Consider the following 57,671-nt stretch of genomic DNA (forward strand, 5'->3'; position numbering starts at 1 on the left):
GCGTGCAGGTCAGCACCGCCGCCTGCGGGTGCGCCTGGTAGTCGGCGTGGATCCGCAGCCCCAGCGACCGCAGGTCCGCCCGCCACTCGCCGCCGGGCCGCCACGACCGCAGGGTGCGCCCGATCAGCTCGTCCGCGACCGCGAGCAGCAGGTCGTCCGTGTCCCGGAAGTACCGGTAGAGCGCGCTCGGATCCGCGCCGAGCGCCGTACCGAGCCGGCGCACGGTCAGCGCCGCGGCCCCGTGCTCGCCGATCAGCCGCAGCGCCGTCTCGACGATCAGCTGCTCCGACAGGACCGTGCCCCGCTTGGTGGGCCGGCGTCGCCGCCGTTCCCCGTCCGCCACGACTCGCTCGCTCATGCAGCCGCACCCTAATGACCGCCGCACGTTATGACAACGCCGTTGACGCACCGACTCCACCGGGAGTTCCATGTGCCGCCATCGGGGCCGACGAGCGCCCCTCGGCGAAGGAGCCCGCGTGCGCACTCCCCACGGCAGCGACGACCCACCCGTTCTGCGCAAGAGCCTCGGCGTCGTCGACGGCGTCGCCATCGCCGCCTCCTCCACGGCGGCCACCACCAGCATCGGCATCGGCCTCGGCGTCACCGCGGGCGCCGTCGGCCTGCACCTGCCGATCGTGATGCTGCTCGCCTTCGTCCCGATCCTGGGCATCGCGAGCGCGTACACCCGGCTCAACAAGGTCGAGCCCAACATGGGCAGCGGCTATGTGTGGGTGGGCCGCTCGCTCAGCCCGTGGCTCGGCTTCCTGACCGGCTGGATCGGCATCGTCTCCACCGTCGTCTTCCTCGCCTACACCACCGCCGTCACCGGCTCCGCACTGCTCCAACTGGCCGGCGAGACGGGCCTGGACGCGGTGGGCGGGCTGCGCCTCGACCCCGACTCCACGGCCCAGTCCACCGCGCTCGGCATCGTCGTCCTGGTCGCCGTCACCCTCACCGCGGTCGTCGGCACCCGCTCGGCCGCCACCCTCCAGAAGTGGCTCCTGGTCTTCGAGTACGCGGTGCTGCTCGGCTTCTGCGGCTACGGACTTGTCGAGGGCCCGCACCCCTTCAGCCTCGACTGGCTGAACCCGTTCACCATCCCCTCCGGCCAGGCCCTCGCCCAGGGGCTGCTGCTCTCCGTTTTCTGCTACTGGGGCTTCGACGCGACCTTCAGCGTGAACGAGGAGATACGGGACCCCCAGGACGCCTCCAAAGCCGGACTCATCACCCTCTTCACCATGCTCGGCCTGTTCCTGCTCGGCTCCTTCGCGTTCCAACGCGTCCTCTCTCCGGATGAGTTGGTGGGCCACGGCGCCCAGGGGCTCACCTTCTTCGGCGACCGCCTCGCCGCCCAGCCGCTCGCGGCCCTCCCTCTGCTCGCCCTGGTCCTCTCGGCGGTCGCCTCGCTCCAGTCCGGCGTCATCCCCACCGTGCGCGGCATGTTCGCGATGAGCCGGGACCGCACGCTCGGCCCGCTCTGGCTCAAGGTCAGCCCCCGGTACGGGACCCCGGTCGCGGGCACCGTCGCGATCGGCTGCGTCGCGGCGGCCATCGCCGTCCTCTCGCTGATCATCCCCAAGATCGGCGACCTGATCCTGGCCTCGGTCAACGCCATCGGGATCGTGGTGTCCCTCTACTACGCGCTGACCGCCCTGGCCGCGGCGAGCCGCTTCCGCGGCGCGCTGAGGCAGAGCGCGGGGGAAGCCGTACGGGCCGTCGTGATCCCGACCCTGAGCGCCCTGTTCCTGCTCGGGCTCGGCGGCTACCTCGCCTGGACGTTCGCCACCTCGGCCGACCACTTCGAAGTCAGCCCCGACAACGGCTGGTTCATGCTGGCCTGCCCCGCGGCGATGCTGCTCAGCGGCATCGCCGTCGGCGCCTGGGCCAAGTGGGTAAGGAAATCCCCGTACTTCGTCACCGGTCTGTCGACCGCGGAAGCCGAAGCCGAACCGGCGCCGCTCGGCACCACGCCCGAAGCGGTCTGAACACCCACCCCTGTTCCTGCACCCCCTCTCCTTGTGCCGCACCTCCCTTCTCCCGCGCAGAACATCTCCCGCGCAGAACGTCTCCCCTGCAGAACTCCTCCCGCACAGAACGGATCCCGCATGCGCCACGACCCGGCCGACCTCGTCTTCACCGGCGGCCCCGCCCTCACCCTGGACGCCGCCCGCACCCGGGCCACCACCGTGGCCGTCACCGGGGACCGCGTCACCGCCGTCGGCCACGACGAGGTGCGCGAGCTGATCGGCCCCCGCACGGAAGTCGTCGATCTGGCGGGCAAGTTGCTGGTCCCCGGGTTCCAGGACGCCCATGTCCACCCGGTCTCGGCCGGCATCGAGCTGGCCCGCTGTGACCTCACGGGTCTGCACACGGCCACCGACACCCTGTCCGCCGTACGGGCCTACGCCGACGCCCACCCCGAGCAGACGTGGATCACCGGGGGCGGCTGGTCCATGGAGGCCTTCGAGGGCGGCAGCCCCACCCGCGACCTCCTGGACCGTGTGGTGCCCGACCGTCCCGTCTACCTTCCCAACCGGGACCACCACGGTGCCTGGGTCAACACCCGCGCCCTCACGCTCGCCGGGATCACGCGGGACACCCCCGACCCCGCGGACGGCCGCATCGAGCGCGACGCGTCGGGCGAGCCGACCGGGCTGCTCCAGGAGGGCGCCATGGATCTGGTCGGCCGGCTCACCCCCCGCTCCACCCCCGCCGAACGCCTCGCGGCCCTGCTGCGCGCCCAGGCGCACCTCCACTCGTACGGCATCACCGCCTGGCAGGACGCGATCGTCGGGAACTTCGGCTCGATGGACGATCCCGCCGACGCCTACATGAGCGCCGCCCGCGACGGCTCGCTGACCGCGCGCGTCGTCGGCGCCCTGTGGTGGGACCGTGAGCGCGGCGCCGAACAGATCCCCGAACTGGTGGAGCGGCGAAGGGAGCTGAGCCACGGCCGGTTCCGCGCCGGCTCGGTGAAGATCATGCAGGACGGCGTGGCCGAGACCGGCACCGCGGCCCTGCTCGGCCCCTACCTCGACGCCTGCGGCTGCGCCACCGCCAACACGGGCACCAGCTTCGTCGACCCGGTCCAACTGCGCTCATATGTAACCGAGTTGGACGCCCTCGGCTTTCAGGCCCACTTCCACGCGCTCGGCGACCGGGCGGTGCGCGAGGCGCTCGACGCGGTGCAGGCGGCCCGCGAGAAGAACGGCCGGCGCGACACCCGGCCGCACCTCGCCCACCTCCAGATCGTCCACCCCGACGACATCGGCCGCTTCCGCGCACTCGGCGCCACCGCCAACATCCAGCCCCTGTGGGCCTCCCACGAACCCCAGATGGACGATCTGACCATCCCGTTCCTCGGCGCCGAGCGCGCGGGACGGCAGTACCCCTTCGCGGCGCTGCTCGGCGCGGGCGCGACCGTGGCGGCGGGCTCGGACTGGCCGGTCAGCAGCCCCGATCCGATGCAAGGCATCCACACGGCAGTGAACCGGATCGCGCCCGGCGAGAAGGGCCCGGTGTTCCTGCCGGCCCAGCGGATCGGCCTGAACGCCGCGTTCGCCGCCTACACCTCGGGCACCGCGTACGTGAACCACCTCGACGACACGGGCTCCATCCGCGCGGGCGCCCTCGCCGACCTGGCGGTGCTCGACCGCGACCCCTACGCGGGGCCGCCCGAGGACATCGGCGCCACCCGGGTCCTGGCGACCTACGTCGGAGGCCGACGGGTGCACGAAGCCACCTCATAAGGTGTATTCCTGATACACCCGAATACACCCGACGGTACGAAGCAGGGAGTGGCGGAATGTCGCAGCAGGTCCAAGGGGTCATCGCACCGGGTAAGAACCAGCCCGTACGGGTCGAGACCATCGTGGTGCCCGACCCGGGCCCCGGCGAGGCCGTGGTGAAGATCCAGGCGTGCGGCGTCTGCCACACCGACCTGCACTACAAGCAGGGCGGCATCAACGACGACTTCCCGTTCCTGCTCGGCCACGAGGCGTCCGGGATCGTGGAGTCGGTGGGCGACGGCGTCACCGACGTCGCGCCCGGCGACTTCGTCATCCTCAACTGGCGTGCCGTGTGCGGGAGTTGCCGCGCCTGTCTGCGGGGCCGCCCGCAGTACTGCTTCAACACGCACAACGCGAAGCAGAAGATGACGCTGCTCGACGGTACGGAGCTGTCCCCGGCGCTGGGCATCGGGGCGTTCGCGGAGAAGACCCTGGTCGCGGCCGGCCAGTGCACCAAGGTCGACCCGTCGGTCTCGCCGGCCGTGGCGGGTCTGCTCGGCTGCGGGGTGATGGCGGGCATCGGCGCGGCCATCAACACCGGCAACGTGGGCCGGGGCGACTCGGTCGCGGTCATCGGCTGCGGCGGCGTCGGCGACGCGGCGATCGTGGGGGCCCGGCTCGCGGGCGCGGCGAAGATCATCGCCGTCGACATCGACGACCGCAAGCTGGCCACGGCCACGACGATGGGCGCCACACACACCGTCAACTCCCGTGACCGGGACGTCGTCGAGACGGTCCGCGAGCTCACCGGTGGCAACGGTGCGGACGTCGTCATCGAAGCGGTGGGCCACCCCGAGACGTACAAGCAGGCCTTCTACGCCCGCGACCTGGCGGGCACGGTCGTCCTGGTCGGCGTACCCACCCCGGACATGACCCTGGAACTCCCCCTGCTGGACGTGTTCGGCCGGGGCGGCGCCCTGAAGTCCTCCTGGTACGGCGACTGCCTGCCCTCGCGCGACTTCCCGATGCTCGTCGACCTGCACCAGCAGGGCCGGATCGACCTCGCGGCGTTCGTCACCGAAACGATCGCGCTGGACGAGGTCGAGAAGGCCTTCGCGCGGATGCACGAAGGCGACGTGCTGCGTTCGGTGGTGGAGTTCTGATGACCGTTCGCGCGCGTATCGATCACCTGGTCACGTCCGGCACGTTCAGCCTCGACGGGGGCACGTGGGACGTCGACAACAACGTGTGGATCGTCGGGGACGACGAGGAGGCCGTCGTCATCGACGCGGCGCACGACGCGGACGCGATCCTGGCGGCGCTCGGCGGCCGGGCCCTGCGGGCGATCCTGTGCACCCACGCCCACAACGACCACATCGACGCGGCGCCGGCCCTCGCGGAGGCGACGGGCGCGCCGATCCTCCTCCACGCGGACGACCTCCCGCTGTGGAAGCAGACCCACCCGGACCGGCTCCCCGACGGTGAACTCACCGATGGCGAGGCGGTGTTGGTCTCCGATGTGGTCCTCAGGGTCCTGCACACACCGGGCCACGCGCCCGGCGCGGTCTGCCTCCACGCCCCGGCCCTCGGCACGGTCTTCACCGGCGACACGCTGTTCGCCGGCGGCCCCGGCGCGACGGGCCGCTCGTTCTCCGACTTCCCGACGATCATCGATTCGCTCAGGGAGCGGGTGCTGACGCTGCCGCCGGAGACGATCGTTCGTACGGGGCACGGGGACACGACGACGATCGGGGCGGAGGGGCCGAGCCTGGGGGAGTGGGTGGCGCGGGGGCACTGAGGGCGTGGGGGCGTGGGGCGTTCGCGCAGTTCCCCGCGCCCCCGACGGGGTCTGGCTGAGGCATACCCCCGCCTTGAGGTGCGAACGGGGTCTGGGGCGGAGCCCCCGGGCGGGCTAGCCGGGCTGGGGGTCCGGCCAGGCCGCCAGGGAGAGCCCGCTCTCGAAGCGGTGGGGGTGCCCGGTCACCGGGTCGGTGAACTCCAGCACCCTCGCCAGGAGTTGCAGCGGATCCGCGAAATCCCCCGGCTCCGCCTCCGGCAACACCTCCGGATACACCGGGTCGTTCAGAATGGGCACCCCGAGCCCGTTCATGTGGACCCGCAGCTGATGGGTGCGACCGGTCGCGGGCACCAACCGGTACCGACCGAGCGCACCCCGCCGCCCGACCAGCTCCACCCCGCTCTCCGCGTTCGGCTCACCCGCCACCTCCCGCGCGGCCATGACGCCCCGCTCCTTCACGATGCGGCTGCGCACGATCGCGGGGAGCACCACACCGGGGTCGTACGCCGCCACCGCCTCGTACTCCTTGCGCACCCGGCGCCCGCTGAACAGCCCCTGGTAGGCGCCCCGGTCCTCGGGCCGTACGACGAAGAGCGCGAGCCCCGCGGTCAGCCGGTCGAGCCGGTGGGCGGGCTGCAGTGAGGGCAGTTCCAGATCCCGCCGCAACCGGGCCACCGCCGTCTCGGTGATGTGGCTGCCCCGCGGCGTGGTGGCGAGGAAGTGCGGCTTGTCCGCGATGACGATCCGCTCGTCGCGGTACACGATCTCCACCTCGAACGGCACCGGCACCTCCGGCGCGAAGTCCCGGTGGAACCAGACATGCGTACCGGCGCGGTACGCCTCGGTGCCGCGCAGCACCCCCTCCGCCCCCACGAACCGCCCCTCGCGCAGCATCGCGGCCACCCGCTCCGCGCCGATCGCGCCCTCGAACCGGCCCGTCAGATGGTCGCCGACGGTTGCCCAGATCCCCTCGGGGTCGGCGGGCAGCCGCACACGCACCGGATCGATGCCGTTGCGCTGCGCGAGCGGTGCGGCCGGGGGTGTTGATCTGCGTCTCACGGAACCAGAGAACCCCACCACCCTCGCGAAAGGCAAGAGAACCCCAGGTCAGCGCGGCGACCGGGCCATGCGAAGCATGCTCCGGGCCGCGAGCCGGATCTCCCTGGACTGCCTGATCCGCGTTCCGGAGGCATGCTCTGCCTAGGGGATTGGTGCCGGAACATCCAGGTATGCGACGTACGGAGCAAGGGTCCACGATGAACGAAGAGTCGGTCATGGGCGGCGCCTGCCATCTGCTCACCACGGGCGAGCTGGTGCCGGGAGACGTCATCGCCACGGACCCCGACCGCCCCTGGCTCGTGGTGGTGGGTACGGCGCCCGCGACCGAGACGAGGACCAGGCTGTATCTGCGCCCCCTGACCGGCGGCCCGGATCTGGAGCGCGTGCTTCCGCGCTACGAACGCCAAGTGGTCCGCGCCACACGGGTCGACCCCGCCGGCCTGTCCGGCCCGGCGCGGTCCGCGGCGCCCGGCGCGCGCCGGGTGGTGGTGACCGGCGTGGGCGCCCTCAGTCCGCTCGGCGGCGACGCGCCACACCTGTGGCAGGGGCTCCTCGACGGCCGCTGCGGGGTCGGGCTCGTGGAGGGGCCCGGCTTCGACGGGCTGCCCGTGCGCCTGGCCGCGCGGGCCTCGGTCGACCCGGCCGCGCTGCTGCCGAGGCCGGTGGCGCGCAGGATGAACAGGTCCGCGCAGTTCGCCCTGCTCGCCGCCCGCGAAGCCTGGCGCGACGCGGGGCTCGACCCGGCCGGGACGGCGGCCTCCGGGCTGCGACCCGACCGCACCGGGGTGTCGATGGGCACGATCATCGGCGGCGCCCCCGTCCTCGTCGAGAGCCGGCTCGCCCTCGACGAGCGCGGGCCGAGAGCGGTCTCCCCGCACACCACGCCCATGATCGTGCCCTCGGCGTCGGCCGCCCAGATATCCAAGGACCTGGACATCCGCGGCCAGTGCAGAACCTTCGTCTCCGCGTGCGCGTCCGGCACGGAGGCGATCGGACAGGGCATCGACGCGATCCGTGCCGGCCGGATCGACCTCGTCGTCGCGGGCGGCACCGAAGCGGTGATCACCCCGGAGATCCTCGCCGCCTTCGCCGCGATGCGGGCCGTGTCCACGCGCAATGGTCAACCCGAGCACGCGTCACGGCCGTTCGACGCGGCGCGCGACGGCTTCGTCCTCGGTGAGGGCGCCGGAGTGATCGTCCTGGAGAGCGAGGAGCACGCCCGTGCCCGTGACGCCCGCGTCTACTGCGAGGCGGCCGGCTGGGGTCTGTCCGCCGATGCCCACCACATGGCGGCGCCGCAGCCAGAGGGCCGCGGCATCGAGGCGGCACTGCGAACGGCCCTCGCGGACGCCGGTGCCACGACCGGCGACGTGGCCCACATCAACGCGCACGCCACGGCCACCGTCGAAGGCGACCGCACCGAGGCCCTCGCCCTGTGCCGGCTCTTCGGCAGCCAGATCCGGGACGTCCCGGTCACCGCGAACAAGGGCGCTCTCGGCCACCTCCAGGGCGGGGCGGGCGCGGTGGAAGCCGTCGCAGCGATCCTCACCCTGCGCAACGGCCTGATCCCGCCCACCGTCGGCTGCGACGACCCCGAGGACGGTCTCGGCCTGGACATCGTCCGCGAGAGCCCCCGCGCCCTGCCGCCGTACGGCGACGTGGTCCTCAGCAACTCCTTCGGCTTCGGCGGCCACAACGCGGTGCTGGCCCTGCGCAGGATGTGACACCGGCGGCCCGCGGGCACGCGTGGCCCCGAACGCAGAAGAACCCCACCGAAGTGGGGTTCCCGCTGGTGTCCGAGGGGGGACTTGAACCCCCACGCCCGATAAAGGGCACTAGCACCTCAAGCTAGCGCGTCTGCCATTCCGCCACCCGGACAAGGTGTCTGTCTCGCGGGCCGTGCCCGTTCCGACGTGGAAAACAATAGCAAACATCCGAGGGTGCTCGATCACCTCCCTGGCCTGCATGAACTGCCTGTGCGCACGACCTGCGTGAACTCCGCGTGTCGGCGGGAAGCCGCCCTTGGGCGCCGAGGGGGCGCGGGGGCAGGATGGACAGGGACGACACGGAGCGACAGCGGGAGGAAGCAGCGTGAGCGAATCGAGCACGACCCGGACCGGAGGCCTGACCGGTGAGGACGAGGTCGTCGACCTCTGCCGCGATCTGATCAGGATCGACACCAGCAACTACGGCGACCACTCGGGGCCCGGAGAGCGCGCGGCGGCGGAGTACGTCGCGGAGAAGCTCGCGGAGGTCGGCCTCGAACCGAAGATCTTCGAGTCGCACAAGGGCCGCGCCTCCACCGTGGCCCGCATCGCGGGTGAGGACCCCTCGCGACCCGCGCTGCTCATCCACGGCCACACCGACGTCGTACCCGCCAACGCGGCCGACTGGACCCACGACCCGTTCGGCGGCGAGATCGCCGACGGCTGCGTCTGGGGCCGCGGCGCGGTCGACATGAAGGACATGGACGCGATGACCCTCGCGGTCGTGCGCGACCGGCTGCGCAGCGGCCGCAAGCCCCCGCGCGACATCGTCCTGGCCTTCCTCGCCGACGAGGAGGCCGGCGGCACCTACGGCGCGCGCTTCCTCGTCGACAAGCACCCCGAACTCTTCGAGGGCTGCACCGAGGCGATCAGCGAGGTCGGCGGGTTCTCGTTCACCGTCAACGAGAACCTCCGGCTCTACCTCGTCGAGACGGCCCAGAAGGGCATGCACTGGATGAAGCTGACCGTGGACGGCACCGCCGGACACGGCTCGATGATCCACAAGGACAACGCCATCACCGAGCTGTCCGAGGCGGTGGGGCGCCTCGGCCGGCACAAGTTCCCGGTGCGGGTGACCAAGACGCTGCGGCACTTCCTCGACGAGCTCGGGGACGCGCTCGGCACCGAGCTCGACCCGGAGAACATGGACGGCACGCTCGCCAAGCTCGGCGGCATCGCCAAGCTCATCGGCGCCTCGCTCCAGAACACCGCCAACCCGACGCAGCTGGGCGCCGGTTACAAGGTCAACGTGATCCCCGGACAGGCCACCGCGCACGTCGACGGGCGCTTCCTGCCGGGGTACGAGGAGGAGTTCCTCGCCGATCTGGACCGGATCCTGGGGCCCCGGGTCAAGCGGGAGGACGTCCACGCCGACAAGGCCCTGGAGACCACGTTCGACGGTGCCCTGGTCGACGCCATGCAGACCGCGCTGCGCGCCGAGGACCCGATCGCCCGCGCCGTGCCGTACATGCTCTCGGCCGGCACCGACGCCAAGTCCTTCGACGACCTCGGCATCCGCGGGTTCGGCTTCGCCCCCCTGAAGCTGCCGCCGGAGCTGGACTTCGCCGGGATGTTCCACGGCGTGGACGAGCGGGTGCCGGTCGACGGCCTGAAGTTCGGCGTACGGGTTCTGGACCGCTTCATCGACGCGTCCTGACGGCTGCCCGGCCCGCACTCGATTAATCGTCTGAGCGTACGTGTCTTACTGAAAAGAGTGAATGCACTCATATGCTCGTAGCCCCATAACTTCCCCCTCGTTACAGGGTGTGCGGTCCGCGGCTGGGATCGCACATATGCCAACAAGGAGGAAGTAATGATCAAGAAGGTTGTCGCTGCTGCGGCTGTCACCGGTGGTCTGGTTCTCGCGGGTGCGGGCATGGCCGTCGCGGATGCGGGTGCCCAGGGTGCCGCTGTGAACTCCCCGGGTGTCGCGTCCGGCAATGTCATCCAGGTCCCCGTTCACGTGCCGGTGAACCTGTGCGGCAACACCGTTTCCGTGATCGGGCTGCTGAACCCCGCCTTCGGCAACACCTGCATCAACAAGTGACGTTGTGCCTCAACCCGTAAGGGTCTGAGCCGGGCGGCCCCGGAGTGCGCGCCATGCACTCCGGGGCCGCCCGGCGTTTCAGAGCTCGGGCGCAACGGCGCGGCGGGCTTTCCGGAAGGCAGAAGGCAGGGAACGAAACCATGCGACAGGTCACCCGCAAGTCACTGATCACCATGGCGGCCGCGAGCGGCGTCATCGCCATGGGCAGCGGCGCCGCACACGCCGACTCGGCGGCCCGGGGCAGCGCCTCGGACTCGCCGGGCGTGCTGTCCGGCAACGCCGTTCAGGTCCCGGTACACGTGCCGGTCAACGTCTGCGGCAACACCGTCAACGTGATCGGCGCGCTCAACCCGACGTTCGCCAACAGCTGTGCCAACAAGGGCGGCGGGACGGGCGGCGCCGGTCACCGGGGCGCGGGGGCGAGCGCGAGCGGTCACACCAGTAACTCGCCCGGCGTCGGATCGGGCAACACCATCCAGGCGCCCGTCGACGTACCGGTGAACGTCTGCGGCAACAGCGTGAACGTGGTGGGCATCGGCAACCCGGCGTACGGCAACGACTGCGCGAACGACGAGGGCGGCGCCCCCGGCCACCCGCAGCACCCGGGCCACCCCGGACAGCCCCAGCACCCCGGACAGCCCCAGCACCCGGGCCACCCCGGCCATCCGCAGCACCCCGGGCACCCGGGACAGCATCAGCCGCCGTGCACTCCGGGTCAGCCGGGACACCCCGGGCAGCCCGGTCAGCCGGGTCAGCCGGGACACCCCGGGCAGCCCGGTCAGCCGGGACACCCGGGACAGCCCGGTCACCCCGGACAGCCTGGGCACCCCGGGCAGCCCGGTCACCCGGGACAGCCCGGTCAGCAGCACCCCGGGCAGCCCGGTGTGCCGCAGCACCCGGTCGGTCCGATCGCGCACCACCCCGTGACGCCCGCACACCCGGTCGCGCCCGGCACGGCGGTCACCCCGGGCAGCCGGACGGTCACCGCCGCCGCGACACAGGCTCCGGCCATGCTGGCGCACACCGGCTCCGAGGGCCTGGGCCTCGCCCTCCCCGCCGCCGCCGGCCTGGTGCTCGGCGGAGCGGTGCTCTACCGCCGCGGGCGCGCCGCGCAGTAGGACCGCGGCCGTGACCCACGACGGTCATGACGGAGCGGGTCCCGCACGCGCGGGGCCCGCTCCGTCGTCACCGCGTGCTCACCACGGTCACCACGTGGCTCGCACCTGGCGGATGATCCGCCTGCGCAGCCGCACACGACGGCTGCCGTCCCGGTGGAGACTCAGTCGGTCCAACTCCCAGTGTCCGTACTCGGCATGGTCGGTCAGCAGACGCGTCGCCTCGCCGCGGGAGACCCCGCGCGGGACGTACACGTCGACAAATTCGTATTCCGGCATCGCATCTATTGTGCGGGCAGAGCCCCGGTACGGATAGCGTCTGCCCTATGTCTGATGCTGCGCAGCCCACCGCTGCCGAGGTACGTGCCGCCGCCGAGGCGGTCAAAGCCGCGCTGGACCGTCACCTCGATGCGGTGGAACGCCGCACCGGGGACGACGATCCGGCCGTGTACGAGGCGTTCAACGCGCTCGCGGCGGCGGCCGAGGCGTACGACGAGCGGCTCTACGACCGCTACGACGAGGTGACCCCCTTCGAGATCCCCGGCGCCGACGACTCCCTGCCGCCCTACGCGGGCCCCGAGGAGCCGCACGCCCTCAGCGTCCTCATTCGCCGTGACTACGCCGTGGCCGAGCCCCACCGGCTGCTCGCGCAGGCGCAGCGGATCACCGATCTCGACCCGGGCGCGGACGAGACGGACGAGGGCGAGCACACCCTGCCGGTCGTCGGCAGCAGCGTCCACGCCGCGCTCGGCGTGCTGTTCGGAGAGTACGAGCCGGACGAAATCGCCTCGCGGCACAAGGAGTTCGGCCTGGAGGAGGGGGACTCCACGCTGTGGGTCTCGGCCTCCGAGGAGCTTCCCGAGCCGGGCGAGTGGCTCAGCACGCCCTTCGACCACGCCGATCCCCAGCGCGTGGTCTGCCGCTTCGACGTGAGCGCCGTCTTCGACGAGGAGGAACTGGAGGACGACCTCGACGAGGAGGACGACCTCCGGACGGCCCCCTGACCCGGTTCCCGCCCCCGGCACACGGCGAAGAGGCCGCGCACCCCGATCTCGGGGTGCGCGGCCTCTTGCGTGTGCGCCGGACGCCGGCCTGCGTGGCGGCTACTCCGAGGTCTTCAGGAGGCCGTGCAGCAGCGGGGCGAGGCGGGTCGTGCGCGGCGCCGGGAGGATCTCCGCCACCGCCCGCGGCAGCGCCTGGTCGACGCCGTGCACGACGGACAGATGCCGCTCCGCCCGCCCGAACGCCGTGTAGACCCAGGCCCGGTCGAGCCCCTGCGCCGCGTCTCCCGGCAGCACCACGACCACCGCGGGCCAGCGCATCCCGGCAGCCTGGTGCGCGGTGAGCGCCCAGCCGTGCCGCAGCGCGGCCTCGACCCGCTCCTTCGGTACGAGAACGGGGGTGCCGGCGCAGTCGAGCCGCAGTCCCTCCGCGTCCGCCCCGACGACCGTGCCCGTCAGCGTGCGCCCCGGGGCCTGCGCGTACGCCACCCGGTCGGCCGGGTCGAACCCGCCGAAGCGGCCGGGCCCGGGGTTGAGGCGCTGCTTGAGGGCCGCGTTCAGCGCGCGGGTGCCCGCCGAGCCGCCGTGGCCGACCGTGACGACCTGCGTCTGCTCCGCCGGGATGCCGATCGCCCGGGGGATGGAGTCGGCGAGGAGCTGGACGGAGCGGTGCACGGCCTCGCCCGCGTCCCGTACGGGAACGATGACGACTTCCTTGCCGGGGGCCTCGACCTGGTTGAGCTCGCCGATGCCGATGCCCGAGACCAGCTCGCCGACCGGCCCGGGATCGGGCACGCGCGAGGCCACCACGGGACAGATCCGGGCGCTCAGCACGTCGTGGAAGACCAGGCCCGCGCCGACCGGGCGGAGCACGCCCGGGTCCCCGCTCAGGACGAGACGGCAGCCGTCGGGCAGCGACTCCACGAGCACGGCCGCGGTCTCCACGTCGAGCTGTGTGGCGTCCTGCACCACCAGGACGTCCAGGGCGAGTGCGCCCTCCGCGTCCCGTCCCGGGCCGTCGCCCGACAGCAGGCCCGCGACGGTGAACGCGGCCAGCGGGCCGGTCAGTTCGGCCAGGCGGCGCTGCCCGTCCGCCGTGTGTGCCGCGCCCGCGGCCCTCAGCCCGGCGGCCGCGGCCGCCGTCACCACGGCCGCCGACTCGGCGCGCGCGGCCTCGCCGCCGGTGTGCGCCACCAGGCCGCTGCCGGCGACCGCGCGGACCAGCTCGCCGCCCTCGGGCCACACCGAACCGTCGTCGCGCACCGGCGAGTTGAGCAGCCGGGCAAGGCCGTCGGCCAGGCTCTCCTCGGCCAGCGCGTACCGGTCGAGTCCGAGCAGGATCTCGACCGGCTCCGCCTCGTCCGTCCCGTCCACCGCCTCGGCCTCGTCGTCCGTGGCGTCGTCGCGTGCGTCGTCGAGACCCGGCCCTTCCGCGAGGCCGTCCTGGAAGACCAGCACCACGCCCTCGGCGACGGCCAGGTTCACCGCCTCGTCCGGATCGGGGACGGACCGGGCGGCCAGGGCCTTGCGCACGTCCTCGGCGGGCAGCGCGGTGTGTCCCCGCACGGCCGCCTGCTCCAGGATCCAGCCGACCAGCGCGGCCGCCCTGCGCTCGTCGTCGGGCCGGCACTCGGCGCCGAGCAGCGCGCGGGCGAAGCCGTCGGCCTGCTCGGGACGGACGCCGGGCACCGCCAGGAGCTGCCACGGATCGGCGCCGAGGCGCTCGGCCGCCTGCTCGCCGAGGGTGGCGGTGACCTGAGCGGCCAGCGAGTCGGGGGCTCCGCCCCGGGTCAGCACGGCCCGTGCGGCGGCGAGGGCGTCGTCCGACGGGGCGGGCACCTGCGCGGGTTCGGCGGCGCGGGGCCGGGCCTGAGCCGGGTCGTGGGCCGGGGTGGGTGCGGGCCTGCGGGGGGCGGGCGGCGGTCCCGCGAAGAACGCGGCTCCCGACTTCTCGCCCTTCTCGACGGCCCGTACCGCCGCGAGCAGGTCGGCGGCCTGCCCGCTCAGCTTCGTGCCGGCCGGGATCGGGGCCTCCTTCTCGGCCTTGCGCTGCTCGATCCTGGCCCGCAACTCCCGCTGCGCGGCGAGCTCGGCGGCGGCCTCGGACATCTCCGGAGTCGCGTCACCGGCCGCGTCACCGGCCGCATCACCGGGTGCGCCGTCCGTCGACTCGGCCGTCGTCCCGTCCGGCGCCTCATCCGTCGTGTCACCGGCCTCGGAGCCGCCGCCCGCCGCGCCCCGCCCGGTGTCCCCGGACGCGTCGTCGGGCCGCGGCTCCCCGGCGGATGCCTCGGCACCCGCGACCCCGTCGACCACCTCGCCCCCGTCGGCTTCGTCGACCCCATCGGCCACGTCGCCTCCATCGGCCCCGGCGCCCTCGGCGGCGGCACCCACCGAGGCCTCGGCCCCGGCCTCGGCGTCCGCGACGCTCTCCGCGGCTTCTGCGCCCCCGGTCGACGCGCCGGCCGACCGCGGCCCGACCGCGCTCGCGTCACCGCTCCCGCCCTCGCCGGCGGGCTCGGCGGGCTCGGCGGGTTCGTCGGCCGTGGATCCAGGGGCCGAGCCCTGGGGAAGCGCAGTCACAGCGTGCTCCAGTCCTGATCGGGATAGCGGTGCACGGGCGCCGACACATCGTCGAGCGCCTGGCAGATCTCGTCAGGAAGACTAAGGGCCTCCACTGACAAAGCCGCCGCGAGCTGGTGCGCGTTGCGCGCGCCGACGATCGGCGCCACCACTCCCGGACGGTCCCTCACCCACGCGAGCGCCACCTGAAGGGGTGTCGCGTTGAGCCCGTCCGCGGCTATCGAGAGGGCGTCGACGATCCGGCTCGCCGCGTCGTCGAGGTAGGGCGCGACGAACCCCGAAAGGCCGTCCGACGCGCCCCGCGAATCCGCGGGCGTGCCGTGCCGGTACTTGCCCGTCAGCACGCCCCGCCCCAGCGGCGACGACGGCAGCAGACCCACCCCGAGGTCGAGGGCGGCCGGCAGCACCTCGCGCTCCACCCCGCGCTGAAGCAACGAGTACTCCATCTGGGTGCTCGCGAGGCGGGTCCGTACGCCCGGCGCGGCCAGCTGCCAGGTCGCGGCCTTGGCCAGCTGCCAGCCGCTGAAGTTGGAAATGCCGGCATAGCGCGCCCGACCGCTGCTGACGGCGATGTCGAGCGCCTGGAGCGTCTCCTCCAGCGGGGTCGCGCAGTCGAAGGCGTGGACCTGCCAGAGGTCCACGTGGTCGGTGCCGAGCCGTTGCAGCGAGGCGTCGAGCGCGCTCAGCAGATGGCCGCGCGAACCGTCGAAGCGGCGGTCGGGGTCGGGCACACTGCCCGCCTTGGTCGCCAGGACCAGGTCCCTGCGCGGCACGAGACGCATCATCATCTGCCCCAGCAGATACTCCGCGTCCCCGCCGCCGTACACGTCCGCCGTGTCGATCAGCGTGCCGCCGGCCTCCCAGAAGGCCTTCAGGAGATCGGCGGCGTCCTGCTCGCCGACGTCCCTGCCCCAGGTGAGAGTGCCGAGCCCGATCCGGGATACGCGCAGGCCCGTGCGGCCGAGATGCCTCTGCTCCATGGGCGCTGAGATTACTGGCCAGGGGCCCACGGGGAGAGAGCCTGTGGACAACTCGGCCCTGCCGCATCGCGTCCACGCGCGCTAGAGTCCCGGACACAGAAACGTTACTCATGAGTAAGACAGCCATGAGTAGGACAGGCATGAGCAGGACAGGTGCGTGGACGCCCGCGCACGGGTCACGACGAGTTAGGGGATCGGCCATGCGGCTCGGCATCAACCTCGGCTACTGGGGCGCGGGAATGGACGGCGACAACCTCGCCGTCGCCAAGGAGGCGGACAAGCTCGGCTACGACGTCTGCTGGGCGGCCGAGGCCTACGGTTCGGACGCGCCGACGGTGCTCGCCTGGGTCGCCGCGCAGACCGAGCGCATCGACGTCGGCTCCGCGATCCTCCAGATCCCGGCCCGCCAGCCCGCCATGACCGCGATGACGGCCGCCACCCTCGACTCGCTCTCCGGCGGCCGTTTCCGCCTCGGCCTGGGCGTCTCGGGCCCGCAGGTCTCCGAGGGCTGGTACGGCGTCAAGTTCGACAAGCCGCTGGCCCGCACCCGCGAGTACGTCGAGATCGTCCGCAAGGCGATGACGCGCGAGCGCCTGTCCTACGAGGGCGAGCACTGGACGCTGCCGCTGCCCGGCGGCCCCGGCAAGCCCATCAAGCTGACCGTGCACCCCGAGCGCGAGCACATCCCGCTCTACATCGCCGCGATCGGCCCCAAGAACCTGGAGCAGACCGGCGAGATCGCCGACGGCGCGCTGCTGATCTTCCCGGCCGCCGAGCACATCGAGGCCACTGCGATCTCCCACATCCGTACGGGCCGCGAGAAGGCCGGTCTGACCATGGAGGGCTTCGACGTCTGTCCCACGCTGCCGATCTCGCTCGGCGCCGACGCGGACGTCCCCGCCCTCGCCGACATGTTCCGTCCCTACACCGCGCTGTACGTCGGCGGCATGGGCAGCCGCAAGCAGAACTTCTACAACCAGCTCGCGCAGCGCATGGGATACGAGAAGGAAGCCGCCGAGATCCAGGACAAGTACCTCTCCGGCGACAAGGCGGGCGCGGGCGCCGCGGTGCCGCACCAGCTCATCGACTCGACCACGCTGCTCGGCTCGGTGGAGCGGATCGCCGACCGGATGCAGGCCTACGCCGCCTCCGGCGTCACCACCCTCACCCTCGCCCCGGCCGGCTTCACCCTGGACGAGCGGCTCGCCTCGCTGCGCGCGGGCACCGAGGCGCTGGAGCGCGCGGGCCTCGCGTAACCAGATGTGGTCTCCGCGGCCGTGGTGGGGGCTCGGGGGTCTTCCCCGCCACGGCCGTCACGCCTATCAACGCCCGGCCGGGCGTGGCGGTTACGGCGCTATGGGCACCGCACATTCCTTCGTTTGGCCCAGTGGGGCGCGACCCCTGTTGCCGCTGGCGGTATGCCGCATTTGACTCGGTTGCGCAGAGTCCTGCGTGCACCCGGAGGTACGGCAACGATGCTCTCGGCCAAGAGCCTGTTCCAGGAGATCCTCGACCACGACGAGTCGTTCCGGCTCTTCTGCTCCATCGCGGCCAGCGGCGAGTCGCAGGGCGGCTGGGAGAACGGCCGCATCGCCGCGCTCCTGCCCGAACAGTGCCGCGCCCTGGCCCCCAAGGTGGCCCGGCACGGCGCCGACGAGGACAAGCACGGGCGGATCTTCCGCGCGCTCATGAAGAAGCGCGGCCTGCGCGCCGCCGACGTACCCGACGACACCGACTACACGATGCTGCTGGAGCGGCGCGGCATCGGGCTCGGTCACGCCAAGCTCCGGCGCGAGGACCCGCTCACCGAACGGGACGTCGTGGTCTACCTGGCACACAGCCGGGTCACCGAACAGCGCGCGTCCGAGCAGATGGAGCTGCTGCGCAAGCACTTCGGCGAGCACCCCGACCTCGGGCGGGCGGTGCGGATGATCTCCGCCGACGAGGACAACCATCTCGCCTACTGCCACGAGGAGTTGCTGCGTCTGGCGCGCGCCGGGCACGGGCCCGCCATCCATCGCGCGCTGCGCGAGTGCGCCCTCGCCGAGATCCGCGTGTACCGCGACGTCAGCCTCGCCGTCATGGCCCACATGGGCCGCATCCTCGGCTGGCCGCGCCCCAAGGCGGCGGCGCTGACGGCCGCAATCCACGCCGTGTACGCCTACGAACGGCTCGCGGGGTGGCGGCGCATGGTCACGCTCGCCATGCCGCAGCGCCGCGACCCCCTGGGCGGCCCCGTCCTGACCGCCCCCGGGTTCGCCTAGTCACAGCCAGCCGCGCCGCTTGAACAGGCGGAACAGCCCGATCTCCAGGAGCACCATCAGGGCGATCAGCGCCGGGTAGCTCCACGCCCAGTGGAGTTCGGGCATGTGGTCGAAGTTCATGCCGTAGACACCCGCCAGCATCGTGGGGACCGCGGCCATCGCCGCCCACGCCGAGATCTTCCGCATGTCGTCGTTCTGCCGGACGCTCACCTGCGCCAGATGGGCCGAGAGGATGTCGGAGAGCAGCCGGTCCAGGCCTTCCACCGCCTCGTTGGTGCGCATCAGGTGGTCGTCCACGTCGCGGAAGAACGGCTGGGACGCGGCGTTCACGAACGGCACGCCCGCGCCCGCCAGGCGCTGCACCGGCTGCGCCAGCGGCCCCGTCGCGCGGCGGAACTCCTGGAGCTGCCGCTTGAAGGTGTAGATCCGCGACGCCGTGTCCTTCGTGTCGCGGCCGCCCGACGGCGAGAAGATCTGCGCCTCCAGCTCCTCCAGGTCGTTCTGGAGCTCGGCCGCCACCTCCGTGTAGTGGTCGACGACCGCGTCGCTCACCGCGTACAGGACCGTGGTGGGCCCGTGCTTGAGCAGTCCGGGCTCCGACTCAAGGCGCCGGCGCACCGCCTTCAGTGGCGCCCCCTCACCGTGCCGCACGGTCACCACGAAGCTGTCACCCACGAAGAGCATCAGCTCGCCGGAGGTGACGGTGTCGCTCTGCGGCTCGTACACGACGGGCTTGAGCACCATGAACAACGAGTCGTCGTAGACCTCGAGCTTGGGGCGCTGATGGGCCTTGAGGGCGTCCTCCACGGCCAGCGCGTGCAGCCCGAACTCGGTGCTGACCAGCTCGAACTCCTCCTCGGTCGGCTCATGGAGCCCCACCCAGAGGAAGCTGTCACCGGTGGCGCGCGCCTTGTTGAGGGCGTCCGAGAAGTCCCCGGGGTCCTCGGTCCGGCGGCCTTCGTGGTAGATGGCGCAGTCGACGATCATTGGGCGCATTCTCCCGTGAAAGGGAGCCGCCCGCACCCGGGCGTGACCGGCCGCCTAGGCTGGCGCCCATGGCCACGCTGATCCTCGTACGCCACGGACGTTCCACCGCCAACACGGCGGGGGTGCTGGCCGGCTGGACGCCGGGTGTCGCCCTCGACGAGCGGGGCAACGCCCAGGCCGCCGCCCTGCCCGCCCGGCTCGCCGGCGTGCCGCTCGCCGCCGTCGTCACCAGTCCGCTGCAGCGCTGCCGCGAAACCGTGCAGCCGCTCCTCGACGCCCGCCCCGGGCTTGCCCTGCACCCCGAGGACCTGATCGGCGAGTGCCACTACGGAGACTGGTCGGGCGGCAGCCTCGCCGAGCTCTCCACCGACCCGCTGATGGAGGTCGTGCAGCAGCACCCCTCCAACGCCGCGTTCCCGGGCGGCGAGTCGATGCGCGCGATGCAGGCCCGCGCGGTCGGCGCCGTCCGTGACTGGAACGAGCGGATCGAGACGGAGCACGGTTCCGAAGCCGTCTACGCCATGTGTTCGCACGGCGACATCATCAAGTCCGTCGTGGCGGACGCCCTCGGCATGCATCTGGACCTCTTTCAGCGGATCTCGGTGGAACCGTGTTCCCTCACCGTGATCCGCTACACCCGTCTGCGGCCCTATCTCGTACGCCTCGGCGACACCGGGGACCTCGCCTCGCTGATGCCGCGCGAGACCCCGGCGCAGGAACAGGCCGAGGTCGGTGGCGGTGCGGGAGCACCGTGATCGCTCGGGGCAGTAGGGTGGACGCGCCGAAAACCGCTGCTCCAACTCCGAACTAGGGAGACCAGAACGTGTCCCGTCAGGTGTTCTTCTACGACCCGCCGGACCGTTTCGTGGCCGGCACGGTCGGGCTCCCGGGGCGCCGTACGTTCTTCCTCCAGGCGTCCGCGGGCAGTCGCACCACCAGCGTCGCCCTGGAGAAGACCCAGGTCGCCGCGCTCGCCGAGCGGATCGACGAACTGCTGGACGAGGTCGTGCGCAGGACCGGAGGAAACGCTCCTGTGCCCGCCGTGGCCCCGCCCGACGTCACCGACAGCGCCCCCCTCGACTCGCCCGTCGAGGAGGAGTTCCGGGTCGGCACCATGGCGCTGGCCTGGGACGGCGACGAACAGCGCATGATCATCGAGGCGCAGGCCCTGGTCGAGCTCGACGCCGACACCGAGGACGACCTCGCCGAGGCCGAGGAGCGGATGCTCCAGGACGAGGAGAACGGCCCGCCGATGCTGCGGGTGCGCCTGACCGGAGCCCAGGCCAGGGCCTTCGCCAAGCGCGCCCTGGACGTCGTGAACGCGGGCCGGCCGCCGTGCCCGCTGTGCAGCCTCCCGCTCGACCCGGAAGGACACGTATGCCCGCGCCAGAACGGATACCGCCGCGGAGCCTGACCTCCGTCGAGCTCCTCACCCGCGGCGAGCTCACCGTCCTCGGCCGGATCCGCGAGGCGTCCAACGCGGTCCTGTACTGCTCGGTGGCGTACGGGGACGAGAGCGCGGAGTGCGTCTACAAGCCCGTCGCGGGGGAGCGGCCCCTGTGGGACTTCCCCGACGGCACGCTCGCCCAGCGCGAGGTCGCGGCGTACGAGGTGTCCCGAGCCACCGGGTGGGACCTCGTGCCGCCCACCGTGCTGCGTGACGGCCCCTACGGCGAGGGCATGGTCCAGCTGTGGATCGAGCCGGTGGAGGGCGACTCCGGGCTGCTCGCGCTCGTCGAGGACGAGGAGCCGGCCGAGGGCTGGAAGGCGGTCGCGCTCGCGGAGGTCGGCGAAGGGCGTACGGCGCTGCTCGTGCACGCCGACGACGCCCGGCTGCGGCGGCTCGCGGTGCTCGACGCGGTGATCAACAACGGGGACCGCAAGGGCGGGCACCTGCTGCCCGCGCCCGACGGGCGGCTGTACGGAATCGACCACGGGGTCACGTTCCACGTGGACGACAAGCTGCGGACGCTGCTGTGGGGGTGGGCGGGCGAGCCGCTCACCTCGGAGGCGGTGGGCGCCGTGAAGGGCCTGGCCGAGGCCCTTCGACCCCTGGAGCCGCTGGCCGTGCGGCTCGCTTCGCTGATCACGGAGGCGGAGCTGGACGCTGTGCGTGCCCGAGTGGAGTCGCTCCTCTCCACCGGCCTCCACCCCACCCCTTCGGGCGAATGGCCCGCCATCCCGTGGCCCCCGGTCTGACCCCTGCGTCCCCGGGGCTCCGCCCCGGACCCCGTTTCGCGCCTTGAGGGCGCTCGTCCTCGGTCTCCCCCAAGGCCTCAAGGGCCAGCGCGGTGGGCGCGAGCCATCGGCGCGGGGTGCCCCGCAGGGGCGCGGGGAACTGCGCGACCAGCCACGCACGGTCCGCACCCGAAGGCCGGCCGGCTCCCGGGGTTCGGGGCGGAGCCCCGGCAAGTAGCAGGGGCTCGCGGAGTGGTGCAAGACCCTCAATTCGGCCAAGAGCGGCATCCGGTTCGTATCCGGAACGTGCGTCCGGTTACGCTCAAGACATGTATGCCTGGCCCGCTTCTGAGGTCCCCGCCCTGCCCGGCAAGGGCCGCGACCTCCGGATCCACGACACCGCGACCGGCGGCTTGGTTTCCCTCGACCCCGGTCCCGTCGCCCGTATCTACGTCTGCGGCATCACGCCGTACGACGCGACCCACATGGGTCACGCGGCGACCTACAACGCGTTCGACCTCGTTCAGCGCGTGTGGCTCGACACCAAGCGGCAGGTTCACTATGTCCAGAACGTGACGGACGTGGACGACCCCCTCCTTGAGCGAGCCATCCGCGACGGCAAGGACTGGGTGGAGCTCGCCGAAGGCGAGACCGCGCTGTTCCGCGAGGACATGACCGCCCTGCGCCTGCTTCCCCCGAAGCACTACATCGGCGCGGTCGAGGCCATACCCGGCATCGTCCCGCTGGTCGAGCGGCTCCGGGACGCCGGCGCGGCGTACGAACTCGAAGGGGACGTCTACTTCTCCGTCGAGAGCGACCCGCACTTCGGCAACGTCTCGCACTACGACGCCGAGTTCATGCGCGCGCTCTCCGCCGAGCGCGGCGGCGACCCCGAGCGGCCCGGCAAGAAGAACCCGCTCGACCCGATGCTGTGGATGGCCGCCCGTGAGGGCGAGCCGAGCTGGGACGGGGCCTCGCTGGGACGCGGCCGACCCGGCTGGCACATCGAGTGCGTCGCGATCGCCCTCGACCACCTCGGCATGGGCTTCGACGTCCAGGGCGGCGGCTCCGACCTGGTCTTCCCGCACCACGAGATGGGCGCGTCCCACGCCCAGGCGCTCACCGGCGAGTACCCCTTCGCCAAGGCGTACGTGCACGCCGGCATGGTCGCCCTCGACGGCGAGAAGATGTCCAAGTCCAAGGGCAACCTCGTCTTCGTCTCGAAGCTGCGCCGCGACGGCACCGACCCGGCCGCCATCCGGCTCGCGCTGCTCGCGCACCACTACCGGGCCGACTGGGAGTGGACCGACCAGGTCCTCCAGGGCGCCGTCGAGCGCCTCGCCCGCTGGCGCGCCGCGGTGTCCCGCCCCGACGGGCCGTCCGCGGACGCGCTCGTCGAAGAGGTCCGCGAAGCCCTCGCCAACGACCTGGACGCTCCCACGGCGCTGGCCGCCGTGGACCGCTGGGCCGAGCGCCAGGGCGCGGACGGCGGCGACGACGAGGGCGCGCCCGGCCTCGTGTCCCGCACGGTCGACGCCCTGCTCGGCGTCGCACTGTAGCCCCAACGCACCACCGGCGAACCGCCCTTGGACTCTCGTGAGTCCGGGGGCGGTTTTCGTTCTTCCTGGACCCCGCACCAGGTTTCCTGGTCCCACCCCATGGTCCCGTGCTCGTTTCTGCGCTAAACACGCTCTATGCAATCACCAATACGCACGAGAGTGGCGCTCGCGGGTGCGGCCGTGCTCGGTCTGCTCGCGGTGTTCGCGGGACCCGGCAGCGCGCAGGCGGACCCGTCCGCCGCCGACCCGGCCGGTACCTCCGTCGGCGACGTGACCGGTTTCGAGGCCGCCCCCGGCGCCGTCTTCACGCTGCACGCGGGCGCGGCCGAAGCCCGCGTCGGCTTCGTCGCCGCCGACACCTTCCGCATCCAACTGGCCCCGGACGGGAAGTTCACCGACCCGACCGGCTCCGACATCGTCCTGCCGCAGGGCAAACCGCCCGCCGCCCGCTGGAAGGACAAGGGCGACCGCTATGAAATGAGCACCGACAAGGTCACCCTGCGCGCCTTCAAGTCCCCGCTGCGCTTCGCCCTCTACACGGCGGACGGCACCCAGCTCTGGGCCGAGACCAAGCCGCTCAGCTGGACCAAGGACACCACCACCCAGACCCTGAACCGCGGCGCCACCGAGCAGTTCTACGGCGGCGGCATGCAGAACGGCCGCGGCAACACCTCCCACCGAGACCAGACCGTCGAGGTCGGCGTCGACGACAACTGGAACGACGGCGGCCACCCCAACTCCGTGCCGTTCTACCTCTCGACGGCCGGCTACGGCGTCTTCCGCAACACGTACGCCCCCAACACGTACGTCTTCGGACAGCCCGTCACCGCGAGCGCCAAGGAACAGCGCTTCGACGCCTACTACTTCGCCGGTGACCCCAAGCAGGTCATCGGCGACTACACCCAGTTGACCGGCAAGCCGTTCCTGCCGCCGGTCTACGGGCTCGAACCCGGCGACTCCGACTGCTATCTGCACAACGCCAACCGCGGTGAGCGCCACACCCTGGACGCGCTCAAGGTCGCGGACGCGTACAGGACCAATGACATGCCCAACGGCTGGATGCTGGTCAACGACGGCTACGGCTGCGGTTACGAGAACCTCGCCGAGACCGGCGCCGGCCTCCAGAAGGACTCGATGCACATGGGCCTGTGGACCGAGGACGGGCTCGACAAGCTCGCCGACCAGGTCAAGGCCGGTCAGCGCGTAGCCAAGCTCGACGTGGCCTGGGTCGGCGACGGATACAAGCACGCGCTCGACGGCTGCAAGGCCGCCTACCAGGGCATCGAGGACAACAGCGACGCCCGCGGCTTCACCTGGGCCCCCGAGAGCTGGTCCGGCGCCCAGCGCTGCGGCGTGCAGTGGTCGGGCGACCAGTCGGGCAGCTGGGACTACATCCGCTGGCAGATCCCGACCTACGCGGGTGCGACCCTCTCCGGTCTCGCCTACACCAGCGGCGACATCGACGGCATCTTCGGCGGCAGCCCCAAGACGTACACCCGCGACCTGGAGTGGAAGTCGTTCCTGCCCGCCGTGATGACCATGGACGGCTGGGCCGCGAGCGACAAGCAGCCCTACCAGTACGGGGAGCCCTACACCTCCGTCAACCGCAGCTACCTCAAGCTCAAGGAGTCGCTGCTGCCCTACATGTACTCCTACGCCCACGAGGCCACCACGACAGGCGTGGGCGCGGTCAGGCCGCTCGCGCTCGAATATCCCGACGACCCGAAGGCCGCCACCGACGCCGCCAAGTACGAGTTCCTGTCCGGCGAGGACTTCCTGGTCGCCCCGGTCTACCAGGACACGGCCGTACGCGACGGCATCTACCTGCCCAAGGGCACCTGGACCGACTACTGGAGCGGCCGCACCTACCAGGGCCCGACGACCGTCGACCACTACAGCGCGCCGCTGGACACGCTGCCCCTGTTCGTGAAGGCCGGGGCCGCGATCCCGATGTGGCCCGGCATCCGCTCGTACCAGGACCGCACCGCCGACTCCCCGCTCGCCTGGGACATCTACCCCCAGGGCCGCTCCTCCTTCCAGCTGTACGAGGACGACGGCGTGACCCGCGCCAACCGGACCGGCGCCTACGCCACCCAGCGCGCCGACGTCGTCGCCCCGCAGCGCGGCTCCGGCGACGTGACCGTCCACGTGGGCGCCAACGAGGGCCGGTTCACGGGCAAGCAGACCGCACGCCCGTACCAGCTCACGGTGCACACCGGGAGCGCGCCCTCGCGGGTCGAGGTCCAGGGCCGCGGCCTCGCCCGGCTCGGCTCGAAGGCCGCGTACGAGAAGGCGGCCACCGGCTGGTACTACGACCCGAGCGACCGGGGCGGCGTCGTCCTGGTGAAGACCGCGACCCTGCGCACGGACAAGGCGTTCGACGTGGAACTCGGGGGGACCAGCGCCGTGGGCGGCAGGACGCCGGGTGCCGCGGTCGCGCTGGCCGCGCCCGCGGGCCAGGAACTCGGCGCCGGAGCGGCCGGCGCGGTGGCGGTGGACGTCACCGCCGGAAGCAAGGAAGCCCGCGATGTCCGGGTCTCCCTCGCCGCGCCCGCCGGCTGGACCGTGACTCCGGCCCCCGCGCTCGACCGGATCCCGGCCGGCACCACCCGGCGGGTCGAGGTGGGCGTCACCCCCGCCAAGGACGCCAAGCCGGGCGAGGTCACTCTCACCGCCAACGCGTCGTCGGACAAGGGAAGTTCGCAGCAGCGGATCGCTGTCTCGGTGATGCCGGCGCCGCCCGCCGGCGACACCTGGGCCAGTGACATGACCTGGCTGACGTCCACCAACGGATACGGCCCGCCCGAGCGCGACCGTTCCAACGGCGAGTCCGGCGCGGCCGACGGCCACCCCCTCACCCTCGCGGGTACGACCTACGCCAAGGGCATCGGCGCACACGCCGACTCCGACATCGAGGTCTACACCGGCGGGAAGTGCACCGCCTTCACCGCCGACGCCGGCATCGACGACGAGATCAACGGCTACGGGGAGGTGGCCTTCTCCGTGGAGGCGGACGGCAAGGTCCTGTGGACCTCGCCGAAGGTGACCGGCGCCTCGGCCACCGTGCCGGTGAACGTTCCGCTCGGCGGGGCGAGCCACGTCCATCTGAAGATCACCGACACCAACAGCTCCAAGTCCGGCGACCACGGAGACTGGGCCGCCGCGAAATTCAGCTGCTCCTAGGCACACCTAGGGGCGCCGGGCGGGAGCATGGCCGCCCGGCGCCCCGCGGATGCCCGGCCGTCAGGAGTCCGACGGCTCCGCCCCGTGCCACACCGTCGTCGCGTTGCAGAACTCGCGGATGCCGTGGCCGGAGAGCTCGCGGCCGTACCCCGAGCGCTTGACCCCGCCGAACGGCAGGGCCGGGTGGGAGGCGGTCATCCCGTTGAAGAACACGCCGCCCGCCTGAAGGTCGCGGACGCAGCGGTCCACCTCCGTGCCGTCGCGGGTCCAGACATTGGAACTCAGCCCGAACGGCGTGTCGTTGGCGATCGACAGCGCCTCGCCGAGGTCCCGCACCCGGTACAGCGTGGCGACCGGGCCGAACGTCTCCTCATGGTGGATCCGCATGTCCGCGGTGACGCCGGCAAGGACGGTCGGCAGATAGAACCAGCCCGCGTCGACGCCCTCCGGGCGGCCGCCGCCGCACAGCGCGGTCGCCCCCTTGCGCAGGGCGTCCTCGACCAGCTCCTCCAGGTCGCTCCGGCCCTGTTCGCTGGCGAGCGGGCCGATGTCGGTGCCCTCGTCGAGCGGATCGCCGACCGTCAACGCCCGCATCCCGGCGGTGAATTGCTCCGCGAAGGCGTCGTACACCTCGTCGTGCACGATGAAGCGCTTCGCGGCGATGCAGGACTGCCCGTTGTTCTGCGTGCGGGCCGTCACCGCGGTCCGCGCCGCGCGCTCGACGTCCGCGGACGCGAGCACCAGATAGGGGTCGCTGCCGCCGAGTTCGAGCACCGTCTTCTTGATCTCGTCACCGCAGATCGCCGCGACCGAACGGCCGGCGGGCTCGCTGCCCGTCAGTGTGGCCGCCGCCACCCGCCGGTCGCGCAGCACCTTCTCGACACCGTCGGAGCCGATCAGGAGCGTCTGGAAGCACCCGTCGGGAAAACCGGCCCTGCGGAACAGATCCTCCAGGTACAGCGCCGTCTGCGGCACGTTCGAGGCGTGCTTGAGCAGGGCCACGTTGCCCGCCATCAGCGCGGGCGCCGCGAACCGCACGACCTGCCACAGCGGGAAGTTCCACGGCATCACGGCGAGGACCACGCCGAGCGGCCGGTAGTGGACCCGGGCCCGCTCGGCGCCGGAGTCGCGGACGTCGTCCTCGGCCGGCTCCTCGTCGGCGAGCAGGGCCTCGGCGTGCTCGGCGTACCAGCGCAGCGCCTTCGCGCACTTCGCGGCCTCGGCGCGAGCCGCCACGACCGGCTTGCCCATCTCCAGGGTCATGGTGCGAGCGATGTCGTCCCGGTCGCCGTCGAGGAGGTCGGCCGCCCTCAGCGCGAGCCGCGCCCGCTCCCCGAACGCGGTCGTGCGGTACGCCGCGAAGGCGGTCCCGGCCGTCGCGAGCCGCCGCTCGACCTCCTCGGGCCCCATGGCCCCGAAGCTCTTGAGCGTCTCACCGGTAGCCGGACTCACGGTGGCGATGGCCATGTCGTACGACACCTCCTGAAGGCGCGGGTCCTTCGACCTTCCCGCGCACGAGCGGGCACCGCAACGCGAACCGGGGCCCGAGCACGGGGGCGGTGCTACTCCTCGGGGGACTCCTCGCCGGGGTCGTCCGTCTTCGGCGGCTTCGGCGGCCGGGTGCGCCCGCTGGAGGTGTCCCTCAGGTACGAGCCGTCACCCTCGGTGGCGTGACTGCCGGCGGCGCCCTGTCCGCCGGGACCGGGACCGCCGTCGCGCCGCCTGAGGTAGCGCTCGAACTCCCGGGCGATGGCCTCGCCGGACGCCTCCGGGAGATCCGCGGTGTCCCGCGCCTCCTCCAGGGTCTGCACGTACTCCGCCACCTCGCTGTCCTCGGCGGCCAGTTGGTCGACGCCGAGCTGCCAGGCACGGGCGTCCTCGGCGAGCTCACCGAGCGGAATCCTGAGGTCGATCAGGTCTTCCAGGCGGTTGAGCAGGGCGAGCGTGGCCTTCGGGTTCGGCGGCTGCGACACGTAGTGCGGCACCGCGGCCCACAGGCTCACCGCGGGCACGCCCGCATGGGTGCACGCCTCCTGAAGGATGCCGACGATGCCCGTCGGTCCCTCGTAGCGGGTCTCCTCCAGATCCATGGTCCGTGCCAGATCCGGGTCGCTGGTCACGCCGCTCACCGGCACCGGACGGGTGTGCGGGGTGTCGCCGAGCAGCGCGCCCAGGACCACCACCATCTCCACGCCCAGCTCATGGGCGAAGCCCAGGATCTCGTTGCAGAACGAGCGCCAGCGCATCGACGGCTCGATGCCGCGCACCAGCACCAGGTCGCGCGGCTTGTCGCCGCCGACGCGGACGACGGAGAGCCGGGTGGTGGGCCATGTGATCTTGCGGACCCCGCCGTCCAGCCACACGGTGGGCCGGTTGACCTGGAAGTCGTAGTAGTCCTCGGCGTCCAGCGCGGCGAAGACCTCGCCCTTCCACACCGTGTCCAGGTGCGCGACCGCGGAGGAGGCGGCGTCGCCCGCGTCGTTCCAGCCCTCGAACGCGGCGATCATGACCGGGTCGACCAGCTCGGGAACGCCCTCCAGCTCGATCACCCAGTGCCTCCCTCAGAAGTTCCTTGTGTACGTCCCAACCTTACGGCTTCAGACCTACCCCGCCGCAGCCCCCGTGCACGGCCCCACGGCCGCGAAAAGGACGGATCCGCCCTGCCGGGAGGTGCCGGGGACCGGGCGACCGGCCCCGCACGGTCCGTGTACGCGGGGTTACCGCTCGGCCCGTGTCCGTGGGGCTGTCGCTCGGCCGTGTCCGCGGGGGCTACCGCCGCGACCTCAGCCACGTCTCCACACCCGCGATGTGCACCGTCGCCCAGCTCCGCGCGGCTTCCGCGTCCCGGTCCCGCAGAGCGGACAGGATCGCCCGGTGCTCACCCAGCGTGCGGCCCACCGCCTCCTCCTCGGCCAGACCCCGCCAGATCCGCGCCCGGGTGGCGGGACCCGACAGGCCGTCCAGGAGGCAGCACAGCACCGAGTTCCCCGACGCGGCCGCGATGTCCCGGTGGAACGCGAGGTCGGCCGCGGCCAGCTCCGCCACCGCCGGCGACCCGCCCAGCGCATCCAACCCCGATGCCAGCGCGTCGAGTTGGGGCTCGGTGATGTGCGCCGCCGCCATCGCCGTGGCGGCCGGCTCCAAGACGCGGCGCACCGCGAGGAACTCCAGGGCCGTGTCGTCGCGGTGGATGTCGACGACGAAGCTCATCGCCCCCAGCAGGAGCCGGGGATCGAGACTCGTGACGTAGGTGCCGTCGCCCTGCCGGACGTCCAGGACGCGGATCAGGGACAGCGCACGGACCGCTTCGCGCAGCGAGTTGCGGGACAGGCCGAGTTCCGCGGCGAGTTCGCTCTCCCGGGGAAGCCGGTCGCCCGGACGCAGCGCACCGGAGAGGATCATGTCCTTGATCTTCTCGATGGCCTCGTCGGTGACAGCCATGGGGCGACCTCCGCGCAGGGGATGTATCGGCCCCATTGTGCGCGCTCCGTGCCGCCGGCCCGTCCGCGTTCCGCACCGTCGGCCACGCCGCAGGGGCGGTTCCCCGCGCGTGGGAACCGCCCCTGGAGCCGCCGCTCGGCGCGGTACTGACGGTGTGTCAGTCCTTGGCCCTCAGCAGGTCGTCGACCTTGCCGCGGATCTCGTCCGTGGCAAGACCCCGGATCGTCAGGGTCGTACGGCGGCGCAGTACGTCGTCGGCCGTCTCGGCCCACTCGTGGTCGCGTGCGTAGGCCACCTGCGCCCAGATCTCGGGGGCGTCCGGGTGGATGCGCTCGGCGAGCGCCGCGTCCTCGCCGGCCAGGCGGGCGATGTCGAAGGACAGCGAACCGTAGTGCGTGGCCAGGTGCTTGGCGGTGTCGGCCGCCATGCTCGCGCCGGGCGCCTGGGCGTCCACCATCAGGCGGTGGGCGACGGCGCGCGGGTTGGCGATGCCGGGCAGCGGCATCTTGCCGGGGAGCTCGGAGATGGGCTCGAAGTCGTTGCCGAGCGGGTGGCCCGGCAGCTGCTCCAGCTTCTTCATGACCGTACGGCCGATGTGGCGGAACGTCGTCCACTTGCCGCCGGCCACCGACAGCATGCCGCCGCGGCCCTCGGTGACGACCGTCTCACGCTTGGCCTTCGAGGTGTCGCCGGGCCCGCCGGGCAGGACGCGAAGTCCCGCGAAGGAGTAGGTGATCAGGTCGCGGGACAGCTGCTGGTCGCGGATCGAGAACGCGGCCTCGTCCAGGATCTGCGCGGTGTCCGCCTCGGTGACACGGACGTCCGCCGGGTCGCCCTCGAACTCCTCGTCCGTGGTGCCGAGCAGGAGCATGTCCTCCCACGGCAGCGCGAACGTGATGCGGTACTTGTCGATCGGGGTCGCCAGCGCCGCTTTCCAGGGGGCGGTCCGCTTGAGGACCAGGTGCGCGCCCTTGGACAGGCGTATGGAGGGCGCCGATGCCGGGTCCTCCATCTTGCGCAGGTGGTCGACCCAGGGGCCGGTCGCGTTGAGGACCAGGCGGGCGTCGACGCCGAACTCCTCGCCGTCCATGCGGTCCTTGAGGTCGGCGCCCGTGACCCGGCCCTTGGTGAAGCGCAGGCCCGTGACCTCGGCATGGTTGAGCACGACCGCGCCGGCCTCGACGGCGGCGCGCACGGTCATCAGGGCCATGCGGGCGTCGTTCATCTGGTCGTCGCCGTACACGGCCACGGCCTTCAGGTTGTCCGTACGCAGCTCCGGCACGTCCGCCGCGGCCTTCGCGGGGGAGAGCAGGTGGCCGACGCCGTCGCCGAAGGCGGACAGCGCCGAGTAGGCGAAGACGCCGGCACCCAGCTTGGCGGCGCCGTGCGGGCCGCCCTTGTACACGGGCAGGTAGAACGTGAGCGGGTTGGCGAGGTGCGGGGCCACCTGACGGGACACCGCACGCCGCTCGAAGTGGTTCTCCGCGACCAGCTTCACCGCGCCGGTCTGCAGGTAGCGCAGACCGCCGTGGAGCAGCTTGGAGGAGGCGGAGGAGGTGGCGCCGGCGAAGTCACCGGCGTCCACCAGAGCCACCCGCAGACCGGACTGCGCGGCGTGCCAGGCGGTGGAGATGCCCAGGATGCCGCCGCCGATGACCAGGAGGTCGTACGTCGCCTTGGACAGTTGCTCCCGGGTCTCGGCGCGGCTCACCGCCTTGAAGGAAGACACGGTGGAGCCGGAAGCCGGGTGCGTCCCGAGGGCAGGGACGCTCTGCAGGGTGGTCATGTCGAATTACTCCTCGTCCTCGATCCAGCCCATGGTCCGCTCGACGGCCTTGAGCCAGTTCTTGTACTCGCTGTCACGCCTGTCGGCATCCATGCGAGGGGTCCATTCCGCCGCCCGGCGCCAGTTGGCGCGCAGCGCGTCGGTGTCCGGCCAGAAGCCGACGGCGAGGCCGGCGGCGTAGGCGGCGCCGAGGCAGGTCGTCTCGGCGACCATGGGGCGCACGACCGGCGCGTCCAGGAAGTCCGAGAGGGTCTGCATCAGCAAGTTGTTGGAGGTCATGCCGCCGTCGACCTTCAGCGCGGTCAGCTCGACGCCCGAGTCCTTCGTCATGGCGTCGCTGATCTCGCGGGTCTGCCAGGCGGTGGCCTCCAGGACGGCGCGCGCGATGTGCGCCTTGGTGACGTACCGGGTCAGGCCGGCGATCACGCCACGGGCGTCCGGGCGCCAGTACGGGGCGAACAGGCCGGAGAAGGCCGGCACGAAGTAGGCGCCGCCGTTGTCCTCGACGGAGGACGCGAGCGTCTCGATCTCGGCCGCGGTCTTGATCATGCCCATCTGGTCGCGCATCCACTGGACGAGCGAGCCGGTGACGGCGATGGACCCTTCGAGGGCGTAGACCGGCTTCTGGTCGCCGATCTGGTAGCCGACGGTGGTGAGCAGGCCGTTGTAGGAGTTGACGGGCTTGTCACCGGTGTTCATCAGCATGAAGGTGCCGGTGCCGTAGGTGGACTTGGCCTCGCCCTCGGAGAAACAGGTCTGGCCGAACAGCGCCGCCTGCTGGTCGCCGAGCGCGGAGGCGACGGGGATGCCGTCGAGGACGCCGCCCTTGGCGTGCCCGTACACCTCGGCGGAGGAGCGGATCTCGGGCAGTACGGTCGCCGGGATGTCCATGGACTGAAGGATCTTGTCGTCCCACGCCATGTCGTGCAGGTTCATCAGGAGCGTGCGAGAGGCGTTGGTGACGTCGGTGACGTGCACGCCGCCGTCGGTGCCGCCGGTCAGGTTCCAGATGACCCAGGAGTCCATGGTGCCGAAGAGGATGTCGCCGCGCTCGGCGCGCTCGCGCAGCCCCTCGACATTGTCGAGCAGCCAGCGGACCTTCGGCCCCGCGAAGTAGGAGGCGAGCGGCAGGCCGGTCTGGCGGCGGAAGCGGTCCTGGCCCACGTTGCGGCCGAGCTCGCGGCAGAGCGCGTCGGTGCGGGTGTCCTGCCAGACGAGCGCGTTGTGCACGGGCTCGCCGGTGGTCTTGTCCCACATCAGCGTGGTCTCGCGCTGGTTGGTGATGCCGATCGCCTTGACGTCGGCGGAGGTGATGCCCGCCTTCTCGACCGCCCCGGCCACGACCTCCTGGACGTTGGCCCAGATCTCGTTGGCGTCGTGCTCGACCCAGCCCGGCTTCGGGAAGATCTGCTCGTGTTCCTTCTGCTCGACCGAGACGATCCGGCCGTCCTTGTCGAAGACGATGCAGCGGCTGGAGGTGGTGCCCTGGTCGATGGCCGCGATGAACGGGCCGGTGGAGTGGATGTCGCTCATGGGTGCTCCCGGAAGTCCGAAGGGGGTCGTCGCGTCGTGTCTCGTCAGGCGAAGGCGATGTTGTAGATGCCGCCGGCGATCGCTCCGCCGATCAGCGGGCCGACGACCGGGATCCACGCGTAGCTCCAGTCCGAGCCGCCCTTGTTGGGCAGCGGCAGCAGGGAGTGCACGATGCGCGGACCGAGGTCACGGACCGGGTTGATGGCGTAGCCGGTCGGACCGCCGATCGAGAGGCCGATCGCGACCACGACGAGCGCGGTGATCAGGACACCGATGACGCCGAGACCCTTGCCGTCGCCGTTGAGGCCCTGGGTCAGGATGGCCAGGACCAGCACGATGGTGGCGATGACCTCCGTGACCACGTTCTGGACCACGTTGCGGATTTCCGGGCCGGTCGAGAAGACGCCGAGCACCGGGCCGGCCGCGCTCTCGCGGGCCTCGACGGACTTGCCCTCCGCCTCACCCACGATCTCGGGGTCGGTCAGGTGGGCGTGGAACTGGCCGTAGTAGGCGAGCCACACCAGCACCGCGCCGATCATGGCGCCGAGGATCTGTCCGCCGAGGTACACGGGGACGTCGCTCCACTTGGTGCCGCCCTCGATCGCGAGACCCAGGGTCACCGCGGGGTTGAGGTGGGCGCCCGAGAGCGGGGCCGAGATGTAGGCACCGGTCAGGACCGCGAAGCCCCACCCGAAGGTGATCGCGAGCCAGCCGGCGTTGCGCGCCTTGGAACGCTTCAGGGTGACGGCGGCGCAGACGCCACCGCCCAGCAGGATCAGTATGGCGGTACCGATGGTCTCGCCGATGAAGATGTCGTGGCTGGACATCCGCGACTCCTTTGTCCTTCGTCCAGGGGGAAACCCCAACAGGCAGAGCACCGGGTTCCTCCGGTGTTCCGCGCCCTCGTGCTGAGGACTGCCGGCCCATGGCGTTGTCACACTCTAACTCGTATTGCCGGTAGGTGTTCGACAATGCCGACCGTTGAACGGCAGTTTTGCCCTCGGGTTAACTGCGCGTCAATACTTATGTGGCGGGAATCCCGATCGTTACCAGGTGGTACGAACCACCAAACGCCGACCCGGGCCCGGGGGCAACTCGAAGCCCTCGCGAGGGCCCCGAACAGGGCCCGTGGGCCGGGCGGGGAGGCGCTAGAAGCGGCCGGCGCCCAGGTCCCGCGAGACCGCGCGGGCACAGTCGCGCACCGCGGCCACCAGGTCGGGCCGCACCTCGCCCTCCTTGCAGACGCGCTCCACGGCTCCCGTGACGCCCACCGCGCCGACCGGCATCCTGCGCCGGTCGTGGATGGGGGCGGCCACCGAGGCGACGCCCACCCAGGTCTCCTCGATGTCGGAGCCCCAGCCGCGCGCCCGGGTCAGCGCGAGCAGCTCCTCGAAACCGTCGGCCGAGGTGACGGTGCCGGGCGTGAACGCCTCGTGCACCTTGTCCACGGCCTCGGTGTGCGCCACCGGGTCGTACGCGGAGAGCACCTTGCCCAGGGCCGTGGAGTGCAGCGGCTGCATGGCCCCCACCTCCAGCACCTGGCGGCTGTCGTCGGGCCGGAAGACGTGGTGCATGATCAGCACGCCCTGCTGGTGGAGCACCCCCACGTACACGCTCTCGCCGCTGGACCGCGCCAGGTCGTCGGTCCACACCAGGGCGCGGGCCCGCAGCTCGTGGACGTCCAGATAGCTGTTGCCCAGGCGCAGCAGCTCGGCGCCCAGCTGGTAGCGGCCCGACGCCGGGTCCTGCTCCACGAAGCCCTCGGCCTGCAGCGTGCGCAGGATGCCGTGCGCGGTGCCCTTGGCGAGGCCCAGCGAGGAGGCCACGTCGGACAGGCCGAGCCGTCGCTCGCCGCCCGCGAGCAGCCGCAGCATGGCGGCCGCCCGTTCGAGCGACTGGATGTTGCGCGCCATCGCGCTCCCTCCCTTTCGGGCACTGCTGAACCGGCTGTCGCCCCTGACGCGGCCGGCTCTGACATGACTGGTTCGACAATGCTGAACAGTATCGGCCGTTGCCGACCTCGTGTCACCGTGACAGTCACCCCCCGGCCCCTTCAGGATGGCTGTGCGCGGCCCCATCCTCCGCGTCCGCCCCCTGATACACCCGCGCGCGGCCGGGCACCGCCCGGTTAGGCTGGCCGCGTGTGCCCTCCCACCGGAGGGCGCAAAGCCGACAGCCGTCGCACTCCAGGGAGTAAATCCATGGCCTCGTTGCCGACCCCTTCCGCTGACAGCCGGACCCGTATCGACGCCCTCCGTGAGGCCCTCGCCACCCGGGTGGTGGTGGCGGACGGTGCGATGGGAACCATGCTGCAGGCGCAGGATCCCACCCTGGAGGACTTCCAGGACCTCGAAGGCTGCAACGAGGTCCTCAACGCGACCCGGCCCGACATCGTGCGCTCGGTCCACGAGGCGTACTTCGCGGTCGGTGTGGACTGCGTGGAGACCAACACCTTCGGCGCCAACCACACCGCGATGAGCGAGTACGACATCCCCGAGCGGGTCTTCGAACTGTCGGAGTCCGGCGCCCGGATCGCCCGCGAGGTCGCCGACGAGTTCACCGCGTCGACCGGACAGCAGCGCTGGGTGCTCGGCTCCATCGGCCCCGGCACGAAGCTGCCGACCCTCGGGCACATCGACTACAAGACGCTGCGCGACGGCTTCCAGGCCAACGCCGAGGGCCTGCTCGCGGGCGGCGCGGACGCCCTGATCGTCGAGACCACCCAGGATCTGCTCCAGACGAAGTCGGCCGTGCTCGGAGCCCGCCGCGCCATGGAGGCGACCGGGACCGACCTGCCCCTGGTCGTCTCGCTCGCCTTCGAGACGACCGGCACGATGCTGCTCGGCTCCGAGATCGGCGCCGCGCTGACCGCGCTCGAACCGCTCGGCATCGACATGATCGGCCTGAACTGCTCGACCGGCCCCGCCGAGATGAGCGAGCACCTGCGCTACCTGACCCGGCACTCCCGCATCCCGCTGCTCTGCATGCCCAACGCCGGCCTGCCCGTCCTGACCCGCGACGGCGCCCACTTCCCGCTCGGCCCCGAGGGCCTCGCGGACGCGCAGGAGAACTTCGTCCGCGACTACGGCCTCTCCCTGGTGGGCGGGTGCTGCGGTACGACGCCGGAGCACCTGCGCCAGGTCGTGGAGCGGGTGCGCGGCACCGCCCCCGGGGAGCGCAGTCCGCGCCCCGAGCCGGGCGCCGCCTCGCTCTACCAGACGGTGCCGTTCCGCCAGGACACCGCGTACATGGCGATCGGCGAGCGGACCAACGCCAACGGGTCGAAGAAGTTCCGCGAGGCCATGCTGGAGGCCCGCTGGGACGACTGCGTGGAGATGGCGCGCGACCAGATCCGCGAGGGCGCCCACATGCTCGACCTGTGCGTGGACTATGTCGGCCGTGACGGCGTGGCGGACATGGCCGAGCTGGCCGGCCGCTTCGCGACCGCCTCCACCCTGCCCATCGTCCTGGACTCCACCGAACTCCCGGTCCTGCGGGCCGGGTTGGAGAAGCTCGGCGGCCGTGCGGTCATCAACTCCGTCAACTACGAGGACGGCGACGGACCCGAGTCGCGCTTCGTGAAGGTCACCCAGCTGGCGGCCGAGCACGGCGCCGCGCTGATCGCGCTCACCATCGACGAGGAGGGCCAGGCCCGCACCGTCGAGACCAAGGTCGCCATCGCCGAGCGCCTCATCGAGGACCTGACCGGCAACTGGGGGGTGCACGAGGCGGACATCCTCATCGACACCCTCACGTTCACCATCTGCACCGGCCAGGAGGAGTCCCGCAAGGACGGCATCGCCACCATCGAGGCGATCCGCGAACTCAAGCGCCGCCGGCCCGACGTGCAGACCACCCTCGGCCTGTCCAACATCTCCTTCGGCCTCAACCCGGCCGCCCGCGTCGTCCTCAACTCCGTCTTCCTCGACGAGTGCGTCAAGGCCGGCCTCGACTCCGCGATCGTGCACGCCTCCAAGATCCTCCCCATCGCCCGCCTGGAGGAGGAGCAGGTCAAGGTCGCCCTGGACCTGATCTACGACCGGCGCGCCGAAGGCTACGACCCCCTCCAGCGGCTCATGGAGCTGTTCGAGGGCGTCAACATGAAGTCGATGAAGGCGGGCAAGGCCGAGGAGCTGCTCGCGCTGCCCCTGGACGAGCGGCTCCAGCGCCGCATCATCGACGGCGAGAAGAACGGCCTGGAGGCCGACCTCGACGAGGCGCTCCAGGACACGCCCGCCCTGGACATCGTGAACAACACCCTGCTCGCCGGCATGAAGGTGGTCGGCGAACTGTTCGGCTCCGGCCAGATGCAGCTGCCGTTCGTGCTCCAGTCCGCCGAGGTGATGAAGGCGGCGGTGGCCCATCTGGAGCCGCACATGGAGAAGTCGGACGCGGAGGGCAAGGGCACGATCGTGCTGGCCACCGTGCGCGGCGACGTCCACGACATCGGCAAGAACCTCGTCGACATCATCCTGTCCAACAACGGCTACAACGTCGTCAACCTCGGCATCAAGCAGCCGGTCTCCGCGATCCTGGAAGCCGCCGAGGAGCACCGCGCCGACGTGATCGGCATGTCCGGCCTCCTGGTCAAGTCCACCGTGATCATGAAGGAGAACCTGGAGGAGCTGAACCAGCGCAAGCTGGCGGCCGAGTACCCCGTCATCCTCGGCGGCGCAGCCCTCACCCGCGCCTACGTCGAGCAGGACCTGCACGAGATCTACGAGGGCGAAGTCCGCTACGCCCGCGACGCGTTCGAGGGCCTGCGGCTCATGGACGCCCTGATCGGCGTCAAGCGCGGCGTGCCCGGCGTGGTCCTGCCCGAGCTCAAGCAGCGCCGGGTGCCCAAGCGGGACACTCCGGTCCTGGAAGTGACCGAGGAGCCGGAGGGTTCGGTGCGCTCGGACGTGGCCACCGACAACCCGGTGCCCACCCCGCCGTTCTGGGGGACCCGCGTCGTCAAGGGCATCCCGCTCAAGGAGTACGCGTCCTGGCTCGACGAGGGCGCCCTGTTCAAGGGCCAGTGGGGCCTCAAGGAAGCCCGCAAGGGCGGACCGACGTACGAGGAGCTGGTGGAGACCGAGGGCCGCCCCCACCTGCGCGGCTGGCTCGACAAGCTGCACACCGAGGGCCTCCTGGAGGCGGCCGTCGTGCACGGCTACTTCCCCTGCGTGTCCAAGGGCGACGACCTGATCCTCCTCAACGACGACGGCAGCGAGCGCACCCGCTTCACCTTCCCGCGCCAGCGCCGCGGCCGCCGCCTGTGCCTCGCGGACTTCTTCCGCCCCGAGGAGTCCGGCGAGGTGGACGTGGTCGGCCTCCAGGTCGTCACCGTCGGCTCCCGGATCGGCGAGGAGACGGCCAAGCTGTTCGAGGCCAACTCCTACCGCGACTACCTCGAACTGCACGGCCTGTCCGTCCAGTTGGCCGAGGCGCTCGCCGAGTACTGGCACGCCCGGGTGCGTTCCGAGCTCGGCTTCGCAGGCGAGGACCCCTCCGACGTGGAGGACATGTTCGCGCTCAAGTACCGCGGCGCGCGCTTCTCGCTCGGGTACGGCGCCTGCCCCGATCTCGAGGACCGGGCCAAGATCGCCGAGCTGCTCGAACCGGAGCGGATCGGCGTCCACCTCTCCGAGGAGTTCCAGCTCCACCCGGAGCAGTCCACCGACGCCATCGTCATCCACCACCCCGAAGCCAAGTACTTCAACGCCCGATGACCAAGCGCCCCGGTTAATTCAGCGCACGTTCAGCGGACCGGACGTACACTGGTCGGCCCAGTAAAAAGGCCGGTCGCTTTTCCCCACTGGGGGAGGCGGCCGGCCTTTGCGTCCCTTCAGGAGGTGTGCCGATGACCAGTACGGTCCCCACGACGACGAGCACGACCACGACCACGACGCCCAGGGCCACGCCGCTGGCGCAGACACGCATGGCCGAAGGCTCCGCCCTCCAGGCCGTGCTCCTCGACATGGACGGCACGCTCGTCGACACCGAGGGGTTCTGGTGGGACGCCGAGCGCGAGGCGTTCGCGACCCTCGGGCACGTCCTGGACGAGTCGTGGCGGGACGTGGTGGTCGGCGGGCCCATGACGCGCAGCGCGGCCTTCCTCATCGAGGCCACCGGCGCCGACATCACCGTGCCCGAACTGACCGTGCTGCTCAACGACCACTTCGAGGCGCGGATCTCCCGGGGCGTCCCGCTGATGCCGGGCGCCGCGGGGCTGCTCGCCGAGCTCGCCGCGCACCGCGTCCCCACCGCCCTGGTCTCCGCGTCGCACCGCCGCATCATCGACAAGATCGTGCACTCGCTGGGCCCCGAGCACTTCGCGCTGACCGTCGCGGGCGACGAGGTGGCCCGCACCAAGCCGTACCCCGACCCCTACCTGATCGCCGCCCGCGGTCTCGGCGCGGACCCGGCCGGATGCGCCGTGGTGGAGGACACCGCGACCGGCGTCGCCGCGGCCGAGGCGGCGGGCTGCCGGGTCGTCGCGGTGCCGTCCGTGGCCCCCATCGAGGCCACCGCCGGCCGGGTCGTGGTCGGCTCGCTCGAAGAGGTCGACCTGGCGTTCCTGCGTACCCTGATCACGCGGGTGAACTAGCCGGCCCCCCGCGCCCGGGTCCCCGCTCCGCCGGGCCCTCCCTCCGCCGGGCCCTCCCTCCGCCGGGCCTCCCCCCGGCCGGCCCTCCGTATGCCGGCCCCTCCCTCCGCCGGTCCTCCCCGCCCGCGGCCTCGGCGGAAACGCCGCGCAGCCGCGCGTGCGTGGACCGTCACCTTCCGCGGCGCGGATCCTCCGCAGTCAAACGGCGCCACTGGTGACGTTCATCACCCGACGCGGGGTCGACAGCGGCCCGATCCCGGCCCTGGGACGTCCCCCGGCGTGCCTTTGTGTCCCGTTTGGTGAACCCGTGTACGAAACATTCCGGCGTTCCGTATCGGGGGCCCGGCAGACCAGTGGACCGATCGATTCCCCGCGCCCGGAAGCCAGTTCCAGCTTTGCGCGCGGCGCGCACTAATCTCGTCGCGAGAACTTCGCCGCACCCTTATCTGTCCCGCCGCACACCCCGCGGACGGGAGCGCAGGTCCGATCGCACAAACCCGGCCCGATCGCCCCGCCCCGAACGGGCGGACGCGGCGAGTGTCCCGTACACAGCTCCAGCCCAAAGTGCCGGACAAGGGAGATCGTCCAGGATGAACCGCAAGACTTTGGTGCTGCCGGCCGTAGTGGGCCTGCTCGCTCCCGTACTCGCCGCCTGCGGCGGATCGGAGAGCGGGGGAGACGGCGGCAAGACCATCGTCGTGGGAACCACGGACCAGTTCGTGGCCACCAAGGACGCCCCCGCCCCCTTCGATCCGGCGCACGCGTACGAGACCGGCATCTGGAACGTGATGATGCAGACGACCCAGTCGCTGGTCCACGTTCCGCGCGGCGGCGGCCTGCCCGTCCCCGACGCGGCCTCCTCGTGCGGCTTCACCGACAAGGAGAACGAGAGCTACCGCTGCACCCTGCGCAGCGGCCTGGAGTTCTCCGACGGCACCAAGGTGACCGCCGACGACGTGAAGTACTCCATCCAGCGCGTCATCGACATCAAGGACGACAACGGCCCCGCCGGTCTCCTCGACAACATCGACACGATGGACACCAAGGGCGGCACCGAGATCGTCTTCCACCTGAAGACGCCCGACGCGACCTTCCCGTACAAGCTCGCGACGCCCGCCGCCGGCATCGTGCCGAAGGACAAGTACGAGCCGAAGAAGCTGCGCGGCGGCTTCGAGGTGGACGGCTCCGGGCCGTACACGATGAAGGCCGACGTCAAGGGCGACCAGGCGGTGAAGTTCACCTTCACCAAGAACCCGAACTACAAGGGCGACGTGAAGTTCGCCAACGACAAGGTCGAGCTGCGCTCCTTCCCGTCCGCGGAAGCGATGGGCACGGCGCTCGGCAAGGGCGACATCGACCTGATGGCGCGCGCCATGTCACCCGGGCAGATCCAGCAGATGCAGGTCAGCCCCAGCAAGGACATCAACCTGGTCGAGATGCCCGGCCTCGAGATCCGCTACCTGGGCTTCAACACCGAGGACCCGGCGGTCAAGAACAAGGCCGTGCGTCAGGCGATGGCCCAGTCCATCGACCGCAGCACCCTGGTGAGCAAGGTGTACGGGCAGTCCGCCGAGCCGCTGTACTCGCTGATCCCCACCTCGATCGCCGGGCACACCAACTCGTTCTTCAACAAGTACGGCGAGGCGAGCAAGGCCAAGGCGGCGCAGATCCTCAAGGCCGCCAACATACAGACGCCCGTCAAGCTGACCTTGAACTACACCAAGGACCACTACGGTTCGATCACCGCGGACGAGTTCAAGAACCTGTCGCAGCAGCTGAACGCGACCGGTCTGTTCAGCACCACCGTGCAGGGCACCGAGTGGTCGAAGTTCCGCCCGGCCCAGAAGAAGGGTGATTACGCGGTCTACGGCCTCGGCTGGTTCCCCGACTTCCCGGACCCGGACAACTTCATCGCGCCGTTCTTCGGCTCGGACAACTTCCTGCACACCCCGTACGTCAGCAACGACATCCGCAACACGCTGATCCCCGAGTCGCGGGTGGCGGCCGACCGCAACCAGGCGTCGAAGTCGTTCGAGCAGATCCAGGACATCGTCGCCAACGACGTCCCGGTCATCCCGTTGTGGCAGGGCAAGCAGTACGTCGCGGCCCGCACCGACATCACCGGCACCGAATGGGCCATCAACTCCTCCTCCAACCTTCAGCTCTGGGAGCTGGGCCGAGGCAAGGCCTGACGCACGACCCGGCCGCGCCCCCCACGCGCGCGGCCGGCCACCCCCCGCAAGCAGCTCTGTGAGGCACCCGCACGTGAAGATACGCAACCGATGGCTGACGGCCCCTCTCGCGGCGGGAGTGGCCGCCGGCGCCCTCACCGGGTGCGGCACGCAGCAGGGCGGTGCCTCCGCCAGTGACGGCGGTTCGGTGGTCATGGGAATGTCCGACGACATCCTGGCCACCGACCCGGCCTCCGGGTACGACCCCGGCTCGTGGCTGCTGTTCAACAACGTGTTCCAGTCGCTGCTCAGCTTCCCCAAGGGCAGCTCGACGCCGCAGCCCGAGGCCGCGCAGGCGTGCAGCTTCGACGCGGGCGGCTCCACGGTCTACCGCTGCACGCTGCGGCCGGGACTCGCCTTCAGCAACGGCGACAAGCTCACGTCCGAGGACGTCAAGTACTCCTTCGAGCGCATCCTGAAGATCAACGACGACAGCGGCCCGGCGCCGATGCTCGCCACCCTCGGCAAGGTCGACACCCCGGACGCGGCGACGGTCGTCTTCCACCTCAAGGTCCCGGACGCGACCTTCCCCAGCAAGATCGCCTCCGGTGCCGGTTCGATCGTCGACCACAAGGAGTACCCGGCCGACAAGCTCCGCACCGACGGCAAGGCGGTGGGCTCCGGCGTCTACAAGCTGGACTCCTTCGGCGAGAAGCAAGCCGTCTTCTCGGTCAACTCCGCCTACAAGGGCACGGTGCGGGCCAAGAACACGGGCCTGACCCTGAAGCTCTTCCACGGCGACCAGAAGGCGCTGGCCGTGGCCCTCGACAAGGGCGACGTCGACCTCGCCTACCGAGGCCTCACCGCCAAGGACACCGCCGCCCTCCAGGCCTCGTCGACGGCCGGAAAGAAGGGCGTCGACGTCATCGAGGGCACCAGCGCCGAGGTCCAGGACCTGGTCTTCAACATGAAGGACCCGGTCGCGGGCAAGCTCGGGGTGCGCAAGGCGATCGCCTATCTCGTCGACCGCGAGGCCCTGGTGCGCGACGTCTACTCGTCCACCGCGAGCCCCCTGTACTCGGTCGTCCCGAGCGGCATCACCGCGCACAGCACCGCGTTCTTCGACGCGTACGGGGGCAGCCCCCAGCCCGCCAAGGCGAAGGCGGCGCTGCACTCGGCGGGCATCACCGGCAAGGTGAAGCTGACGCTCTGGTCGACGCCCAGCCGCTACGGACCCTCCACCGACGAGGAGTTGAGGACCATCGCGGCCCAGCTCAACGCGAGCGGACTGTTCGACGCGGACGTGAAGTCGGTCGAGTTCAAGCAGTACGAGAAGGACATCGAGGCCGGAAAGTACGGCGTGTACGTGAAGGGCTGGGTGCCCGACTACCCGGACCCGGACAACTTCACCCTGCCGTTCTTCGGCAAGGGCAATGTGCTGTCCAACAACTACACGGACAAGCAGATCACCGACGAGATCCTCCCGGAGACCGCGGCCACCGCGGACCGCGGCGCCACGGAGGCCGACTTCGCGCGGCTCCAGGACATCGTCGCCGACGACGTCCCCGTCCTGCCCCTGTGGCAGGGCAAGCAGTACGCGGTGGCCCGCACCGGAATCACGGGCCTGGAGTGGACCCTGGACCCGTCAACGGTCTTCCGCTTCTGGGAAATCAAAAAGGGCTGACGGCCAGTTCCGGTCACCCCGCTCAGGGCCGCGGGGAACCGCGCGAGCAACCCCCGCCGGCCCGCACCCGACGCCGAACGTCAGGGACCGCCCCCTGCTGGGGCCCCGGGGAACCGCGCGATCAGCCACGGCGCACCCGCACCCGACACTCGACCGACGCGGCCCCCCTCAGCCCTCAGCCCCTCCGCCCCTCCGGCGTTCGAGGAGCCGGGGTCCGGGGGCGGAGCCCCGGTGGCCAAGGGAGCCGTCCCGCCCTACTGTGCACCCGGCCGAACCAGCCCACTCTCATACGCATAGACCGCCGCCTGAACCCGGTCCCGCAACCCGAGCTTCGTCAGCACATGCCCCACATGCGTCTTGACCGTCGTCTCGCTGACGAACAGGTCCGCCGCGATCTCCGCGTTGGAAAGGCCACGGGCGACCAGCTTCAGGACCTCGACCTCACGGTCGGTCAGCGTGTGCAGCGTGTCCGGCACCGGGTCCTCCCCGGACGGCAGGTGGTCGGCGTACTTGTCGAGCAGCCGCCGTGTGATCGACGGCGCCAACATCGCCTCGCCGGCCGCGACCACCCGGATCGCCTGCACCAGCTCCGTGGCGGGCGCGTCCTTCAGGAGGAAGCCGCTGGCTCCCGCCTTGAGCGCCTCCACCACGTACTCGTCGAGATCGAAGGTGGTCAGGACGAGCACCTTGGCCGGCCCGTCCTTGCCCGGCCCGCTGATCTGCCGGGTCGCCTCCACCCCGTCCATCCGCGGCATCCGGATGTCCATGAGGACCACATCGGGCTGGAGCGCCCGCACCTGGTCGAGGGCCTGCAGACCGTCACCGGCCTCGCCGACCACCGCGATGTCCTGCTCGGCCTCCAGGATCATGCGGAAGCCGGTGCGCAGCAGCGGCTGGTCGTCGACCAGTAGGACGCGGATCGCCACGGGTACTCCTCATCAGATTGCTGGACCCGGCCCATTCTGCCCTGCTCACCCCGGGCCGGTCCGTCCGGGCACGGCCGCCGCGGCCCCGCCCGGAGCACCCGGAGGAGCGGGCCGCCGACCGCCGGAAACCGGTGGGCTCAGCCTGCCGGATCGGACACCGGGACGATGGACAGCGGGTATACCGGGGGAGTCCCCCCGAATTCCGGGCAGACCGCCTGATGGTCGCACCAGCCGCACAGTTTGGTCGGCCGCGGCCGCCAGTCACCCGTCTCCGTGGCGAGCCGGATCGCCTCCCACAGCGCGAGCAGCTTCCGCTCCACCTGCACCAGGTCCGCCTCGACCGGGTCGTACGTCAGCACGTCACCACTGCCGAGGTAGACCAGCTGAAGCCTGCGCGGCACCACCTGCTTCAGGCGCCACACCACCAGGGCGTAGAACTTCATCTGGAAGAGCGCGCCCTCCGCGTACTGCGGCCGGGGGGCCTTGCCCGTCTTGTAGTCGACGATCCGAACCTCGCCGGTGGGAGCCACGTCCACCCGGTCGATGACCCCGCGCAGCCGCAGCCCCGAATCCAGCTCCGTCTCCACGAAGAACTCCCGCTCCACCGGCTCAAGACGTGTGGGGTCCTCCAGCGAGAACCAGCGCTCCACGAGCCGCTCGGCCTCGCCGAGCCAGCGGGCGAGCCGCTCGCCCTCGGCGTCCTCGGCGAACAGCTCGGTCAGCTCCGGCTTCGCCTCGAGCAGGCGGTCCCACTGCCCGGGGATCATCGACTTGGCGCGCGGCGCGGTGCGCTCGGCCGCGGGATCGTCGAAGAGCCGCTCCAGGACCGCGTGCACCAGCGTGCCGCGGGTGGCGGCCTCGCTGGGCTTCTCCGGCAGCCGGTCGATCACCCGGAACCGGTACAGCAGCGGGCACTGCATGAAGTCGTTCGCCCGCGACGGCGACAGCGATGTGGGCTGCTGGGCGGCCGCGGCCCCACCCGTGCTCGTACTCATGACTCAGACCCTACGACCCGCCACTGACAGCGAGCGGAATACCATCGACGACAGGTGCCCTCACCCTGCATGATCGTGGTATCGCACCATGCGGCGAACACGCGGCGGACGAAAAGGGTCCGGCCCGTGCCCCGGGGCACATTCCAGGGAAGACATCGTACCGACGAAGGGAACCCGTGGAAGACAGCGGCGAAAGCGGCAAGAGCGGACGGCCGCGGTCCGGCGCGCAGGACAAGAAGCCCGGCTCGGGCCCCGGCAACGGCAAGCAGCCGCGTCCCGGCCCCGGCGGCGGTCTTCTGATGGGCCGCCCCTTCGGAGTGCCCGTCTACGTCGCCCCCAGCTGGTTCCTGGTCGCCGCCCTCATCACCTGGGTCTTCGGCGGCCAGCTCGACCGCGTCCTGCCCGAACTCGGCGCGGCCCGCTACCTCGTCTCCCTCTTCTTCGCCGTGGCCTTCTACGCGTCGGTCCTGGTCCACGAACTCGCCCACACCGTGGCCGCGCTGCGCTTCCAGCTGCCGGTGCGCCGCATCCAGCTCCAGTTCTTCGGCGGGGTCTCCGAGATCGAGAAGGAGACCGAGACGCCGGGGCGCGAGTTCGTCCTCGCCTTCGTCGGCCCCCTGCTCTCGCTCGTCCTGTCCGGTCTCTTCTACCTCGGCATGAAAGCCGTCGAACCCGGCACCGTTCCCGGCGTGCTGCTCGCCGGCCTGATGGTCTCCAACCTCATCGTCGCCGGCTTCAACCTCCTGCCCGGACTGCCCCTCGACGGCGGCCGCATGCTCCGTGCCGTCGTCTGGAAGATCACCGGCAAGCCCATGAGCGGCACCGTCGCCGCCGCCTGGGTCGGCCGCGCTCTGGCCGTCACGGTCCTCATCGGCCTGCCGATGCTCACCCAGACCGGCGCCCTCGGCAACTCGCCCGACGAGGTCAGCGGCATGGACACCGTCACCGACGCGCTGCTCGCCGCCATCCTCGCCGCGATCATCTGGACCGGCGCCGGCAACAGCCTGCGCATGGCCCGGCTGCGCGAACACCTGCCGGAGCTGCGCGCCCGCAGCCTGACCCGGCGCGCCGTCCCCGTCGAGTCCACCACCCCGCTCTCCGAGGCGCTGCGCCGCGCCAACGAATCGGGCGCCCGCGCCCTGGTCGTCGTCGACGGGCACGGCGACCCCACCGCCCTGGTCCGCGAGGCAGCCATCGTCGGCGTGCCCGAACACCGCCGCCCCTGGGTCGCCGTCAGCGGCCTCGCCCAGGACCTCACCGACGGCATGCGCGTCCCCGCCGAACTCGCCGGAGAGCCCCTGCTCGACCTGCTCAGGGCCACCCCCGCCACCGAGTACCTCGTCGTCGAGGAGACCGGCGAGATCTACGGAGTGCTCTCCGCCGCCGACGTGGAGAAGGCCTTCGTGGCGGCCATGGCACGGCCCGGCTCGTAACCCCCGCGCCGCCACCGGCGTGGCGTTCGAGACCTGGAACGGCCGGTACTCTGGTCGTATGTCCGAACCGACCGGTGCCGCCCGCCGTCGCGGGCCCTTCAAGGTCGGGGACCAGGTCCAGCTCACCGACCCCAAGGGACGCCACTACACGTTCACGCTCGAAGCCGGGAAGAATTTCCACACCCACAAGGGTTCCTTCCCGCACGACGAGCTGATCGGTGCTCCCGAGGGCAGTGTTGTCCGAACCACGGGAAACGTCGCCTATCTCGCGCTGCGCCCCCTGCTCCCCGACTTCGTCCTGTCCATGCCCCGCGGCGCCGCCGTGGTCTACCCCAAGGACGCGGGGCAGATCCTGGCCTTCGCGGACATCTTCGCCGGGGCCCGCGTCGTCGAGGCCGGCGTCGGATCGGGCTCCCTGAGCGCCTTCCTGCTGCGCGCCGTCGGCGACCACGGCATGCTGCACTCCTACGAGCGCCGCGAGGACTTCGCCGAGATCGCCACGCAGAACGTGGAGCGCTACTTCGGCGGCCCGCACCCGGCCTGGCAGCTCACCGTGGGCGACCTCCAGGACAACCTGTCGGACACCGACGTCGACCGCGTCATCCTGGACATGCTCGCCCCCTGGGAGTGCCTGGACGCCGTCTCCAAGGCACTCGTGCCCGGCGGCATCCTGTGCTGCTACGTGGCCACCACCACCCAGCTCTCGCGCACCGTGGAGTCCATCCGCGAGATCGGCTGCTTCGCCGAGCCGCAGCCCTGGGAATCGATGATCCGCAACTGGCACGTCGAAGGCCTCGCCGTCCGCCCGGACCACCGGATGATCGGCCACACCGGCTTCCTCGTCACCGCACGCCGCCTCGCGGACGGCGTCGAGCCCCCCATGCGCCGCCGCCGCCCCGCCAAGGGCGCCTACGGCGACGACTACGAGGGCCCCAACAAGGACTGACCCGTCCTGAAGCTGGGCCCCGTACAACGAACCGGCGCCGCCGCCGAGTTCCCGGACCGACCCGGGAACTCGGCGGCGGCGCCTTTACGTTGAGCCCGGTGCCCCGGTATTCCACGCCCATGTGACGTGTGGCACGATGCTGGCCACCCCCCGCCACCCGCACCGCCCTTCACAGGAGACTTCCCGCGTGCAGAATGCCGCCGTCCCTGAGCTCGCGCACACCCACGCCCGCCCCGTGCACTGGGTCGCCACCGCCACCGCGATGTCCGCCGTGGTCGCCCTCGCCGGCCTCCTGACACCGGACCCGGCCAAGGCCTCCCAGACCCCCGGCGGACACAGCGCCCCGCTCACCACCGAGGCCGCACCCGACCCGGGCACGGTCGCCTTCCCGCTGGACTGCGGACCCCTGGGCACCGTGGTGGAGAAGAAGGCCTCCGGCGACCTCGACGGCGACGGCGTCCCGGAAACCGTCGCGATCGTGCACTGCAACGCCGGCGGCGGCACCCCGCCCAGCGGCGTCTACGTGCTGACCCGGCCGACGGCGAAGGGCACGACGCCGCGCGTGGTGGCGACGCTGGTGGACCCCGCGGACAAGCAGAGCGTGAGCGACCTCATGGTCCGCGACGGAGCGGTGGCGGCGACGCTGCTCGGCTACTCGTCGGACGACGTACCGCGCTACGAACCGGACGTACGCCAACAGGTCAAATGGCGCTGGCGAGCGGGCAAGTTCGTCCGCTCCACCGGCGCCGAGGCCATCGGCGCCTGAGCGCGGACCCCGCGCGCAACCGGCCCGCCACGGCGTCCGGCGGCCCGGCGGCTACTCCGCGTCGGGCCCGTACACCTCCACGCTGTCCGAAACCCGGCGCACGTGAATGCAGTCGCCGGGGCACTCCTTGGCGGAGTCCACGACGTCCTGGAGCAGCGGCAGCGGCACGGGTGTTGTCGCCTTCGGCGTCTGCAGCAACTCGTCGTCCGAGCTCTTCACATACGCAAGCCCGTCGATGTCCAGCTCGAAGACCTCGGGGGCGTACTGGACACAGATGCCGTCGCCGGTGCACAGGTCCTGGTCGATCCAGACTTCGAGAGCCTCGTTCATGTGCCTGCCGTTCCTGCGCGAATGAATCAATCGATGCCAGCCCTGACGGGTGTTGACTCCATCGACGATAACAACCGCCCGCTTTCCGATGTTGCTGGGTGGGTATTCACCTGACGTGAGGGAGAGCGCAAGGGTGAAGATCAGACACACCTCAGAGTCTTTGTGATCTAGGGGTTTCAATCACCACCAGCCCAGGTAGGGTCAGGAAGCGTCCAGCTCCCCTTGGAGGAGGTGAGGACCGTGGCAGCCCACGACGACGACAACAACCGCGGCATCCGGCCCGTGCGGGGGTCTGAGGACCCAGCCGGCCAGGTTGCCTATCTAGAGCAGGAAATCGCCGTCCTGCGACGTAAGCTCGCCGACTCGCCGCGTCATACGAGGATTCTCGAAGAGCGGATCGTCGAGTTGCAGACCAGCCTGGCGGGCGTGTCCGCGCAGAACGAGCGGCTCGCCAACACCCTCCGGGAGGCCCGCGACCAGATCGTGGCCCTCAAGGAGGAGGTCGACCGGCTCGCGCAGCCGCCGGCCGGCTTCGGAGTCTTCCTGCAGTCCAACGAGGACGGCACCGTCGACATCTTCACCGGGGGCCGCAAGCTCCGGGTGAACGTCAGCCCCAGCGTCGAACCGGACGAACTGAGGCGCGGCCAGGAAGTCATGCTCAACGAAGCGCTCAACGTGGTCGAGGCCATGGAGTTCGAGCGCGCCGGGGACATCGTCACCCTCAAGGAGATCCTGGAGGACGGCGAGCGCGCCCTGGTGATCGGGCACACCGACGAGGAACGGGTGGTGAGGCTCGCCGAGCCGCTCCTGGACATCACCATCCGCCCCGGCGATGCGCTCCTGCTGGAACCCAGGTCCGGCTACGTCTACGAAGTGGTTCCCAAGAGCGAGGTCGAGGAGCTCGTCCTCGAAGAGGTCCCGGACGTCGACTACGACAAGATCGGCGGTCTGGGCAACCAGATCGAGCTGATCCGCGACGCGGTCGAGCTGCCCTACCTCTACCCCGACCTCTTCAAGGAGCACGAACTGCGGCCGCCGAAGGGCATCCTGCTCTACGGCCCGCCGGGATGCGGCAAGACACTGATCGCGAAGGCGGTCGCCAACTCCCTTGCCAAGAAGGTCGCCGAGGTCACCGGCCAGCCCGCGGGGAAGAGCTACTTCCTCAACATCAAGGGCCCCGAGCTCCTCAACAAGTACGTCGGCGAGACCGAGCGGCACATCCGCCTGGTCTTCCAGCGAGCCAGGGAGAAGGCGAGCGAGGGCACCCCCGTCATCGTCTTCTTCGACGAGATGGAATCCCTCTTCCGCACCCGCGGATCCGGTGTCAGCTCGGACGTGGAGAACACCATCGTCCCGCAGCTGCTCGCCGAGATCGACGGCGTGGAGGGCCTGGAGAACGTCATCGTCATCGGCGCCTCCAACCGCGAGGACATGATCGACCCCGCGATCCTGCGGCCCGGCCGGCTCGACGTGAAGATCAAGATCGAGCGTCCGGACGCGGAGGCGGCGAAGGACATCTTCGCCAAGTACCTCAGGTCCTCGCTGCCGCTGCACTCCGACGACCTCGCCGAGCACGGCGGGGACAAGGACGGCACCACCCACGCGATGATCCAGTCCGTGGTGGAGCAGATGTACGCGGAATCCGAGGAGAACCGCTTCCTCGAAGTCACGTACGCCAACGGCGACAAGGAAGTCCTGTACTTCAAGGACTTCAACTCCGGCGCCATGATCCAGAACATCGTGGACCGGGCCAAGAAGATGGCCATCAAGGCCTTCCTCGACCAGAACCAGAAGGGCCTTCGGATCTCCCACCTCCTCCAGGCTTGCGTGGACGAGTTCAAGGAGAACGAGGACCTGCCGAACACCACCAACCCGGACGACTGGGCCAGGATTTCCGGAAAGAAGGGCGAACGGATCGTATTCATCCGCACGCTCGTCACCGGAAAGCAGGGCGCGGACACCGGACGCTCCATCGACACGGTGGCCAACACCGGTCAATACCTGTAAAAGGCAGGCCGGCTGCGGGTGCCCGAGCGGGCATCCGCAGCCGACTGCTTTTCAGGCCACGAACAGCGCACGAGCAATGACGCAATTGATCTCCCCACCAGCGCAAAGGCGTTCTAGGCTCTTCGGTACCGCCTAGTCGCGCAGTGCGGGGACGGGCACCGCACACGCACCGGAGAACCAGCGGTACTTGAGCGCCGCTCCCGCGGGGGAGCGCCGCCGGGCAAGGAGGGCCGCATGACCGTACGGCGAGTAATGGGCATCGAGACGGAGTACGGGATCTCCGTCCCCGGCCACCCCAACGCCAATGCCATGCTCACCTCGTCCCAGATCGTCAACGCCTACGCGGCGGCGATGCACCGGGCGCGCCGCGCCCGCTGGGACTTCGAGGAGGAGAACCCGCTGCGGGACGCCCGTGGCTTCGACCTCGCCCGCGAGGCCGCCGACTCGAGCCAGCTCACCGACGAGGACATCGGCCTCGCCAACGTCATCCTCACCAATGGGGCACGGCTCTACGTCGACCACGCCCACCCCGAGTACAGCTCCCCGGAGGTCACCAACCCCCGGGACGCCGTCCTGTGGGACAAGGCGGGCGAACGCATCATGGCCGAGGCGGCCGAGCGCGCCGCCCAGCTCCCCGGGGCCCAGCCGATCCACCTGTACAAGAACAACACCGACAACAAGGGCGCCTCGTACGGCACGCACGAGAACTACCTGATGAAGCGGGAGACCGCCTTCTCGGACATCGTGCGCCACCTGACCCCGTTCTTCGTCTCGCGCCAGGTCATCACCGGTGCCGGCCGCGTCGGCATCGGCCAGGACGGCCACGAGCACGGCTTCCAGATCAGCCAGCGGGCCGACTACTTCGAGGTCGAGGTCGGTCTGGAGACCACCCTCAAGCGCCCGATCATCAACACGCGCGACGAACCGCACGCCGACGCGGAGAAGTACCGCCGCCTGCACGTGATCATCGGCGACGCCAACCTCTCGGAGATCTCGACCTACCTCAAGCTGGGCACCACCTCCTTGGTCCTGTCCATGATCGAGGAAGGGTTCATCAACGTCGACCTGGCCGTGGACCAGCCGGTCCGCACCCTCCACCAGGTCTCGCACGACCCCACCCTGCACCACCTCGTCACGCTGCGCAGCGGCCGCACGCTCACGGCCGTCCAGCTCCAGATGGAGTACTTCGAGCTGGCGCGCAAGTACGTCGACGAGCGGTTCGGGGCGGACGCCGACGAGCAGACCAAGGACGTCCTGGTCCGCTGGGAGGACGTGCTGAACCGGCTGGAGAACGACCCGATGAGCCTGTCGGGCGAGCTCGACTGGATCGCCAAGCGCGAGCTGATGGAGGGCTACCGGCGCCGCGACGGCCTGGAGTGGGACGCGGCGCGGCTGCACCTGGTGGACCTCCAGTACGCCGACGTACGGCCGGAGAAGGGCCTGTACAACCGTCTGGTGGCCCGCGGCAAGATGAAGCGCCTCCTGGACGACCCCGGGATCCTGCGGGCCCAGACGCAGCCCCCGGAGGACACCAGGGCCTACTTCCGCGGGCGCTGCCTCGACCAGTACGCGGACGACGTCGCGGCGGCCTCCTGGGACTCGGTGATCTTCGATCTTCCGGGCCGGGACTCGCTCCAGCGGGTGCCAACCCTGGAACCCCTTCGCGGAACGCGTAATCACGTGAAGGCGCTGCTCGACCGGTGCCGGACGGCCGAAGATCTGGTGCGGGTGCTCTCGGGCGGCTGAAAGCACACAGGTGTGGGAAACACAGTGGTAGGCCCCACGCGTTCCACGGAGTGCGGGGCCGATGTCGGACCCGGATTGTAGGGTCTGATCAAGGACATCGAACCGAGCGGGGTGAGGTAGATGGCGACCAAGGACAGCGGCGGCGGCCAGCAGAAGGCGACGCGTTCCACCGAGGAGGTCGAGGAGCAGGCGCAGGACGCGCAGGCTTCGGAAGACCTCAAGGAGCGGCAGGAGAAGCTGTCGGACGACGTCGATTCCGTGCTGGATGAAATCGACGACGTACTCGAGGAGAACGCCGAGGACTTCGTGCGGTCGTTCGTTCAAAAGGGTGGGCAGTAGTTCACGGATGTGAACAAGGGGGTGCGTCGTGGGAATCCCGGCCAAAGGTGCGGGCTTCCCACGGCGGCGCGGCCCGGCCCCCGCGCGAGCAAGGACAAGCGCGTAATTGGCCGGTCCTGCCCGGCCGTTCATGTGGATCACTGCCACACGGCGGGTAGGGTCCAGTCGTACTTCAGCTTCAACTGCAATTCGGCCATCGGCCTGTTGGGGAATCTCCCCGGCACCGTCCGTCGCGCTGCCGCCTACTTGGAAGGAAACTCGTGGAAGCCAACACTCGTGGCACCGGGCGTCTACCAGCTGCCTTCCTGACGCCCGGCTCCTCCTCATTCATGGACTTCCTGTCCGACCACTCGCCGGAGATGCTGCCCGGGAAGCGCGTCATGCCGCCGGTGCAGGGCCACATCGAGGCGCCGCACGGCACGACCATCGTGTCGGCCATCTTCCCCGGCGGAGTCGTGCTGGCCGGCGACCGGCGGGCGACGATGGGCAACATGATCGCCCAGCGCGACATCGAGAAGGTCTTCCCGGCCGACGAGTACTCGGCGGTCGGCATCGCGGGCACCGCGGGCCTCGCGGTGGAGATGGTCAAGCTCTTCCAGCTGGAGCTGGAGCACTTCGAGAAGGTCGAGGGCACCACGCTCTCCCTGGAGGGCAAGGCCAACCGGCTCTCCACGATGATCCGCGGCAACCTCGGCATGGCCATGCAGGGCCTGGCCGTGGTCCCGCTCTTCGCGGGGTACGACGTGGACCGCGAGAAGGGCCGCATCTTCTCCTACGACGTCACCGGCGGCCGCTCCGAGGAGCACGGCTTCGCCGCCACCGGTTCCGGCTCGATCTTCGCCCGGGGCTCCATGAAGAAGCTCTACCGCGAGGACCTGACGGAGCAGGAGACGACCACGCTGGTCATCCAGGCGCTCTACGACGCGGCCGACGACGACTCGGCGACGGGCGGCCCGGACATGGCACGCCGGATCTTCCCGATCGTCACCGTCATCACCGAGGACGGCTTCCGCAGGCTCACCGATGCCGAGTCCTCCGAGCTGGCCCGCTCCGTCCTGGCACGGCGGCTGGAGCAGCCCGACGGCCCCCGGGCCTCCCTCCTCTGAGGCCCGCGCAGGCCCCGAGACGACTCAGCCACTGACAGAAAGGGACGGTTAGCCGGTGTCGACCCCGTTCTATGTCTCACCCCAGCAGGCCATGGCCGACCGTGCGGAGTACGCCCGCAAGGGCATTGCCCGCGGTCGCAGCCTGGTTGTCATCCAGTACGCCGACGGCATCGTCTTCGTCGGCGAGAACCCGTCCCGCGCACTGCACAAGTTCAGCGAGATCTACGACCGGATCGGCTTCGCGGCCGCCGGCAAGTACAACGAGTACGAGAACCTCCGCATCGGCGGGGTGCGTTACGCGGATCTGCGGGGATACACCTACGACCGCGACGATGTGACGGCCCGTGGGCTCGCCAACGTCTACGCGCAGACGCTGGGCACCATCTTCTCCAGCGTCGGCGAGAAGCCGTACGAGGTGGAGCTGGTCGTCGCCGAGGTCGGCAGCACGCCGGAAGAGGACCAGATCTACCGGCTGCCGCACGACGGCTCGATCGTGGACGAGCACGGCTCGGTCGCGGTCGGTGGCAACTCCGAGCAGATCAGCACCTTCCTCGACCAGCGCCATCAGGACGGCATGTCGCTCGCCGAGGCACTGATGCTGGCGGTCCAGGCCCTGTCGAGCCAGACGAACGGCACCGACCGGGAGATCCCCGCGGAGCGCCTCGAAGTCGCGGTGCTCGACCGGACACGGCCCCAGCAGCGGAAGTTCAAGCGCATCGTGGGCCGTCAGCTGTCCCGGTTGCTCCAGGCCGATGTGGCCAAGACCGAGCCGACCGACACCCCTTCGGACCTGGAGGAGGCGGAGGACGAGTAGTCCGCCGGCTCCCTTCGGCTCCTCGATTTCCCCACCGCGCCCCGGTCCGCCTCTCAGGCGGGCCGGGGCGCGGCCGTCGAGCCCCGTACGGCGAGGGAGACGGGCAGGTCTCCGGTCTCGGGCTCGCGGCCTTCCAGGACGGCGAGCAGCGCGGCCATCCCGCGGGCGCCGACCTGTTCGGCGGGGAGGGTGAGCGTGGTCAGTTCGGGTTCGAGTGCGGTGGCGAGGGTCAGGCCGTCGAAGCCGGTGACGGAGACGTCGTCGGGGATGCGAAGCCCGAGCCGGCGGGCCGCCTTGCAGGCGCCCGCGGCGAGGAAGTCGTCGTCGCAGACGAGCGCGGTGGGGCGGGAGCCGGGGGAGCGCAGGGCGTCCTCCGCGGCCCGGCGCCCGCCGTCCACGCTGAGTTCGGCCGAGACCGTGCGCAGGCCGGCGTCGGCCGCGTGGGCCAGGGTGTCGGCCAGGGCGCGGGCGCGCACGACGAAGGTCCAGGAGTCCACGTCGGCGGCGATGTGTACGAACCTGCGGTGTCCGAGGGTCAGCAGATGCTCGGTCAGGCGCCGTACGCCGTCGGCGATGTCGAGGTTCACGTGGGCCGCGGGGCCGGGTTCGGCGGGGTCGCTGTCGAGCATGACCAGCGGCAGATCGCTGCCTCGGATGGAGGCGAGCGCGCCGGCCGCCATGGAGGAGGCGATGACTCCGTCGAGTGCGGTGCGCGCGGAGTCGAAGGGATCGCGGGCGGGGCCGACGCCCTCGGGGGAGGGGTAGAGGACCACGCCGAAGCCGTGCTCGGCGGCGACCTTCGCCGCGCCGGCGTATACCTGGGCGAAGAATTCGCTGGTCATGGCGGGCACCACGAGCAGCGCGGTGCGGGTGCGGCCGAGGCGGAGGCTGCGGGCGGCGAGATTGGGGCGGTATCCCAGGTCCTGTGCGGCCTGCCGGACCAGGCCCGCGGTCCGTTCCGAGACCCGGCCGTGCCACTTGTCGCCCAGGACGAGCGAGACCGTGGCCTGGGACACGCCCGCCGCACCCGCCACGTCCCTGCTGGTCGGACGGGTTCCGGCGGGCCGGCCGGCCAGGGCGGCGCGGGCCGCCCGCACTCCGGCGCGGGTGGCCGCCGCCGCGGGTTCCGGCGCTTCGGGGCTGGACGTGTCCGGCCGTGTCACGGGTCCTCCTGGGCGGATGGTCGGCGTGCGCGGGGTGGACCCGCCCATGCGCCACATGGTACGTATGACCTCGGACGTTATACGTAACACTGAGGGAGTGGCCATGGCGGCGGGATACGCGGAGATCCTTCGGACCCGGCATGCCGCACGGCTGCTCGGGGGCACGCTCACCGGCCGGCTGCCCAATGCGACCGCCTCCATCGCGATCGTCTTCTTCGTACGGGCCGAGGGCGGAAGCTACTCCCTCGCGGGCGCCCTGACCGCCGTGTACGGGGTGGCCACCGCCGTCGGTCAGCCCCTCCTCGGGCGCGCCGTCGACCTGTACGGGCAGCCGCGCGTGATGCTCCCCGCCTCCGTGCTCGCGGCCCTCGGCATGGTCCTGCTGGCGGTCGCCGGCATCGAGCCGGTGGGGCTCGCGTACGCGGCCGTCCTCGTGGCCGGGGTGGCGACGCCGCCCCTGGAGGGCGGCCTGCGGGCGCTGTGGCCCAGCGTCCTCAAGCGCGAGGACCAGGTGCACACCGCGTACGCCATGGACGCGATAGCCCAGGAGGTGATGTTCACGGTCGGCCCGCTGCTCATCACCGTCTGCATCGCGCTCTGGTCGCCCGCGACCGCCCTGGTACTGATCAACGCGCTCGGGATCCTGGGCGCGCTCAGTGTGGTCCTGTCCGAGCCGTCCCGGACGTGGCGTTCGGCGCCCCGCGAGGCACACTGGCTGGGTGCGCTGCGCTCGCCGGGGCTGCTCGCTCTGCTCGGCGCGTTCTTCTTCGTGGGGCTCGCGCTCGGCGCCATCATCGTCGCCGCGTCCGCCTACGGCGACGACCACGGCAGCGACACGGTCTACGGCTGGCTGATGGCCGCCAACGGGCTCGGCGCGCTCCTCGGCGGGCTCGCCTACGGGTCCCGGCAGTGGAGCGGCGCCCCCGAGAAACGCCTGCGGGTCCTGGTCGCGCTGCTCGCCCTGGGATACCTCCCGCTCGCCCTGGTCCCGGGCGTGCCGTTGATGGCCGCGCTCACCGTCGTGTCCGGTGTCTTCCTCGCGCCCTCCATCGCCTGCGCGTTCATCGTCGTCGACCGGCACGCCCCGCGCGGCACGGTCACCGAGGCGTTCTCCTGGCTGGTGACGGCGTTCGGCGTCGGCACCGCGATCGGCACCGCGGCCGCCGGTCCCGCGGTCGAACTCGGCGGCACGGGAGCGGCTTTCGCGGTGGCCGGAGGCGGTGGAGCAGCGGCTCTGGTGGTGTTGCTCGCCACCCAGAAGGTCCTGGCGGCTCCCGTGTTTCGGCGCGATGTCGCCGGGGTTGACGAAAATGATCGAAACCGTGCCGTCGAACCCGGTTTCAGCTCAGGCCATCAGGCGTAATGTTCACTCATGGACCGCCGCATTTTCGGGCTGGAGAACGAGTACGGCGTCACGTGCACGTTCAGGGGACAGCGCCGACTGTCTCCTGACGAAGTGGCGCGCTACCTCTTCCGCCGTGTTGTGTCATGGGGCCGCAGTAGCAACGTCTTTCTGCGGAACGGCGCCCGCCTCTACCTCGACGTGGGATCGCATCCGGAATACGCAACACCCGAATGCGACAACGTGACCGAACTGGTCACGCACGACAAAGCCGGTGAGCGCATTCTCGAAGGCCTGCTCGTC

At 71.1% G+C, this 57,671-nt stretch carries 48 protein-coding genes and 1 tRNA gene (2 of these 49 only partly in view); 31 read left to right on the forward strand and 18 right to left on the reverse strand.

Translation table 11 applies throughout. The features are described from left to right. Positions 1-358, reverse strand: partial view of a TetR/AcrR family transcriptional regulator gene (locus OG432_RS28385; RefSeq protein ID WP_328313802.1) — the 5' portion only. Its footprint begins 350 nt before the window's first position; 358 of the gene's 708 nt are visible here — the first part of the coding sequence; it begins with the start codon at positions 356-358; the stop codon falls past the left edge of the window. Positions 359-428: 70 nt separating this feature from the next. On the opposite strand from OG432_RS28385, the gene OG432_RS28390 reads away from it, so the two are divergent. The 4 genes from OG432_RS28390 to OG432_RS28405 all read left to right on the forward strand — a co-directional run bounded on the left by OG432_RS28390 (position 429) and on the right by OG432_RS28405 (position 5,526). Next, positions 429-1,985 carry an APC family permease gene (locus tag OG432_RS28390; RefSeq protein ID WP_443058475.1) on the forward strand — a complete coding sequence of 519 codons (1,557 nt, stop codon included), beginning with the start codon at positions 429-431 and terminating at the stop codon, positions 1,983-1,985. Positions 1,986-2,105: 120 nt separating this feature from the next. Then, positions 2,106-3,749, forward strand: coding sequence for an amidohydrolase (locus OG432_RS28395; RefSeq protein WP_328313804.1), 1,644 nt, complete (start codon positions 2,106-2,108; stop codon positions 3,747-3,749). A 56-nt stretch (positions 3,750-3,805) separates the two neighbouring features. Further along, the gene (locus OG432_RS28400) at positions 3,806-4,891 is read left to right on the forward strand and encodes an S-(hydroxymethyl)mycothiol dehydrogenase (RefSeq protein ID WP_328313805.1); all 1,086 of its coding nucleotides are present in this window, start codon (positions 3,806-3,808) and stop codon (positions 4,889-4,891) included. Continuing rightward, positions 4,891-5,526 (forward strand): MBL fold metallo-hydrolase, encoded by a 636-nt coding sequence (locus OG432_RS28405; protein WP_328313806.1) that lies wholly within the window; start codon positions 4,891-4,893, stop codon positions 5,524-5,526. The genes OG432_RS28400 and OG432_RS28405 overlap by 1 nt, the downstream gene beginning before the upstream one ends. 114 nt (positions 5,527-5,640) lie before the next feature. Here the strand turns inward: OG432_RS28405 and OG432_RS28410 are convergent, their stop codons facing one another. Next, positions 5,641-6,585: a pseudouridine synthase gene (locus OG432_RS28410; RefSeq protein WP_328313807.1), complete on the reverse strand. Its 945-nt coding sequence runs from the start codon at positions 6,583-6,585 to the stop codon at positions 5,641-5,643. A gap of 197 nt (positions 6,586-6,782) precedes the next feature. Between OG432_RS28410 and OG432_RS28415 the strand changes: the two genes are divergently transcribed. Further along, on the forward strand, positions 6,783-8,309 hold the full coding sequence (locus OG432_RS28415; RefSeq protein WP_328313808.1) for a beta-ketoacyl-[acyl-carrier-protein] synthase family protein: 1,527 nt from the start codon (positions 6,783-6,785) through the stop codon (positions 8,307-8,309). A gap of 66 nt (positions 8,310-8,375) precedes the next feature. Here the strand turns inward: OG432_RS28415 and OG432_RS28420 are convergent. Next, positions 8,376-8,463, reverse strand: a tRNA-Leu gene (locus OG432_RS28420). Between the two features lie 213 nt (positions 8,464-8,676). Between OG432_RS28420 and OG432_RS28425 the strand changes: the two genes are divergently transcribed. The 3 genes from OG432_RS28425 (at position 8,677) to OG432_RS28435 (ending at position 11,516) form a co-directional block, all read left to right on the forward strand. Continuing rightward, a complete protein-coding gene (locus tag OG432_RS28425) occupies positions 8,677-10,008 on the forward strand; it encodes a M20/M25/M40 family metallo-hydrolase (RefSeq protein WP_328313809.1) in 1,332 nt (443 codons plus the stop codon). A 156-nt stretch (positions 10,009-10,164) separates the two neighbouring features. Next, on the forward strand, positions 10,165-10,398 hold the full coding sequence (gene chpH / locus OG432_RS28430; RefSeq protein WP_328313810.1) for a chaplin ChpH: 234 nt from the start codon (positions 10,165-10,167) through the stop codon (positions 10,396-10,398). A 140-nt stretch (positions 10,399-10,538) separates the two neighbouring features. Beyond that, positions 10,539-11,516 carry a chaplin gene (locus OG432_RS28435; protein ID WP_328313811.1) on the forward strand — a complete coding sequence of 326 codons (978 nt, stop codon included), beginning with the start codon at positions 10,539-10,541 and terminating at the stop codon, positions 11,514-11,516. Positions 11,517-11,603: 87 nt separating this feature from the next. Here OG432_RS28435 and OG432_RS28440 read toward each other — a convergent pair whose 3' ends face one another. Continuing rightward, positions 11,604-11,792 carry a DUF5703 family protein gene (locus OG432_RS28440; protein ID WP_328313812.1) on the reverse strand — a complete coding sequence of 63 codons (189 nt, stop codon included), beginning with the start codon at positions 11,790-11,792 and terminating at the stop codon, positions 11,604-11,606. Positions 11,793-11,839: 47 nt separating this feature from the next. Here OG432_RS28440 and OG432_RS28445 point away from each other — a divergent pair, with 47 nt between their 5' ends. After that, the gene (locus OG432_RS28445; RefSeq protein WP_328313813.1) at positions 11,840-12,517 is read left to right on the forward strand and encodes a hypothetical protein; all 678 of its coding nucleotides are present in this window, start codon (positions 11,840-11,842) and stop codon (positions 12,515-12,517) included. Between the two features lie 99 nt (positions 12,518-12,616). On the opposite strand, the gene OG432_RS28450 is transcribed toward OG432_RS28445, so the two are convergent. Both OG432_RS28450 and OG432_RS28455 read right to left on the reverse strand, forming a co-directional pair. After that, the gene (locus OG432_RS28450; protein ID WP_328313814.1) at positions 12,617-15,097 is read right to left on the reverse strand and encodes a helix-hairpin-helix domain-containing protein; all 2,481 of its coding nucleotides are present in this window, start codon (positions 15,095-15,097) and stop codon (positions 12,617-12,619) included. Next, complete coding sequence (locus OG432_RS28455; RefSeq protein ID WP_328313815.1) at positions 15,094-16,077, reverse strand: aldo/keto reductase; 984 nt, start codon at positions 16,075-16,077, stop codon at positions 15,094-15,096. Before OG432_RS28455 ends, OG432_RS28450 begins: the two co-directional genes overlap by 4 nt. 200 nt (positions 16,078-16,277) lie before the next feature. On the opposite strand from OG432_RS28455, the gene OG432_RS28460 reads away from it, so the two are divergent. Together OG432_RS28460 and OG432_RS28465 are read left to right on the forward strand one after the other, a co-directional pair. Next, positions 16,278-17,333: an LLM class F420-dependent oxidoreductase gene (locus tag OG432_RS28460; RefSeq protein ID WP_328313816.1), complete on the forward strand. Its 1,056-nt coding sequence runs from the start codon at positions 16,278-16,280 to the stop codon at positions 17,331-17,333. Between the two features lie 219 nt (positions 17,334-17,552). Then, positions 17,553-18,341: a ferritin-like domain-containing protein gene (locus OG432_RS28465; protein ID WP_328313817.1), complete on the forward strand. Its 789-nt coding sequence runs from the start codon at positions 17,553-17,555 to the stop codon at positions 18,339-18,341. Here OG432_RS28465 and corA read toward each other — a convergent pair whose 3' ends face one another. After that, a complete protein-coding gene (gene corA / locus OG432_RS28470) occupies positions 18,342-19,328 on the reverse strand; it encodes a magnesium/cobalt transporter CorA (protein WP_328313818.1) in 987 nt (328 codons plus the stop codon). It abuts the gene before it with no gap. A gap of 68 nt (positions 19,329-19,396) precedes the next feature. Between corA and OG432_RS28475 the strand changes: the two genes are divergently transcribed. The 5 genes from OG432_RS28475 (at position 19,397) to OG432_RS28495 (ending at position 26,248) form a co-directional block, all read left to right on the forward strand. Further along, positions 19,397-20,083 carry a histidine phosphatase family protein gene (locus OG432_RS28475; RefSeq protein ID WP_328313819.1) on the forward strand — a complete coding sequence of 229 codons (687 nt, stop codon included), beginning with the start codon at positions 19,397-19,399 and terminating at the stop codon, positions 20,081-20,083. 68 nt (positions 20,084-20,151) lie between these two features. Next, entirely contained in the window at positions 20,152-20,742 is a 591-nt protein-coding gene (locus tag OG432_RS28480) for a DUF3090 domain-containing protein (protein WP_053723476.1), read from the forward strand. Continuing rightward, positions 20,706-21,527: an SCO1664 family protein gene (locus tag OG432_RS28485; protein WP_328313820.1), complete on the forward strand. Its 822-nt coding sequence runs from the start codon at positions 20,706-20,708 to the stop codon at positions 21,525-21,527. The genes OG432_RS28480 and OG432_RS28485 overlap by 37 nt, the downstream gene beginning before the upstream one ends. A 308-nt stretch (positions 21,528-21,835) precedes the next feature. Next, positions 21,836-23,065 carry a cysteine--1-D-myo-inosityl 2-amino-2-deoxy-alpha-D-glucopyranoside ligase gene (gene mshC, locus OG432_RS28490; protein ID WP_328313821.1) on the forward strand — a complete coding sequence of 410 codons (1,230 nt, stop codon included), beginning with the start codon at positions 21,836-21,838 and terminating at the stop codon, positions 23,063-23,065. 135 nt (positions 23,066-23,200) lie between these two features. After that, positions 23,201-26,248 (forward strand): NPCBM/NEW2 domain-containing protein, encoded by a 3,048-nt coding sequence (locus tag OG432_RS28495; RefSeq protein ID WP_328313822.1) that lies wholly within the window; start codon positions 23,201-23,203, stop codon positions 26,246-26,248. Between the two features lie 60 nt (positions 26,249-26,308). On the opposite strand, the gene OG432_RS28500 is transcribed toward OG432_RS28495, so the two are convergent. From OG432_RS28500 to OG432_RS28530, 7 genes are all read right to left on the reverse strand, one after another. Further along, positions 26,309-27,715 (reverse strand): NADP-dependent succinic semialdehyde dehydrogenase, encoded by a 1,407-nt coding sequence (locus tag OG432_RS28500; protein WP_328313823.1) that lies wholly within the window; start codon positions 27,713-27,715, stop codon positions 26,309-26,311. Between the two features lie 95 nt (positions 27,716-27,810). Continuing rightward, a complete protein-coding gene (locus OG432_RS28505) occupies positions 27,811-28,797 on the reverse strand; it encodes a PAC2 family protein (RefSeq protein ID WP_267054096.1) in 987 nt (328 codons plus the stop codon). 220 nt (positions 28,798-29,017) lie between these two features. Next, a complete protein-coding gene (locus OG432_RS28510) occupies positions 29,018-29,689 on the reverse strand; it encodes a FadR/GntR family transcriptional regulator (RefSeq protein WP_328313824.1) in 672 nt (223 codons plus the stop codon). A 157-nt stretch (positions 29,690-29,846) separates the two neighbouring features. After that, positions 29,847-31,475 (reverse strand): glycerol-3-phosphate dehydrogenase/oxidase, encoded by a 1,629-nt coding sequence (locus tag OG432_RS28515; RefSeq protein ID WP_328313825.1) that lies wholly within the window; start codon positions 31,473-31,475, stop codon positions 29,847-29,849. A gap of 6 nt (positions 31,476-31,481) precedes the next feature. Beyond that, positions 31,482-33,008, reverse strand: a complete 1,527-nt coding sequence (glpK, locus tag OG432_RS28520) for a glycerol kinase GlpK (protein WP_328313826.1) — start codon at positions 33,006-33,008, stop codon at positions 31,482-31,484. 44 nt (positions 33,009-33,052) lie between these two features. After that, positions 33,053-33,835: an MIP/aquaporin family protein gene (locus tag OG432_RS28525; RefSeq protein WP_328313827.1), complete on the reverse strand. Its 783-nt coding sequence runs from the start codon at positions 33,833-33,835 to the stop codon at positions 33,053-33,055. Between the two features lie 321 nt (positions 33,836-34,156). Next, a complete protein-coding gene (locus OG432_RS28530; RefSeq protein WP_328313828.1) occupies positions 34,157-34,921 on the reverse strand; it encodes an IclR family transcriptional regulator in 765 nt (254 codons plus the stop codon). Between the two features lie 288 nt (positions 34,922-35,209). On the opposite strand from OG432_RS28530, the gene metH reads away from it, so the two are divergent. The 4 genes from metH to OG432_RS28550 all read left to right on the forward strand — a co-directional run bounded on the left by metH (position 35,210) and on the right by OG432_RS28550 (position 43,455). Next, positions 35,210-38,722 carry a methionine synthase gene (gene metH, locus OG432_RS28535; RefSeq protein WP_328313829.1) on the forward strand — a complete coding sequence of 1,171 codons (3,513 nt, stop codon included), beginning with the start codon at positions 35,210-35,212 and terminating at the stop codon, positions 38,720-38,722. A 131-nt stretch (positions 38,723-38,853) separates the two neighbouring features. Further along, on the forward strand, positions 38,854-39,600 hold the full coding sequence (locus OG432_RS28540) for an HAD family hydrolase (RefSeq protein WP_443058476.1): 747 nt from the start codon (positions 38,854-38,856) through the stop codon (positions 39,598-39,600). 590 nt (positions 39,601-40,190) lie between these two features. Beyond that, positions 40,191-41,792 carry an ABC transporter substrate-binding protein gene (locus OG432_RS28545; RefSeq protein ID WP_328313830.1) on the forward strand — a complete coding sequence of 534 codons (1,602 nt, stop codon included), beginning with the start codon at positions 40,191-40,193 and terminating at the stop codon, positions 41,790-41,792. A gap of 73 nt (positions 41,793-41,865) precedes the next feature. After that, positions 41,866-43,455, forward strand: a complete 1,590-nt coding sequence (locus tag OG432_RS28550) for an ABC transporter substrate-binding protein (protein ID WP_328313831.1) — start codon at positions 41,866-41,868, stop codon at positions 43,453-43,455. A 254-nt stretch (positions 43,456-43,709) separates the two neighbouring features. Here OG432_RS28550 and OG432_RS28555 read toward each other — a convergent pair whose 3' ends face one another. Together OG432_RS28555 and OG432_RS28560 are read right to left on the reverse strand one after the other, a co-directional pair. Then, positions 43,710-44,381, reverse strand: coding sequence for a response regulator (locus OG432_RS28555; RefSeq protein WP_267054106.1), 672 nt, complete (start codon positions 44,379-44,381; stop codon positions 43,710-43,712). A 137-nt stretch (positions 44,382-44,518) separates the two neighbouring features. After that, positions 44,519-45,376 carry a RecB family exonuclease gene (locus OG432_RS28560; protein WP_328313832.1) on the reverse strand — a complete coding sequence of 286 codons (858 nt, stop codon included), beginning with the start codon at positions 45,374-45,376 and terminating at the stop codon, positions 44,519-44,521. 176 nt (positions 45,377-45,552) lie between these two features. On the opposite strand from OG432_RS28560, the gene OG432_RS28565 reads away from it, so the two are divergent. The 3 genes from OG432_RS28565 to OG432_RS28575 all read left to right on the forward strand — a co-directional run bounded on the left by OG432_RS28565 (position 45,553) and on the right by OG432_RS28575 (position 48,521). Continuing rightward, positions 45,553-46,809, forward strand: coding sequence for a site-2 protease family protein (locus OG432_RS28565; protein ID WP_328313833.1), 1,257 nt, complete (start codon positions 45,553-45,555; stop codon positions 46,807-46,809). 58 nt (positions 46,810-46,867) lie between these two features. Continuing rightward, positions 46,868-47,755, forward strand: a complete 888-nt coding sequence (locus tag OG432_RS28570) for a tRNA (adenine-N1)-methyltransferase (RefSeq protein WP_328313834.1) — start codon at positions 46,868-46,870, stop codon at positions 47,753-47,755. A gap of 187 nt (positions 47,756-47,942) precedes the next feature. After that, the gene (locus tag OG432_RS28575) at positions 47,943-48,521 is read left to right on the forward strand and encodes a hypothetical protein (RefSeq protein WP_328313835.1); all 579 of its coding nucleotides are present in this window, start codon (positions 47,943-47,945) and stop codon (positions 48,519-48,521) included. A 51-nt stretch (positions 48,522-48,572) separates the two neighbouring features. On the opposite strand, the gene OG432_RS28580 is transcribed toward OG432_RS28575, so the two are convergent. Further along, positions 48,573-48,851: a ferredoxin gene (locus tag OG432_RS28580; protein WP_267054110.1), complete on the reverse strand. Its 279-nt coding sequence runs from the start codon at positions 48,849-48,851 to the stop codon at positions 48,573-48,575. 240 nt (positions 48,852-49,091) lie between these two features. On the opposite strand from OG432_RS28580, the gene arc reads away from it, so the two are divergent. The 6 genes from arc (at position 49,092) to prcA (ending at position 54,863) form a co-directional block, all read left to right on the forward strand. Further along, positions 49,092-50,858 (forward strand): proteasome ATPase, encoded by a 1,767-nt coding sequence (gene arc, locus OG432_RS28585; RefSeq protein WP_328313836.1) that lies wholly within the window; start codon positions 49,092-49,094, stop codon positions 50,856-50,858. Positions 50,859-51,092: 234 nt separating this feature from the next. Beyond that, a complete protein-coding gene (gene dop / locus OG432_RS28590; protein ID WP_328313837.1) occupies positions 51,093-52,604 on the forward strand; it encodes a depupylase/deamidase Dop in 1,512 nt (503 codons plus the stop codon). 120 nt (positions 52,605-52,724) lie between these two features. Further along, positions 52,725-52,943 (forward strand): ubiquitin-like protein Pup, encoded by a 219-nt coding sequence (locus OG432_RS28595; RefSeq protein ID WP_046928888.1) that lies wholly within the window; start codon positions 52,725-52,727, stop codon positions 52,941-52,943. A 21-nt stretch (positions 52,944-52,964) separates the two neighbouring features. After that, positions 52,965-53,252: an endonuclease domain-containing protein gene (locus OG432_RS28600; RefSeq protein WP_443058615.1), complete on the forward strand. Its 288-nt coding sequence runs from the start codon at positions 52,965-52,967 to the stop codon at positions 53,250-53,252. After that, entirely contained in the window at positions 53,204-54,049 is an 846-nt protein-coding gene (gene prcB, locus OG432_RS28605; protein WP_328313838.1) for a proteasome subunit beta, read from the forward strand. The genes OG432_RS28600 and prcB overlap by 49 nt, the downstream gene beginning before the upstream one ends. Before the next feature lie 55 nt (positions 54,050-54,104). After that, entirely contained in the window at positions 54,105-54,863 is a 759-nt protein-coding gene (gene prcA, locus OG432_RS28610) for a proteasome subunit alpha (RefSeq protein WP_328313839.1), read from the forward strand. 53 nt (positions 54,864-54,916) lie between these two features. On the opposite strand, the gene OG432_RS28615 is transcribed toward prcA, so the two are convergent. After that, positions 54,917-55,960, reverse strand: coding sequence for a LacI family DNA-binding transcriptional regulator (locus OG432_RS28615; RefSeq protein WP_443058616.1), 1,044 nt, complete (start codon positions 55,958-55,960; stop codon positions 54,917-54,919). Positions 55,961-56,129: 169 nt separating this feature from the next. Here OG432_RS28615 and OG432_RS28620 point away from each other — a divergent pair, with 169 nt between their 5' ends. Together OG432_RS28620 and pafA are read left to right on the forward strand one after the other, a co-directional pair. After that, positions 56,130-57,389, forward strand: coding sequence for an MFS transporter (locus OG432_RS28620; protein ID WP_328313840.1), 1,260 nt, complete (start codon positions 56,130-56,132; stop codon positions 57,387-57,389). A gap of 9 nt (positions 57,390-57,398) precedes the next feature. After that, on the forward strand, positions 57,399-57,671 hold the start of the coding sequence (pafA, locus tag OG432_RS28625; RefSeq protein WP_328313841.1) for a Pup--protein ligase. Its footprint extends 1,089 nt past the window's final position; the window shows 273 of its 1,362 coding nt (coding positions 1-273); it begins with the start codon at positions 57,399-57,401; the stop codon falls past the right edge of the window.

Source organism: Streptomyces sp. NBC_00442, assembly GCF_036014195.1.
GTDB lineage: Bacteria > Actinomycetota > Actinomycetes > Streptomycetales > Streptomycetaceae > Streptomyces.

Bases quoted from the DNA above. Each gene is read 5' to 3' on its own strand.
- OG432_RS28525 (WP_328313827.1), bottom strand. From the start codon at position 33,835: ATGTCCAGCCACGACATCTTCATCGGCGAGACCATCGGTACCGCCATA.
- OG432_RS28395 (WP_328313804.1), top strand. From the start codon at position 2,106: ATGCGCCACGACCCGGCCGACCTCGTCTTCACCGGCGGCCCCGCCCTC.
- mshC (WP_328313821.1), top strand. From the start codon at position 21,836: ATGTATGCCTGGCCCGCTTCTGAGGTCCCCGCCCTGCCCGGCAAGGGC.
- OG432_RS28415 (WP_328313808.1), top strand. From the start codon at position 6,783: ATGAACGAAGAGTCGGTCATGGGCGGCGCCTGCCATCTGCTCACCACG.
- OG432_RS28455 (WP_328313815.1), bottom strand. From the start codon at position 16,077: ATGGAGCAGAGGCATCTCGGCCGCACGGGCCTGCGCGTATCCCGGATC.
- OG432_RS28560 (WP_328313832.1), bottom strand. From the start codon at position 45,376: ATGAGTACGAGCACGGGTGGGGCCGCGGCCGCCCAGCAGCCCACATCG.
- OG432_RS28440 (WP_328313812.1), bottom strand. From the start codon at position 11,792: ATGCCGGAATACGAATTTGTCGACGTGTACGTCCCGCGCGGGGTCTCC.
- OG432_RS28475 (WP_328313819.1), top strand. From the start codon at position 19,397: ATGGCCACGCTGATCCTCGTACGCCACGGACGTTCCACCGCCAACACG.
- OG432_RS28400 (WP_328313805.1), top strand. From the start codon at position 3,806: ATGTCGCAGCAGGTCCAAGGGGTCATCGCACCGGGTAAGAACCAGCCC.
- OG432_RS28540 (WP_443058476.1), top strand. From the start codon at position 38,854: ATGACCAGTACGGTCCCCACGACGACGAGCACGACCACGACCACGACG.
- chpH (WP_328313810.1), top strand. From the start codon at position 10,165: ATGATCAAGAAGGTTGTCGCTGCTGCGGCTGTCACCGGTGGTCTGGTT.
- OG432_RS28445 (WP_328313813.1), top strand. From the start codon at position 11,840: ATGTCTGATGCTGCGCAGCCCACCGCTGCCGAGGTACGTGCCGCCGCC.
- OG432_RS28390 (WP_443058475.1), top strand. From the start codon at position 429: ATGTGCCGCCATCGGGGCCGACGAGCGCCCCTCGGCGAAGGAGCCCGC.
- OG432_RS28500 (WP_328313823.1), bottom strand. From the start codon at position 27,715: ATGGCCATCGCCACCGTGAGTCCGGCTACCGGTGAGACGCTCAAGAGC.
- dop (WP_328313837.1), top strand. From the start codon at position 51,093: ATGACCGTACGGCGAGTAATGGGCATCGAGACGGAGTACGGGATCTCC.
- OG432_RS28595 (WP_046928888.1), top strand. From the start codon at position 52,725: ATGGCGACCAAGGACAGCGGCGGCGGCCAGCAGAAGGCGACGCGTTCC.
- OG432_RS28460 (WP_328313816.1), top strand. From the start codon at position 16,278: ATGCGGCTCGGCATCAACCTCGGCTACTGGGGCGCGGGAATGGACGGC.
- glpK (WP_328313826.1), bottom strand. From the start codon at position 33,008: ATGAGCGACATCCACTCCACCGGCCCGTTCATCGCGGCCATCGACCAG.
- corA (WP_328313818.1), bottom strand. From the start codon at position 19,328: ATGATCGTCGACTGCGCCATCTACCACGAAGGCCGCCGGACCGAGGAC.
- OG432_RS28545 (WP_328313830.1), top strand. From the start codon at position 40,191: ATGAACCGCAAGACTTTGGTGCTGCCGGCCGTAGTGGGCCTGCTCGCT.
- OG432_RS28495 (WP_328313822.1), top strand. From the start codon at position 23,201: ATGCAATCACCAATACGCACGAGAGTGGCGCTCGCGGGTGCGGCCGTG.
- OG432_RS28515 (WP_328313825.1), bottom strand. From the start codon at position 31,475: ATGACCACCCTGCAGAGCGTCCCTGCCCTCGGGACGCACCCGGCTTCC.
- metH (WP_328313829.1), top strand. From the start codon at position 35,210: ATGGCCTCGTTGCCGACCCCTTCCGCTGACAGCCGGACCCGTATCGAC.
- OG432_RS28465 (WP_328313817.1), top strand. From the start codon at position 17,553: ATGCTCTCGGCCAAGAGCCTGTTCCAGGAGATCCTCGACCACGACGAG.
- OG432_RS28485 (WP_328313820.1), top strand. From the start codon at position 20,706: ATGCCCGCGCCAGAACGGATACCGCCGCGGAGCCTGACCTCCGTCGAG.
- OG432_RS28530 (WP_328313828.1), bottom strand. From the start codon at position 34,921: ATGGCGCGCAACATCCAGTCGCTCGAACGGGCGGCCGCCATGCTGCGG.
- OG432_RS28435 (WP_328313811.1), top strand. From the start codon at position 10,539: ATGCGACAGGTCACCCGCAAGTCACTGATCACCATGGCGGCCGCGAGC.
- OG432_RS28580 (WP_267054110.1), bottom strand. From the start codon at position 48,851: ATGAACGAGGCTCTCGAAGTCTGGATCGACCAGGACCTGTGCACCGGC.
- OG432_RS28620 (WP_328313840.1), top strand. From the start codon at position 56,130: ATGGCGGCGGGATACGCGGAGATCCTTCGGACCCGGCATGCCGCACGG.
- OG432_RS28405 (WP_328313806.1), top strand. From the start codon at position 4,891: ATGACCGTTCGCGCGCGTATCGATCACCTGGTCACGTCCGGCACGTTC.
- OG432_RS28570 (WP_328313834.1), top strand. From the start codon at position 46,868: ATGTCCGAACCGACCGGTGCCGCCCGCCGTCGCGGGCCCTTCAAGGTC.
- OG432_RS28510 (WP_328313824.1), bottom strand. From the start codon at position 29,689: ATGGCTGTCACCGACGAGGCCATCGAGAAGATCAAGGACATGATCCTC.